This window comes from Leeuwenhoekiella sp. W20_SRS_FM14 (genome assembly GCF_052119605.1).
Classification (GTDB): Bacteria; Bacteroidota; Bacteroidia; order Flavobacteriales; family Flavobacteriaceae; genus Leeuwenhoekiella.
The window spans coordinates 1-57,671 of record NZ_JBGQOK010000006.1; the positions used below are offsets into that span (position 1 = coordinate 1).

At 36.1% G+C, this 57,671-nt stretch carries 49 protein-coding genes and 5 tRNA genes (1 of these 54 running past the window's edge); 15 read left to right on the plus strand and 39 right to left on the minus strand.

Annotation, left to right across the window (positions count from 1 at the left end):
- On the minus strand, window positions 1-3,887 hold a 3,887-nt coding region (locus ACEN25_RS11160; protein ID WP_441802995.1), incomplete at its 3' end, for an Ig-like domain-containing protein.
- A 7-nt stretch (window positions 3,888-3,894) separates the two neighbouring features.
- Window positions 3,895-4,419, minus strand: coding sequence for a hypothetical protein (locus ACEN25_RS11165; RefSeq protein WP_441802996.1), 525 nt, complete (start codon window positions 4,417-4,419; stop codon window positions 3,895-3,897).
- 661 nt (window positions 4,420-5,080) lie between these two features.
- Between ACEN25_RS11165 and ACEN25_RS11170 the strand changes: the two genes are divergently transcribed.
- On the plus strand, window positions 5,081-6,670 hold the full coding sequence (locus ACEN25_RS11170; protein ID WP_441802997.1) for a peptide chain release factor 3: 1,590 nt from the start codon (window positions 5,081-5,083) through the stop codon (window positions 6,668-6,670).
- A 192-nt stretch (window positions 6,671-6,862) separates the two neighbouring features.
- Here the strand turns inward: ACEN25_RS11170 and ACEN25_RS11175 are convergent, their stop codons facing one another.
- The 25 genes from ACEN25_RS11175 to ACEN25_RS11295 form a co-directional block, all read right to left on the minus strand.
- Window positions 6,863-7,177 carry a DUF3467 domain-containing protein gene (locus tag ACEN25_RS11175; RefSeq protein WP_028377800.1) on the minus strand — a complete coding sequence of 105 codons (315 nt, stop codon included), beginning with the start codon at window positions 7,175-7,177 and terminating at the stop codon, window positions 6,863-6,865.
- Between the two features lie 65 nt (window positions 7,178-7,242).
- On the minus strand, window positions 7,243-11,544 hold the full coding sequence (gene rpoC / locus ACEN25_RS11180) for a DNA-directed RNA polymerase subunit beta' (RefSeq protein ID WP_441802998.1): 4,302 nt from the start codon (window positions 11,542-11,544) through the stop codon (window positions 7,243-7,245).
- Window positions 11,545-11,632: 88 nt separating this feature from the next.
- Window positions 11,633-15,445, minus strand: coding sequence for a DNA-directed RNA polymerase subunit beta (gene rpoB / locus ACEN25_RS11185; RefSeq protein WP_028377798.1), 3,813 nt, complete (start codon window positions 15,443-15,445; stop codon window positions 11,633-11,635).
- Between the two features lie 188 nt (window positions 15,446-15,633).
- Entirely contained in the window at window positions 15,634-16,008 is a 375-nt protein-coding gene (gene rplL, locus ACEN25_RS11190; RefSeq protein WP_441802999.1) for a 50S ribosomal protein L7/L12, read from the minus strand.
- Window positions 16,009-16,064: 56 nt separating this feature from the next.
- On the minus strand, window positions 16,065-16,586 hold the full coding sequence (rplJ, locus tag ACEN25_RS11195; protein WP_028377796.1) for a 50S ribosomal protein L10: 522 nt from the start codon (window positions 16,584-16,586) through the stop codon (window positions 16,065-16,067).
- 10 nt (window positions 16,587-16,596) lie between these two features.
- Entirely contained in the window at window positions 16,597-17,295 is a 699-nt protein-coding gene (gene rplA / locus ACEN25_RS11200; protein WP_441803000.1) for a 50S ribosomal protein L1, read from the minus strand.
- Between the two features lie 21 nt (window positions 17,296-17,316).
- Entirely contained in the window at window positions 17,317-17,754 is a 438-nt protein-coding gene (rplK, locus tag ACEN25_RS11205; RefSeq protein ID WP_028377794.1) for a 50S ribosomal protein L11, read from the minus strand.
- Between the two features lie 69 nt (window positions 17,755-17,823).
- Window positions 17,824-18,384, minus strand: coding sequence for a transcription termination/antitermination protein NusG (gene nusG / locus ACEN25_RS11210; RefSeq protein ID WP_028377793.1), 561 nt, complete (start codon window positions 18,382-18,384; stop codon window positions 17,824-17,826).
- A 10-nt stretch (window positions 18,385-18,394) separates the two neighbouring features.
- Window positions 18,395-18,592, minus strand: a complete 198-nt coding sequence (gene secE / locus ACEN25_RS11215; protein WP_028377792.1) for a preprotein translocase subunit SecE — start codon at window positions 18,590-18,592, stop codon at window positions 18,395-18,397.
- A 107-nt stretch (window positions 18,593-18,699) separates the two neighbouring features.
- Window positions 18,700-18,772 (minus strand) — tRNA-Trp (locus ACEN25_RS11220).
- 96 nt (window positions 18,773-18,868) lie between these two features.
- Window positions 18,869-20,053, minus strand: coding sequence for an elongation factor Tu (tuf, locus tag ACEN25_RS11225; RefSeq protein ID WP_441803001.1), 1,185 nt, complete (start codon window positions 20,051-20,053; stop codon window positions 18,869-18,871).
- A gap of 137 nt (window positions 20,054-20,190) precedes the next feature.
- Window positions 20,191-20,262: transfer RNA gene (locus ACEN25_RS11230), tRNA-Thr, on the minus strand.
- A 180-nt stretch (window positions 20,263-20,442) separates the two neighbouring features.
- Window positions 20,443-20,515 (minus strand) — tRNA-Gly (locus ACEN25_RS11235).
- A 38-nt stretch (window positions 20,516-20,553) separates the two neighbouring features.
- Window positions 20,554-20,636, minus strand: a tRNA-Tyr gene (locus tag ACEN25_RS11240).
- A gap of 93 nt (window positions 20,637-20,729) precedes the next feature.
- Window positions 20,730-20,803, minus strand: a tRNA-Thr gene (locus tag ACEN25_RS11245).
- 97 nt (window positions 20,804-20,900) lie between these two features.
- The gene (locus tag ACEN25_RS11250; RefSeq protein ID WP_028377790.1) at window positions 20,901-21,203 is read right to left on the minus strand and encodes an HPF/RaiA family ribosome-associated protein; all 303 of its coding nucleotides are present in this window, start codon (window positions 21,201-21,203) and stop codon (window positions 20,901-20,903) included.
- Window positions 21,204-21,239: 36 nt separating this feature from the next.
- The gene (locus ACEN25_RS11255; RefSeq protein ID WP_441803002.1) at window positions 21,240-22,136 is read right to left on the minus strand and encodes a tyrosine-type recombinase/integrase; all 897 of its coding nucleotides are present in this window, start codon (window positions 22,134-22,136) and stop codon (window positions 21,240-21,242) included.
- 140 nt (window positions 22,137-22,276) lie between these two features.
- Window positions 22,277-22,471 (minus strand): 30S ribosomal protein S21, encoded by a 195-nt coding sequence (gene rpsU / locus ACEN25_RS11260; RefSeq protein WP_028377788.1) that lies wholly within the window; start codon window positions 22,469-22,471, stop codon window positions 22,277-22,279.
- A gap of 103 nt (window positions 22,472-22,574) precedes the next feature.
- On the minus strand, window positions 22,575-23,744 hold the full coding sequence (locus tag ACEN25_RS11265) for an acyl-CoA dehydrogenase family protein (RefSeq protein WP_441803003.1): 1,170 nt from the start codon (window positions 23,742-23,744) through the stop codon (window positions 22,575-22,577).
- An 84-nt stretch (window positions 23,745-23,828) separates the two neighbouring features.
- Window positions 23,829-24,692, minus strand: coding sequence for a helix-hairpin-helix domain-containing protein (locus ACEN25_RS11270; RefSeq protein ID WP_441803004.1), 864 nt, complete (start codon window positions 24,690-24,692; stop codon window positions 23,829-23,831).
- Window positions 24,693-24,709: 17 nt separating this feature from the next.
- Window positions 24,710-26,788, minus strand: a complete 2,079-nt coding sequence (locus tag ACEN25_RS11275) for an amino acid carrier protein (protein WP_441803005.1) — start codon at window positions 26,786-26,788, stop codon at window positions 24,710-24,712.
- Window positions 26,789-27,006: 218 nt separating this feature from the next.
- Window positions 27,007-28,692, minus strand: coding sequence for an alanine/glycine:cation symporter family protein (locus ACEN25_RS11280; protein ID WP_441803006.1), 1,686 nt, complete (start codon window positions 28,690-28,692; stop codon window positions 27,007-27,009).
- 91 nt (window positions 28,693-28,783) lie between these two features.
- Window positions 28,784-29,791 carry a potassium channel family protein gene (locus ACEN25_RS11285; protein WP_441803007.1) on the minus strand — a complete coding sequence of 336 codons (1,008 nt, stop codon included), beginning with the start codon at window positions 29,789-29,791 and terminating at the stop codon, window positions 28,784-28,786.
- A gap of 2 nt (window positions 29,792-29,793) precedes the next feature.
- Entirely contained in the window at window positions 29,794-30,021 is a 228-nt protein-coding gene (locus ACEN25_RS11290; protein ID WP_028377783.1) for a PspC family transcriptional regulator, read from the minus strand.
- Between the two features lie 54 nt (window positions 30,022-30,075).
- The gene (locus ACEN25_RS11295) at window positions 30,076-31,368 is read right to left on the minus strand and encodes a DUF2851 family protein (RefSeq protein WP_441803008.1); all 1,293 of its coding nucleotides are present in this window, start codon (window positions 31,366-31,368) and stop codon (window positions 30,076-30,078) included.
- A 91-nt stretch (window positions 31,369-31,459) separates the two neighbouring features.
- On the opposite strand from ACEN25_RS11295, the gene ACEN25_RS11300 reads away from it, so the two are divergent.
- Window positions 31,460-31,987, plus strand: coding sequence for a hypothetical protein (locus tag ACEN25_RS11300; RefSeq protein WP_441803009.1), 528 nt, complete (start codon window positions 31,460-31,462; stop codon window positions 31,985-31,987).
- Here ACEN25_RS11300 and ACEN25_RS11305 read toward each other — a convergent pair.
- From ACEN25_RS11305 to ACEN25_RS11315, 3 genes are all read right to left on the minus strand, one after another.
- Window positions 31,984-32,964, minus strand: a complete 981-nt coding sequence (locus tag ACEN25_RS11305) for a PLP-dependent cysteine synthase family protein (protein WP_441803010.1) — start codon at window positions 32,962-32,964, stop codon at window positions 31,984-31,986. The genes ACEN25_RS11300 and ACEN25_RS11305 overlap by 4 nt on opposite strands.
- 175 nt (window positions 32,965-33,139) lie before the next feature.
- Window positions 33,140-33,787, minus strand: a complete 648-nt coding sequence (locus ACEN25_RS11310) for a hypothetical protein (protein ID WP_028377779.1) — start codon at window positions 33,785-33,787, stop codon at window positions 33,140-33,142.
- A 141-nt stretch (window positions 33,788-33,928) separates the two neighbouring features.
- On the minus strand, window positions 33,929-35,158 hold the full coding sequence (locus ACEN25_RS11315) for an ABC transporter permease (protein ID WP_441803011.1): 1,230 nt from the start codon (window positions 35,156-35,158) through the stop codon (window positions 33,929-33,931).
- Window positions 35,159-35,162: 4 nt separating this feature from the next.
- Here ACEN25_RS11315 and ACEN25_RS11320 point away from each other — a divergent pair, with 4 nt between their 5' ends.
- The 4 genes from ACEN25_RS11320 (at window position 35,163) to ACEN25_RS11335 (ending at window position 39,963) form a co-directional block, all read left to right on the plus strand.
- On the plus strand, window positions 35,163-36,446 hold the full coding sequence (locus tag ACEN25_RS11320; protein WP_441803012.1) for an exo-beta-N-acetylmuramidase NamZ family protein: 1,284 nt from the start codon (window positions 35,163-35,165) through the stop codon (window positions 36,444-36,446).
- A gap of 152 nt (window positions 36,447-36,598) precedes the next feature.
- Window positions 36,599-36,973: a carboxypeptidase-like regulatory domain-containing protein gene (locus tag ACEN25_RS11325; protein WP_441803013.1), complete on the plus strand. Its 375-nt coding sequence runs from the start codon at window positions 36,599-36,601 to the stop codon at window positions 36,971-36,973.
- A 44-nt stretch (window positions 36,974-37,017) separates the two neighbouring features.
- Window positions 37,018-38,304 carry a serine hydrolase domain-containing protein gene (locus ACEN25_RS11330; RefSeq protein WP_441803014.1) on the plus strand — a complete coding sequence of 429 codons (1,287 nt, stop codon included), beginning with the start codon at window positions 37,018-37,020 and terminating at the stop codon, window positions 38,302-38,304.
- A gap of 108 nt (window positions 38,305-38,412) precedes the next feature.
- Entirely contained in the window at window positions 38,413-39,963 is a 1,551-nt protein-coding gene (locus ACEN25_RS11335; protein ID WP_441803015.1) for a M20/M25/M40 family metallo-hydrolase, read from the plus strand.
- A 113-nt stretch (window positions 39,964-40,076) separates the two neighbouring features.
- Here the strand turns inward: ACEN25_RS11335 and ACEN25_RS11340 are convergent, their stop codons facing one another.
- Window positions 40,077-41,063 carry a DUF1028 domain-containing protein gene (locus ACEN25_RS11340; protein WP_441803016.1) on the minus strand — a complete coding sequence of 329 codons (987 nt, stop codon included), beginning with the start codon at window positions 41,061-41,063 and terminating at the stop codon, window positions 40,077-40,079.
- Between the two features lie 11 nt (window positions 41,064-41,074).
- The gene (locus ACEN25_RS11345) at window positions 41,075-41,572 is read right to left on the minus strand and encodes a YkgJ family cysteine cluster protein (RefSeq protein WP_441803017.1); all 498 of its coding nucleotides are present in this window, start codon (window positions 41,570-41,572) and stop codon (window positions 41,075-41,077) included.
- Window positions 41,573-41,606: 34 nt separating this feature from the next.
- Between ACEN25_RS11345 and ACEN25_RS11350 the strand changes: the two genes are divergently transcribed.
- Together ACEN25_RS11350 and ACEN25_RS11355 are read left to right on the plus strand one after the other, a co-directional pair.
- Complete coding sequence (locus ACEN25_RS11350; protein WP_441803018.1) at window positions 41,607-42,332, plus strand: class I SAM-dependent methyltransferase; 726 nt, start codon at window positions 41,607-41,609, stop codon at window positions 42,330-42,332.
- Between the two features lie 144 nt (window positions 42,333-42,476).
- A complete protein-coding gene (locus tag ACEN25_RS11355; RefSeq protein ID WP_441803019.1) occupies window positions 42,477-43,268 on the plus strand; it encodes a hypothetical protein in 792 nt (263 codons plus the stop codon).
- Between the two features lie 78 nt (window positions 43,269-43,346).
- Here the strand turns inward: ACEN25_RS11355 and ACEN25_RS11360 are convergent, their stop codons facing one another.
- The gene (locus tag ACEN25_RS11360) at window positions 43,347-44,231 is read right to left on the minus strand and encodes a hypothetical protein (RefSeq protein WP_028377769.1); all 885 of its coding nucleotides are present in this window, start codon (window positions 44,229-44,231) and stop codon (window positions 43,347-43,349) included.
- 236 nt (window positions 44,232-44,467) lie between these two features.
- Here ACEN25_RS11360 and ACEN25_RS11365 point away from each other — a divergent pair, with 236 nt between their 5' ends.
- Complete coding sequence (locus tag ACEN25_RS11365) at window positions 44,468-44,632, plus strand: hypothetical protein (RefSeq protein WP_396510985.1); 165 nt, start codon at window positions 44,468-44,470, stop codon at window positions 44,630-44,632.
- Window position 44,633: 1 nt separating this feature from the next.
- Here the strand turns inward: ACEN25_RS11365 and ACEN25_RS11370 are convergent, their stop codons facing one another.
- Entirely contained in the window at window positions 44,634-45,326 is a 693-nt protein-coding gene (locus ACEN25_RS11370) for an HAD family hydrolase (protein WP_028377768.1), read from the minus strand.
- A gap of 175 nt (window positions 45,327-45,501) precedes the next feature.
- Here ACEN25_RS11370 and ACEN25_RS11375 point away from each other — a divergent pair, with 175 nt between their 5' ends.
- Window positions 45,502-45,666 carry a Lacal_2735 family protein gene (locus tag ACEN25_RS11375; protein WP_441803020.1) on the plus strand — a complete coding sequence of 55 codons (165 nt, stop codon included), beginning with the start codon at window positions 45,502-45,504 and terminating at the stop codon, window positions 45,664-45,666.
- A 72-nt stretch (window positions 45,667-45,738) separates the two neighbouring features.
- On the opposite strand, the gene ACEN25_RS11380 is transcribed toward ACEN25_RS11375, so the two are convergent.
- From ACEN25_RS11380 to ettA, 3 genes are all read right to left on the minus strand, one after another.
- Complete coding sequence (locus ACEN25_RS11380) at window positions 45,739-47,175, minus strand: peroxidase family protein (RefSeq protein WP_028377767.1); 1,437 nt, start codon at window positions 47,173-47,175, stop codon at window positions 45,739-45,741.
- A gap of 122 nt (window positions 47,176-47,297) precedes the next feature.
- A complete protein-coding gene (locus tag ACEN25_RS11385) occupies window positions 47,298-48,422 on the minus strand; it encodes a PepSY-associated TM helix domain-containing protein (RefSeq protein WP_441803021.1) in 1,125 nt (374 codons plus the stop codon).
- A 263-nt stretch (window positions 48,423-48,685) separates the two neighbouring features.
- Entirely contained in the window at window positions 48,686-50,377 is a 1,692-nt protein-coding gene (gene ettA / locus ACEN25_RS11390) for an energy-dependent translational throttle protein EttA (RefSeq protein WP_028377765.1), read from the minus strand.
- 311 nt (window positions 50,378-50,688) lie between these two features.
- Between ettA and ACEN25_RS11395 the strand changes: the two genes are divergently transcribed.
- Genes ACEN25_RS11395 through ACEN25_RS11405 form a run of 3 tightly spaced genes read left to right on the plus strand, consistent with a single transcriptional unit; the run spans window position 50,689 to window position 54,683 of the window.
- Window positions 50,689-51,489: a 2Fe-2S iron-sulfur cluster-binding protein gene (locus tag ACEN25_RS11395; protein WP_028377764.1), complete on the plus strand. Its 801-nt coding sequence runs from the start codon at window positions 50,689-50,691 to the stop codon at window positions 51,487-51,489.
- Between the two features lie 16 nt (window positions 51,490-51,505).
- The gene (locus ACEN25_RS11400; protein ID WP_441803022.1) at window positions 51,506-52,495 is read left to right on the plus strand and encodes an FAD binding domain-containing protein; all 990 of its coding nucleotides are present in this window, start codon (window positions 51,506-51,508) and stop codon (window positions 52,493-52,495) included.
- A gap of 10 nt (window positions 52,496-52,505) precedes the next feature.
- Window positions 52,506-54,683, plus strand: a complete 2,178-nt coding sequence (locus tag ACEN25_RS11405; protein ID WP_441803023.1) for a xanthine dehydrogenase family protein molybdopterin-binding subunit — start codon at window positions 52,506-52,508, stop codon at window positions 54,681-54,683.
- A 4-nt stretch (window positions 54,684-54,687) separates the two neighbouring features.
- Here ACEN25_RS11405 and ACEN25_RS11410 read toward each other — a convergent pair whose 3' ends face one another.
- Together ACEN25_RS11410 and ACEN25_RS11415 are read right to left on the minus strand one after the other, a co-directional pair.
- Window positions 54,688-55,158, minus strand: a complete 471-nt coding sequence (locus ACEN25_RS11410) for a DinB family protein (protein ID WP_441803024.1) — start codon at window positions 55,156-55,158, stop codon at window positions 54,688-54,690.
- A complete protein-coding gene (locus ACEN25_RS11415) occupies window positions 55,158-55,334 on the minus strand; it encodes a CAL67264 family membrane protein (RefSeq protein WP_234405886.1) in 177 nt (58 codons plus the stop codon). Before ACEN25_RS11415 ends, ACEN25_RS11410 begins: the two co-directional genes overlap by 1 nt.
- Window positions 55,335-55,646: 312 nt before the next feature.
- Here ACEN25_RS11415 and ACEN25_RS11420 point away from each other — a divergent pair, with 312 nt between their 5' ends.
- Window positions 55,647-57,275, plus strand: a complete 1,629-nt coding sequence (locus ACEN25_RS11420; protein ID WP_441803025.1) for an acyl-CoA carboxylase subunit beta — start codon at window positions 55,647-55,649, stop codon at window positions 57,273-57,275.
- 11 nt (window positions 57,276-57,286) lie between these two features.
- Window positions 57,287-57,671, plus strand: partial view of a hypothetical protein gene (locus ACEN25_RS11425; RefSeq protein ID WP_441803026.1) — the 5' portion only. It continues 44 nt past the right edge of the window; the window shows 385 of its 429 coding nt (coding positions 1-385); it begins with the start codon at window positions 57,287-57,289; its stop codon lies beyond the right edge, outside the window.

Sequence of the window (57,671 nt, forward strand, 5' to 3'; positions counted from 1 at the left end):
ACCTCAAATACAGCATCTGCTCCTTCGGTTACCGTTACGTCTTCGATTGTTACTGTTGGACCAGCAGGATCTTCGTTGTCCAGGATGGTTCCGGTAGTTGAAACCGTTAAATTTCTTGTATTATTAGTTTGAACACCTCCTTGAATGTTGAAAACTTCAGAGTTCTCATATATTATATCCTCTAAAGAATTTACAACATAATTAGCTGTCAATTGACCCGCAGGAATTGTAATAATCTGATTAACAGCTGCTGTATAATCTAATCCCGCAGTCGCAGAAACATCAGAAGTATTTACTTGTATCACTACATCTTCTGTAGAAACATCACTTATAGTAAAAACAAATTGAAGAGGCTGTCCTTCAACTACCTGTACAGGCTGAACCGATAAAGTAGGATCTGCAGCAACTAAAATTCTTACAGTTGCCGTTGAACATTCTCTATCAGAAATTGGAGAATCTGCGTCACAAATTTGATATGTAAATAAGTCATTCCCAAAATAATCTGCATTAGGAGTATACGTGAAAAAGTCATCACTTAAATCTCCCGGAGTACCATTATTATTTGGAGTCAATGTTCCATTTGATGGGCCAGAAACTACAGATAAACTGCCAGGTCCATCATTACCAAAATCATCATTTACCAGTACAGTAAGAGGGTTATTTTGAGAATCTTCAGAAACTGTATATTGATCATCTTGAGCCCTTGGTGAATCATCTAAAATTCCTATACGAACAACTGCCGTATCACAATCACCATCTGAATCACAAATCTGATAGGTTAATTGAACAGGTACTAAATTAAGTAATGGAGGATTATAGGTAATAAAATCATCTGTTGGATCATTAGGAGTACCTGAGTTATTAACAACTGCAGAACCTACTGCTGGTTGAGATACAATTGTTATAGTTCCTGTTGATGGACCATCTGGTCCAAAAATATCATTCTCAAGAACTCTAATGTTAACCGGTTGAATAGGTCTTAAAGGACTTGCCTGAGCCGCATCATCTTGAGCCAAAGGTCTTCCATCGTCAACAAAATTGTTCTGACAAGTTGACATTAAATTTACAACTCTAGTAATTTTATTAAAATCAGGCCCACCATCAGCATCACTAATACTTACATAATTTTCAAGATCTGTTTCAGTAATCGTATATGTTACATCTACTAATGCTGAAGGTATTGAAGTTTGATATCTGTAATTACCATTTATATCAGTACTCAAGGTAGCAGAACTTCCATCTGTACCTGTAATATTTACTTTTACACCTCTCAAAGGATCTCCACCTTCATCAGAAACATTACCACAGATAACAGGAGCTGTTACTATAGTAGATTGCGGTTTTGCATAATTAGCATTTTTAAGAGCTAGTGAATAATATCTGTCGCTATTACCGTTTTCTTTACCTATTGTATAATTAAGTTTTGATTTGCCCTCCCAATAATTACTAAAGGTATAACGAGCATCTGAAGAAATATCCCCTCCAGGTGCAGTAGTAGGATTAATAGCTGTACCGCGTACAGAACCTATTTTTCTTTGAATAGAAATCTGAGTATCTGCCGATTGGTAATACGCATCAGGTAAACTTAACTCTGCATACTCACGGGTTCTCTGACTATCACCATCAATATCAAATGGGGTTCCAAAAAATGAAATAACAACCTCATTTCCATAATTCCCTCCACCAGTTACAAATGTGATTTCAAACTCAACACTTTGATCACCATTTGTAGAACTCTTAATTTGTGGCTGAAAGTTTGCAGGCACACCTTGTCCAGCTACATCTATATTTAATAAAGAAGCACCGTTATTAAATTTAACGATTTTTACAAGTGCATCTATAGGAGAAGGACTATCTGTAAATACATTTGAGAACCTATAAACAGCACCCGGCTGAAGATTATTTCCTAAAAATAAAGTAGGATTTACAAAATTGGAATTTTGATAAAATGGAGCACAATCACAATTACGCTGACCCGGGGGAGTAACGATTACATTAGATACTGTAACGTCAACAGTAGCTGTACTCGTATCACCATTTGCATCTTTTATTGTATATGTAAAAGAATCTGAACCCACATATCCTAAAGCTGGTGTATATAAAATAGTATCATCGGTAGGATCATTAGGTGTACCATTAGTATCTACAACCGCTGTACCATTTGAAGGATTGCTAGCAACCACAATAGCCTGAGAAGCAGGACCATCACCACCAAAATTATCATTGATAACAACGTCAATATTTAAAGGACTATCAACTTGCGTACTTGCACTATCATTTACCGCAGTTGGCTTGCACGCCCCACTCGCAATAAAAGTAATACGTGATGGTTGTAAGTTTCCTACAGGACACGCACCTGATAATGCTGAAGATGAAAGTGTTGTTTTTTGAGTGGTATTTTTTACGCCTCTATAGCTAGCATTTAATTGTAGATTAAATTGAGTTCCGGCTAAAGAACAATCTGAAGATGCTTTTAGATCAAAACCAACAGAAAGAACAGCATCACCCACTTCAACTATATTATCTGCAAATTGAAAAGTTAGCTTTCTTGTTCCTGCTGCATAATTAACAGTTACGCCAGCCGGAAGAAGACTTGCATTAGGAACATAATTTACAGAGGAAGGTACTAAATATGAAATTGACAAATTTTTCATATCGTCATTACCGAAGTTCTTCACTTGAAAAGTTGCACGAACGGTCTCATCTATAATTAATTCACTTTGAGCTCCTAAATTTGTGGTTAATAATAAAGGAGAAAGTTCTGGCTCATACACTTCAACAGCGAGACCCACCATATATAAACTGTAAGTCTCCTGAGTAGAAGTCAACCTTAAAATCGTACTTGTCTGATCATTACCTAATAGACTATTATTAGGATTATTAAGCGTAAAAACACCTGCATCAAAACCTAATGTATTTGTACTTGCAGGAACTCTATTGGTCACATCCTGACCATATCTGGTAATTCTACTATTAAAAAAGTTATCTGCAGGTCTTAGTGCTGTACTTATATCTGTATAAGAGTTAGAAGCATTTCTAATTTGCAATCTATCTCCAGTTAAATCACGATCACCTTCTAAAGCTCCAAATACAACATCAGCATTTACCGCCCCAACAGGAATTGTTCTAAAACCGTCAACACGTACATCGTAATTATTCTCTCCATTATTACGAGTAACATTAGCAAAACCATCAAATATGGTCACATTTCTTGCAGGAAGATTTGTGTTCTCATAAACAACAACAATCTGCCATCCGGCAGATGCTCCAATAATATCACCACCATTAGCTCCTTGATGACCTATGATCGTTCCGGTTTTTGCTTCGACGTTTGCCACAGTATAACTACCAGTATAATCGCCAATGCCTTGAACCAGTGATGTAATATCTTTTACACACGCATAAGGATCATTAGCAAAATGCTCAGTACGACCTCTATACAAAACTTCATCAGCCGTTACCGTCGTATATGCAGTTTGTCTTGGTAACTTTAATTTTACCTGATTGAAATTCCAATTAGGTTGATTATCTGAAGAATTTCTATCTCCAGGCTCCTTATCTCCTGCCGTCCAATACAGATAAACCTTACGTATAGACACACAAGAACCAGTACCCACAGAATTTAGAGACGCACTACTAGAATTAAAAGTAGTCGCATCTGAATCTATATCTACATAAACATTATCTTGAAAGTTATGATTGCCATCTTCACCTGTATAAGCTGAAGTAGCAGTTCTAGACATGTTATTATTGGCAATGGTAGTAAAATTACCACGCAATGTTTCAGAATAACGCACATCAAATGAGTTCTTAAGCTGAGCCTGCCCAGTAAAAATCCCACCAACAATAAGAAACCCTAAAAGGGAGAGAGTAATTTTTATTTTCATAAGGTTTTTATTTGAAGTTTGATGCGTTCGTATTAAGTTGTTTTATAATCACTGATGCCGCATCGGCGTTTGAACCTTGGGGTGTAGCAATAACTTCTACACAACTCCAAGAGCTACCTTGTATATTATCCTTCTTGATAGTTCTTAAAATAAACTCAGCATCTGAACCCGCAGCGATATCAATTTTAGATATAGCAACTCCTTCTAATGACAATAATTCAAATTCAACACTTGAACTTGGGAGACTATCTTCATTACACGTTATAGATTTTGCAGACAAACTTAAATTTTCAACTTTCGAAGTAGAATTTTTTAGTTTCACAAAATAATCTATCTTTTTTGCAGTTATACCTATACCCTCTTGACGAGTATATTCAATCGTTAATAAATTAGAAGACTGTCCCGGTCCCTCAGATAAGGCATTCTGAGAATAAAAAATGCTGCTAAACATCATAAATGTGGCAACCAGAATTAATCGGGGAAGATTTGTTAACACAAACAGGTTATCAAAAACTGAAGTTTTAGTACTCATAGCAGGTTAAATTGTAGATATACGTAAAAAATTACATTAGCGTTTTAGAACTATTGTAAATAATATTATTTTTTATTTTGAGATATTATCAGAACCTACTTCAAAGAAGAACCCAATAATACTTTAACAATATAGTAAGCCCCATTCTAAAAATACTTAGAATTAGGGTAAAGAACGCATTAAGTTGGGTGGCACAAATATATTAATCGATTAAGTGAATTTATCTATAGCTACACAATATTAGTTGTAATACACGATAGTCGGAAAATCGACACATTAACGTTATTTTTAGTAAGAATTTATACTTAAATATCCTACATTTTCCGTGTTTTTCCTCTCAAATTCTCATCAATACAAGCCTCCTAACTTACTTAATTACATGAAATTAGACCTTAAATATGATTTTTAAGGGTTCAAAATTCTCATTAATCAGAAAATAATAATTTTGCTAATTGCAGCTGGTTATTTATACAATTAACCACCCATCAAAATTTCAGTATGGTTTTAGATTATATCTAAAATTCGTAAGTCTAAATATTATCAACTAAAAGAATATATGTCCTTTTTATAAAATTCTAATCATAAAAGGTTGAGAGTGATTTAAATGATTTTCAAACTAAATGCTTAACAAATCTTATATTTGCGGTCTTAAATTTTATAAATGAACGTTAAAAAAGAAATAGCACGTAGGCGTACTTTCGGCATAATCTCGCATCCTGATGCCGGTAAAACTACTCTTACTGAAAAACTCTTATTATTTGGTGGAGCTATTCAAGAAGCAGGTGCCGTTAAATCAAATAAAATAAAAAAAGGCGCTACTAGTGACTTTATGGAAATTGAACGCCAAAGAGGTATATCTGTAGCCACATCTGTGCTTGCATTTGAATATAATGGCATTAAAATTAACATACTAGACACCCCAGGACATAAGGACTTTGCTGAAGATACGTTTAGAACCTTAACGGCGGTAGATAGCGTTATTGTGGTAATTGATGTTGCAAAAGGTGTAGAAGAACAAACAGAAAAACTTGTTCAGGTATGTAGAATGCGAAAAATACCGATGATCGTATTTATTAACAAATTAGATCGAGAAGGTAAAGATGCATTTGAACTCTTAGATGAAATAGAACAAAAGCTTTCACTTACCGTGACACCACTAAGTTTCCCTATCGGTATGGGTTATGATTTTAAGGGAATTTACAATATTTGGGAGAAAAATATTAATCTCTTTAGTGGTGATAGTCGTAAGAATATAGAAGAAACTATCAATATAAAAGATATACAAACAGAAGAATTAGATAATTTAATAGGTGAAAAACCTGCTAAAACTTTAAGAGAAGAGTTAGAATTAGTTGAAGGCGTCTACCCTTCATTTAATCAGGAAGCTTATCTCGCAGCAGAACAACAACCCGTATTCTTTGGCTCTGCATTAAATAATTTTGGTGTTAGAGAGCTATTAGATTGTTTTGTAACCATAGCACCTACTCCAAGACCAAAACAAAGTGAAGAAAGAATTGTTAAACCAGATGAAAAGGAATTTACGGGATTCGTATTCAAAATTCACGCGAATATGGATCCTAAACATAGAGATCGTCTTGCTTTCGTGAAGATTGTTTCTGGAGTTTTTGAACGAAATACCCCTTATTTGCATGTACGAAATGGCAAAAAAATAAAATTTTCGAGCCCAAATGCTTTTTTTGCTGAAAAGAAAGAAATAGTTGACGTTTCCTATCCTGGTGATATCGTAGGTCTTCATGATACCGGTAATTTTAAAATAGGAGATACTTTAACGGAAGGCGAAGAAATTCATTACAAAGGTATCCCGGCCTTCTCTCCTGAACACTTTAGATATATAAATAATGCAGACCCTATGAAGTCTAAACAGCTGGAAAAAGGTATAGACCAGCTAATGGATGAAGGTGTTGCACAGTTATTTACCCTCGAATTAAACGGTCGAAAAGTCATAGGCACAGTTGGTGCTCTGCAATACGAGGTAATTCAATACCGATTAGAGCATGAATACGGTGCTAAATGCACTTACGAGCCCCTAAGTGTTCATAAAGCTTGCTGGGTTGAACCTAAAGATTCTAAAAGTGAAGAGTTTAAAGAGTTTATTAGAGTAAAACAACGATTTATGGCAAAGGATAAAAGAGGACATCTCGTATTTTTAGCAGACTCTCCTTTTACCCTACAAATGACGCAACAAAAATATCCTAACGTCAAACTACATTTTGTTTCAGAATACAAATAATCAATTTAATGACTCCTGTGCGTTTATAATTCCGCAGACTAATATAAACCTGTAGTTTTTAAAATAATCTCTAAAACAAGCGCTAAAAGACTTAAATTTTTTATATAAATAAGATAATCTTATTGCTAGAAACAAATTGATTGGTTAATCTTATATTAAAAAAAGCCTAAACAAATGTTTAGGCTTTTTTTATTAAGCTTGACCGGTTGGACCAAAATTAAGAGGCACGGGTTGTTTTTCATAATCTTTTATTTCTCCGTGTGCTTTTTCGAAACGCTTTACATTTTCTTGTAAAGCCTTAGCTAAACGTTTAGCGTGTTGTGGTGTTAAGATAATTCGTGATTTTACTTTACTCTTAGGAGTACCGGGCATAATATTTATAAAATCTACTACAAATTCAGAAACCGAGTGATTTATTATTGCCAGATTAGAATATTGTCCCTGAGCAATCGTTTCATCAAGTTCAATATTTAATTGAGGGTTTTGAGCATTTTCATCTTCTGCCATTTTAAAATAGTTTAAATAAAAAAAGCAGCTCCATTTCTGAAGCTGCTTTTATATATACAGTTAAATTAATTAAAATTTACTTCTTCCCGAGCTGCATTAAGCTCTTCAAGTTCTTGTTTACTTCCTACGATAATTTTATCGTATCTACGTAAACCAGTACCTGCAGGAATTCTATGTCCAACAATTACATTCTCTTTAAGACCTTCTAAATCATCAATCTTACCACTTACTGCTGCTTCGTTAAGAACCTTAGTCGTTTCCTGGAACGATGCTGCAGATATAAATGATTTTGTCTGAAGTGAAGCTCTAGTAATACCCTGAAGCACTGGAGTTGCAGTTGCTGCAACTACGTCACGTGCGGTAGCTAAAGCTTTGTCTTCTCTTCTTAAGATTGAGTTTTCATCACGTAAATCACGTGGTGAAATTATTTGTCCTGGTTTAAGAGTTGCAGAATCACCAGCCTCTTCAATAACTTTCATTCCAAAAATTGAATCGTTTTCTGTAACGAAATCATCTTTATGAACTAATTGATTTTCTAAGAAGATAGTATCTCCTGGATCTTGAATTCTAACTTTACGCATCATTTGACGTACTACTACTTCAAAATGCTTATCGTTAATTTTCACACCCTGTAAACGGTATACTTCCTGAACCTCATTTACCAAATACTGCTGAACAGCAGATGGTCCTTTGATTGCAAGAATATCCTCCGGAGTAACAGAACCATCAGATAATGGCATACCTGCTCTCACAAAGTCATTTTCTTGAACAAGGATCTGATTAGATAACTTAACAAGGTATTTTTTAACTTCACCAAGTTTAGATTCTACAATAATCTCACGGTTACCTCTTTTAATCTTACCAAAGGAAACAACACCATCAATCTCACTTACAACAGCAGGATTAGAAGGATTACGAGCTTCGAATAATTCAGTAACTCTAGGAAGACCCCCTGTAATATCACCTGCTTTTGCAGATTTACGAGGTATCTTAACTAAGATTTTACCTATTTTAATTTTATCGTCATCGTCAACCATTAAGTGAGCTCCTACGGGTAGGTTGTAAGAACGAATAATTTCGTCTTTTTTACCTATAATATGTAAAGTAGGAATCATTCGTTTATTACGAGATTCTGAAATTACCTTTTCCTGGAAACCAGTTTGCTCATCTGTTTCTACCTGATACGTAAGACCTTGCTCAATATTTTCATATTTAATCTTACCAGCAAATTCAGAAATAATAACACCGTTATATGGATCCCAACTACAAATGACATCACCTTTCGTTACAAGATCACCGTCTTTTGCAGATAGCTGCGAACCATAAGGAATGTTATTCGTACTTAATAAAATACCTGTTTTATTGTCAAATATTTTAGCTTCTGAGGTACGTGATATTACGATTTGTGAAATTGATCCATCTGGAGCTTCACCTTCTACAGTTTTGAGATCTTCTATTTCTAAACGACCGCTAAATTTAACAACAACTTTATTTTCTTCTGAAATGTTACCCGCAATACCTCCCACGTGGAAAGTTCTAAGTGTAAGCTGTGTTCCAGGCTCTCCAATAGACTGAGCAGCAACAACACCTACAGCCTCACCCATTTGAACCATTTTATTAGTTGCAAGGTTACGACCGTAGCATTTAGAACAAATACCTTTAGAAGCTTCACAAGTCAATGGAGAACGTACCTCTACAGACTCAATAGGAGCTTTAGTGATTTCTGCAGCTAACTCTTCAGTTATTTCTGCTCCAGCTTTAACAATAACCTCACTATCTAATGGATTAATTACATCATTTAATGCAATTCGACCTATTATACGCGCTTCTAAAGTTTCAACAATCTCTTCATTTTTCTTTAAAGCAGAAACTTCAACACCTCTTAAAGTATCACAATCTTCACTATTGATTATAACATCTTGTGAAACATCAACCAGACGACGTGTTAAGTAACCCGCATCTGCAGTTTTAAGAGCCGTATCTGCAAGACCTTTACGAGCACCGTGAGTAGAGATAAAGTATTCAAGAATTGAAAGACCTTCTTTAAAGTTAGAAAGAATAGGGTTTTCAATAATTGCACCACCTCCATCATTAGATTTTTTAGGTTTAGCCATAAGACCACGCATACCCGTTAACTGGCGAATCTGTTCTTTAGAACCCCTTGCACCAGAATCAAGCATCATATATACAGAGTTGAATCCTTGCTGATCTTCGCGAATACGCTTCATAGCAAGCTCTGTTAATGAAGCATTTGTGGATGTCCAAACATCAATAACCTGATTGTAACGTTCAGAATTTGTGATAAGACCCATATTATAGCTAGACATAATACCATCTACCTGTGTATTAGCCTCATCAATCATTTCATACTTTTCTTTAGGTATAATAATATCCCCAAGTGAGAAAGAAAGACCACCTCTAAATGCAAATGTATACCCTAACGTTTTAATACTATCTAAAAATTCTGCGGTACGCGGAACGTTAGTTAATTTTAAAATACGTGCAATAACATCTCTAAGTGACTTTTTAGTCAATACTTCATTGATGTAACCTGCTTCTTCTGGTACACTTTCATTAAATAACACACGACCCACAGTACTATCGATAATTTGAGAAACTAATTTACCTTCCTCATTAAAATCTTTAGTACGTATTTTAATCATAGCGTTAATATTAACACGCTTCTGATTGTGAGCAATTACAACTTCTTCTGGGCTATAAAACGTAATTCCTTCACCTAATATAGGATGCTCAGGAGTACTCTTACGCGCCTTAGTCATATAATAAAGACCAAGAACCATATCCTGAGACGGTACCGTAATTGGAGCACCGTTTGCAGGGTTTAAAATGTTGTTTGAAGCAAGCATTAACATTTGAGCCTCTAGAATTGCTTCTGGCCCTAATGGTAAATGCACTGCCATTTGATCTCCATCAAAATCTGCGTTAAATGCTGTACAAACTAACGGATGTAATTGTATCGCCTTACCTTCAATAAGTTTTGGCTGAAATGCCTGTATACCTAAACGGTGAAGTGTAGGAGCACGGTTTAGCAATACTGGATGTCCTTTAAGTACATTTTCCAGGATATCCCAAACTACTGGCTCTTTCTTATCTATAATTTTTTTAGCAGACTTTACAGTCTTTACAATACCACGCTCAATTAGTTTTCTAATTACGAAAGGCTTGTAAAGTTCGGCAGCCATATCTTTGGGAAGACCGCACTCATAAAGTTTTAATTCTGGCCCAACAACAATTACAGAACGTGCAGAATAATCAACACGTTTACCAAGTAAGTTTTGACGGAAACGACCTTGCTTTCCTTTCAATGAATCTGAAAGTGATTTTAACGGTCTGTTAGAATCTGTTTTAACTGCAGATGATTTACGTGTGTTATCAAATAAAGAGTCAACAGCTTCCTGAAGCATACGTTTCTCATTACGTAAAATAACTTCCGGAGCTTTAATTTCCATCAAACGCTTTAAACGGTTGTTACGAATTATAACACGACGGTATAAATCATTTAAATCTGAAGTTGCAAAACGACCACCATCAAGAGGTACTAATGGACGTAATTCTGGTGGAATTACAGGAATCACTTTCATAATCATCCATTCTGGAAGATTCTCGCGATTTTTATTAGCATCTCGTAAAGACTCAACTACCTGAAGTCGTTTTAATGCTTCGGTTTTACGTTGTTTTGAAGTCTCATTGTTAGCCTTATGACGTAAATCATAAGATAGCTCATCAAGATTTATTCTCTTTAAAAGCTCAATTAGACATTCTGCACCCATTTTAGCGATAAACTTATTAGGATCGCTATCATCTAGATACATATTTTCTTGAGGAATAGATTCAAGAACATTTAAATATTCCTCTTCAGTAAGGAAATCCATTTTCTTTAAATCTTCACCTTCTTCACTCTTAGCTATACCTGGCTGTATTACTACATAGCGCTCATAGTAGATAATCATATCTAATTTCTTAGACGGAAGACCTAATATATACCCTATTTTATTTGGCAAACTTCTAAAGTACCAGATGTGTGCAACAGGCACAACAAGGTTGATGTGACCTACACGATCTCTACGTACTTTCTTTTCTGTAACTTCAACACCACAACGGTCACATACAATACCCTTGTAACGTATACGTTTGTACTTTCCACAAGCACACTCATAATCCTTAACAGGACCAAAGATACGCTCACAGAACAAACCGTCACGTTCTGGTTTGTGTGTACGGTAATTTATAGTTTCTGGTTTTAACACCTCTCCGCGCGATTCAGCCAAAATTGCTTCAGGAGACGCAAGACCAATAGAGATTTTATTAAACCTCTTCACTGCATTCTTATCATTATCTCTTGCCATAATACCTTATGTCGAAAATTATTCTTTTTAATATCCTTTGATATTCATAATAAGTTCCGCTTCCTAAGAAGCGGAACTCTTAAAATATCTAATCTTCTAGACGTATGTCTAGTCCAAGACCTTTAAGCTCGTGCATTAACACGTTAAACGATTCTGGTAATCCCGGTTCTGGCATAGGCTCTCCTTTAACAATACTTTCGTATGTTTTAGCTCTTCCTATTACATCATCAGATTTTACGGTTAGAATCTCACGTAAAGTTGCTGAAGCTCCATAAGCCTCAAGCGCCCAAACTTCCATCTCCCCAAAACGCTGACCACCAAATTGTGCTTTACCACCTAACGGTTGTTGCGTAATTAATGAATATGGTCCTATTGAACGAGCGTGCATCTTATCATCAACCATGTGTCCCAGTTTAAGCATGTAAATCACACCTACTGTTGCAGCTTGATCAAAACGCTCTCCTGTACCACCATCATATAAGTATGTATGACCAAAACGTGGTATACCAGCTTCATCTGTAAGTTCATTAATCTGATCTAAAGTAGCACCATCAAATATTGGAGTTGCATACTTACGACCTAATTTTTGACCTGCCCAACCAAGAACAGTTTCATAAATCTGACCAATGTTCATACGAGAAGGTACACCTAGTGGGTTCAATACAATATCTACTGGTGTTCCATCTTCTAAGAAAGGCATATCTTCTTCCCGTACTATACGTGCAACAATACCTTTGTTACCGTGACGACCCGCCATTTTATCACCTACTTTTAACTTACGTTTTTTGGCGACGTACACTTTAGCAAGTTTTATAATTCCTGCAGGTAACTCATCACCTACTGAAATTGTAAATTTCTCACGACGTAAATTTCCTTGAAGATCATTTTCTTTGATACGGTAGTTGTGTAACAAGTCTGCGATCATAACGTTAGTTGTATCGTCAGTTGTCCAGGTACCTTGATTTAAATGCGTATAGTCTTCAACAGAATTAAGCATTTTTAAAGTGAATTTCTTTCCTTTTGGAAGAATCTCTTCACCTAAATCATTCTTAACGCCCTGAGCTGTTTTTCCATTAACTAAATGGAATAACTTATCAACTAATACAGCTTTAAGATCATCAAATTTTTGATCGTACTCAGCCTCTAGAGCAGAAATATCTTCTTTATCTTTTGCTCTCTTACGCTTATCTTTTATTGCACGTGCAAAAAGTTTCTTTTGAATAACAACCCCTCTTAAAGAAGGAGAAGCTTTTAAAGAAGCATCTTTAACATCACCTGCTTTATCACCAAATATTGCACGAAGAAGTTTTTCTTCTGGAGTTGGGTCAGATTCTCCTTTAGGAGTAATCTTACCTATTAAAATATCTCCTGGCTTCACTTCTGCACCTATACGTATCATTCCGTTTTCATCGAGGTCTTTTGTAGCCTCTTCAGAAACGTTAGGAATATCATTAGTTAATTCTTCATTACCTAATTTAGTATCACGTACATCAAGTGAATACTCATCAACGTGAATTGATGTAAATATATCTTCACGTACTACTTTTTCAGAAATTACGATTGCATCCTCAAAGTTATACCCTTTCCAAGGCATAAAGGCTACTTTCATGTTACGACCTAAAGCTAGTTCCCCAGCTTCGGTAGCATATCCCTGACAAAGAACCTGACCTTTTTTAACACGATCGCCTCTACTTACGATAGGCTTTAGGTTAATAGAAGTACTCTGGTTTGTCTTACGGAATTTTATTAATTGATATGTTTTGCTATCACCTTCAAAACTAACCATACGCTCTTCTTCGGTACGATCATATTTGATAGTAATTTCGTTTGCATCTACATATTCTACCTCACCATCACCTTCTGCATTTATCAATACACGTGAATCAGAAGCTACCTGACGCTCAAGACCCGTTCCTACAATCGGAGAATCTACTCGTAAAAGTGGTACTGCCTGACGCATCATGTTTGATCCCATCAACGCACGGTTTGCATCATCATGTTCCAGGAATGGAATTAAAGATGCTGAAATAGAAGCAATCTGGTTAGGAGATACATCGGCATAATGAACTGTATTAGGTTCAACAACTGGGAAGTCACCCTCCATACGAGCAATAACTTTCTCTTCAGTGATTGACCCATCATCAGTCATTGGGTTGTTTGCCTGCGCAATCAACATACCTTCTTCTTCCTCTGCACTTAAATATCTCGGCTCAGTTTCTAAATCAATTTTTCCATTAGTAACTGTACGATAAGGAGTTTCAATGAATCCCATATTGTTAACCTTAGCATAGACAGCTAAAGAAGAGATCAAACCAATGTTTGGACCTTCAGGAGTTTCAATAGGACAAAGACGACCATAATGCGTATAATGTACATCTCGCACCTCAAAACCTGCACGCTCACGAGAAAGACCACCGGGTCCTAATGCCGAAAGACGACGCTTGTGCGTAATCTCTGCAAGAGGATTGGTTTGATCCATAAATTGAGATAACTGGTTTGTACCGAAAAAAGAATTGATTACAGACGAAAGGGTTTTCGCATTAATCAAATCAATAGGAGTAAAAACCTCATTATCACGTACATTCATTCGCTCACGAATTGTACGAGCCATACGTGCTAAACCAACACCAAATTGAGTTGATAATTGCTCACCTACAGTACGTACACGACGGTTAGAAAGGTGATCAATATCATCAATTTCTGCTTTAGAGTTGATAAGCTCAATCAAATACTTAACTATAGTAATAATATCTTGTTTGGTAAGCACTTGCTTATCCATCCCTATATCAAGACCTAGTTTCTTATTCATTCTATAACGACCTACCTCACCTAAATTGTAACGTTGATCACTAAAGAATAACTTGTCTATAATACCACGAGCTGTTTCCTCATCTGGTGGCTCAGCATTACGCAGTTGACGATATATATGCTCTACTGCCTCTTTTTCTGAGTTAGTAGGATCTTTTTGTAAAGTATTATGAATAATCGCATAGTCACCTAGTTGATTATCTTCTTTATGAAGAAGAATAGTTTTAGCTCCAGCATCTAAAATCTCATCTACATGTTCTTTTTCAAGAATTGTATCACGATCTAAAACAATTTCATTTCGCTCTATAGATACCACTTCACCAGTATCTTCATCAACGAAATCTTCATGCCAGGTATTAAGAACACGTGCAGCAAGTTTGCGACCTAAGTATTTCTTAAGACCGGTTTTTGAAACTTTAACCTCTTCTGCAAGGTCAAATATTTCAAGAATATCTTTATCACGTTCAAATCCAATTGCACGGAAAAGTGTTGTAACAGGTAATTTTTTCTTACGATCAATGTAAGCATACATTACACTATTAATGTCTGTAGCAAATTCAATCCAAGAACCCTTAAAAGGAATTACTCGAGCTGAATAAAGCTTGGTACCATTAGCATGAAAAGACTGGCCAAAGAAAACACCAGGTGAACGGTGTAATTGAGAAACCACCACACGCTCAGCCCCATTGATACAAAAAGTACCACTTGGCGTCATGTATGGTATAGTACCCAGATATACATCCTGTACTATAGTTTCAAAATCTTCGTGCTCATCATCAGTACAGTATAATTTTAAACGGGCTTTTAAAGGAACGCTATACGTTAAGCCTCGTTCGATACATTCTTGAATAGAGTATCTAGGCGGATCTACAAAGTAATCCAAAAATTCTAGTACAAAGTTATTACGGGTATCCGTAATTGGGAAATTCTCTAGAAATGTGTTGTAAAGTCCTTCATTTCCTCTTTCTTCAGACTTGGTCTCTAATTGAAAGAAATCTTGGAAGGATTTAATCTGGATATCCAAAAAGTCAGGATACTCAGGTCTGTTCTTTACCGATGAGAAATTCAGTCTTTCAGCTTGTTTTGCTTGCATCTTCAACGAACGGAATTTAATTAAAATAAATTAAAGATCTGTAAAATCAGATCTATTGATCTCTTAACATAAGAAATCTAAGGCAATAATAGTCGTAAATAATAGGAAAACCTTATATACGACAAATGGTTTAGGTCTATTTCGACAAATCGAAAAGACCTAAACCCTTGTAATTATAAATGCTAAGCTTACTTAAGCTCAACTTCAGCACCAGCTTCTTCTAACTGAGCTTTAATAGCTTCAGCTTCATCTTTAGCGATACCTTCTTTTATTGGACTAGGAGCATTGTCAACTAATTCTTTTGCTTCTTTAAGACCAGCACCAGTTAATTCTTTAACTAATTTTACTACTGCAAGTTTAGAACCACCAGCTGCCTTAAGAATTACATTAAATTCTGTTTGCTCTTCAGCTGCATCCTCACCACCACCAGCAGGACCAGCCATAGCTACAGCTGCTGCTGCAGGCTCGATACCATACTCGTCTTTTAAAATAGTAGCTAACTCATTTACTTCTTTTACAGTTAAGTTAACTAGTTGTTCTGCGAAATCTTTTAAATCTGCCATTTCTATCGTTTTAAAAAAAAATTATTCTATTATTATTATTTGTGCGTACGTGTTTATTAACCTTCCTTTTCAGAAAGAGTTTTAAGAAGTCCTGCGATTGTTTGACCTCCTGACTTAAGAGCGCCAATAACATTCTTAGCAGGTGATTGAAGAAGACCTATAATCTCTCCTACAAGCTCTTCCTTAGATTTGATATCAACTAGAGCATCTAATTGATCATCACCTATGTAAATCGCTTCTTCTATAAATGCTCCTTTAAGTAAAGGTTTTTTAGATTTCTTACGAAATTCTTTAATAACCTTTGCTGGTGCATTTCCTGTTTCAGCAAGCATTATAGATGTATTACCTTTTAAGATAGAAGGTAATTCACCAAAATCCTTATCTGAACTTTCCATTGCCTTTGCAAGCAATGTATTTTTAACCACGGCTAGCTTAACGTTTGCTTTAAAGCAAGCTCTTCTTAATCTAGAAGTACTTTCTGCATTTAAGCCAGAAATATCTGCTAAATATATGTGAGCACTATCAGCTAACTGCGCAGTCAAATCTTCTATTACTTGTGATTTTTCTTCTCTTGTCATAATTTAACTTTTACTGCTCAGCAAAACGTTTTGAATCTACCTGAACGCTAGGACTCATAGTACTAGACATAAAGATGCTTTTAATATAAACACCTTTTGCTGCAGTAGGTTTCAATTTTACTAATGTGGTTATCAATTCTCTTGCATTTTCAGCTATTTTTTCAGCATCAAAGGATGCTTTACCTATAGCAGCGTGTACAATACCAGTCTTATCAACCTTAAAATCTATTTTACCAGCTTTCACATCAGATACAGCTTTTGCTACATCCATAGTTACAGTACCAGTTTTTGGGTTAGGCATTAAACCACGAGGACCTAATACACGTCCTAATGGACCTAATTTACCCATAACACTTGGCATAGTGATGATAACATCAACATCTGTCCAACCGTTTTTAATTTTCTCAAGATATTCATCAAGACCTACAAAGTCAGCTCCAGCTTCTTTAGCTTCTGCTTCTTTATCTGGAGTTACCAGAGCAAGAACCTTTACATCTTTACCAGTTCCATGAGGAAGTGTTACCACACCACGAACCATTTGGTTCGCTTTACGTGGATCTACGTTAAGACGTACAGCCAAATCAACAGAAGGATCAAAATTAACTTTGCTTACTTCTTTTATTAAAGCAGACGCTTCAGCTAATGTATACGTAGAACTACTATCTACTTTAGCGCGAGCCTCTTTTTGCTTTTTTGTTACTTTTGCCATTTTAAATTGCTTTTTTGGATGTTAAAAAGGAGCTTGTCCTTTTACAGTTATTCCCATAGACCTTGCAGTACCTGCTACCATCTTCATTGCGCTTTCAATTGTAAAAGCGTTTAAATCTGGCATCTTGTCTTCTGAGATAGCCTTAATTTGATCCCATGTAACGCTAGCAACTTTTTTACGGTTAGGCTCACCAGAACCTCCTTTGATCTTAGCTGCTTCCATTAATTGGATGGCAGCTGGTGGAGTTTTTACCACAAAGTCAAAAGACTTATCACCGTAAACAGTGATAGCTACAGGCAATATTTTACCGGCCTTATCTTGCGTTCTTGCATTAAACTGCTTACAGAACTCCATGATGTTAACTCCGGCAGCACCTAAAGCTGGTCCAACAGGTGGGGAAGGGTTTGCGGCACCTCCCTTAACTTGCAACTTAACAACCTTACTTATTTCTTTTGCCATTTTTAAAAATTTAGTTTGATACGTTCTTTAGTGGAAGCAGTAGAACAATATCTAATATATGTGTAACACTTATACTTTCTCAACTTGCATGTAACTCAATTCTAATGGTGTTTTTCTTCCGAAAATCTTAACCATAACTTCAAGCTTACGTTTTTCTTCATTCACTTTCTCAACAGTACCATTGAAGCCGTTAAAAGGACCATCAATTACCTTTACCGTTTCTCCTATTACAAAAGGAATAGCTACACTGTCAGATTTAACAGATAACTCATCTACTTTACCTAGCATTCTATTAACCTCAGAAATTCTAAGTGGCACAGGATCTCCTCCTTTAGTCTCACCCAGAAAGCCGATAACTCCATTTATAGATTTTATCATGTGAGTCACCTCACCACCAAGATTTGCGTGAATCATTATGTAACCAGGAAAATAAACACGCTCTTTATTAATTTTCTTTCCGTTACGAATTTGAATTACTTTCTCTGTAGGAACGAGTACTTGCTCAATGTAATCTTCAAGGTTGAATCTAGAAATTTCCTGTTCTATATAACCCTTTACTTTATTTTCTTGACCACTTACGGCCCTTACCACGTACCAGTCTTTATCTTTGGTATTGTTTGCTATAGCCATTGTGATTGTTTTAAGCTCCTACCAGATTAAAATATGCCTTGATAGCTCTACTAAAAACAGTATCAACACCCCAAATCGCTAACGAGAAAACTATTGTAAACACAGCAACCACAACAGTTAAACGTTGCGCCTCAGAAAGTGGAGTCCAGGTTACGTGATTTTTCAATTCGTTATAAGACTCTTGAATGTAATTAATTAATCCAGCCATATTATTATTTGTGATTTATAAGGCTCTATACCTTTTAAACTAACTACCGCTATTAAATTACGATAGCTTAAATTTCATTAAAAATGATTTAAATTTTAATGATTTTGCACGGGCTGAGAGGCTCGAACTCCCGACACCTGGTTTTGGAGACCAGTGCTCTACCAACTGAGCTAAGCCCGTATTTAAAAGAATAAAATTAACTCCTATCCTCTTAATAAAAATCAAGGCATCCGTAGAAACGGACGCCTTAATCTTATAAATTATAATCCGTAATTACTATAATATTTCAGTTACCTGACCAGCACCTACAGTTCTACCACCTTCACGGATAGCGAAACGTAAACCTACACTCATAGCGATTGGCTGGATTAACTCTACAGTAATTGTTAAGTTATCTCCCGGCATTACCATCTCTACTCCTTCTGGAAGAGCAATGTTACCAGTTACGTCAGTAGTACGAACGTAGAACTGTGGACGGTAGTTATTATGGAATGGAGTGTGGCGACCACCTTCTTCTTTTTTCAAGATATAAACCTCTGCCTTAAACTTAGCGTGTGGCTTAACAGAACCTGGCTTCACAATAACCATACCTCTAGTGATTTGTGATTTTTCAATACCTCTTAAAAGGATACCTACGTTATCACCAGCTTCACCTCTATCTAATATTTTACGGAACATTTCAACTCCAGTAATAGTAGAAGTAAGTTTTTCTGCACCCATACCAATGATCTCAACAGGATCTCCAGTGTTAGCTACACCTGTTTCAATACGACCTGTTGCAACAGTACCACGACCAGTAATAGAGAATACATCTTCGATAGGCATCAAGAAAGGCTTATCAACATCACGAGCAGGAAGTTCAATCCAGTTATCTACAGCTTCCATAAGCTCCATAACTTTATCAACCCATACTTGCTCACCATTTAAAGCACCTAAAGCAGAACCTTGTACAACAGGACCATTATCACCATCATAATCATAGAAACTAAGAAGATCTCTTACTTCCATTTCTACTAATTCAAGTAATTCTTCATCATCAACCATATCCACTTTATTCATGAATACAACGATACGAGGAATACCTACCTGACGACCTAATAGGATGTGCTCACGAGTTTGTGGCATAGGACCATCTGTTGCAGCAACAACCAAAATAGCACCATCCATTTGAGCAGCACCAGTTACCATGTTCTTTACATAATCCGCGTGACCTGGACAGTCAACGTGAGCATAGTGACGGTTAGCTGTAGAATATTCTACGTGTGAAGTGTTAATAGTAATACCTCTTTCTTTTTCTTCAGGAGCGTTGTCAATAGAGTCAAAACTTCTCATTTCAGAAAGACCTGCATTAGCAAGTACAGTAGTAATAGCAGCAGTTAAGGTAGTTTTACCGTGGTCAACGTGCCCTATAGTACCAATATTTAAGTGAGGTTTGGAACGATCAAATGTTGCCTTTGCCATGATTTAAATAATTTTAATCTTAGTTATTATTAGTGTTTAATTTTTAAACTTACCTGACACGCTGATTATAGATTCTTTACTAAACGCAAAAAACCGAGCGTAAAAATACACTCGTTTATTAGCAGCGACTGCTATTGAGCCAACGACGGGATTTGAACCCGTGGCCTCTTCCTTACCAAGGAAACGCTCTACCCCTGAGCTACGTCGGCTTAGAATATACCCTATAAACAAGACCGAAGTCTGAATTACCCAGGGCTGACCTTCTCAGCTAAAGGGCTCATAAAAGCCATAAATGACTACAACCAAAGCCTATCAGATTTGGTTTAATAAAAATTGAAAAATAAATTCTTCAATTTTAATTGTGATTAATTTAATCAACCACAACTTAGAGCGGGAGACCGGGTTCGAACCGGCGACATTCAGCTTGGAAGGCTGACGCTCTACCAACTGAGCTACTCCCGCATAAACTTTTAAATAAATTAAAAGTTTTGCATTAAATGTGGGGAGAGCAGGATTCGAACCTGCGAAGTCGTAAAACAACAGAGTTACAGTCTGTCCTCGTTGGCCGCTTGAGTATCTCCCCAATATTGGTAAATCAATATTTCAAAAAACGCTTTTACCGCGCTTAGCGCAAGTTTAATAAATTCTAAAAGAACTTAAAACTTAGTTTTAAAAGAGCCGATGGAGGGACTCGAACCCACGACCTGCTGATTACAAATCAGCTGCTCTAGCCAGCTGAGCTACATCGGCTTTTATTACTTTTTCAAGTGTAAAAAACTCCGCTATTTCTAACGGAGTGCAAATGTAAAACAAATTTTAGATTGACAAAACCTTTTTTCATTTTTTTTTACGCAACTGCTCTATTTTTTTCCTTATTTCTAATTAATAAACGCTCTAAAGAGCTCGCACAATTATAAGCACCTTCCTCAAAAGACTTAGCTTGTTTTTTAACAATCAACTCGTTACCGGGAATACTCAGTAAAATTTCTACAATTTTGTTATCCCTACCACTAGTTTTCTGAACTTTTAAAAAAATATCAGCATAAATTATCTGATCGTGAAATTGTTCGAGCTTATCCATCTTCTTTTGAATAAAATTGATCAATTTTTGATCTGCTACAAAGTTTGGGGTTTGAACATTTACTTTCATAGGTTTGGGTTTAAAAGTTACTTATTTAGAAATAAATTACTGCTTTTTAATATTGCGAGGATGTGCATTTTTATAAACCTTACCTAGTTCTGCAATACTTGAGTGTGTATAAACTTGAGTTGCAGCCAGACTAGCATGCCCTAACAATTCTTTTACAGCATTTAAATCTGCGCCATTATTAAGCAAATGAGTTGCAAATGTATGCCTGAGCATATGAGGACTCGTTTTTGTTTTTTTAGACGCTTCACTAAAGTAGCGATTTATAATTCGGTAAACAAAGGTTTCATACAATTTATCGCCCTTATCTGTAAGTAACAAATAAGGCAAATCAACAGAACCCCAGCTTACTGACCTTACATTTAAATATTTTTTTAAAATATTCTCCAGCCAATTTATTAAAGGTATTAATCGCTCTTTATTTCTTTTACCAAGCACTTTGACTGTGCCCGTTGAAAAATCTATATCAGAAAGTTTCAAATTTATTAATTCACTTCTACGCATTCCAGTAGCATAAAAGAGCGTTATTATTGTAAAATCTCTGATTGATTTAAAATCATCTGCTTCACCTAAACCCTGGAGAACAGCATTAACTTCACTTTGAGAAAACGGAATCTGAATCTCTTTTTTTATTTTTAAAGATTTATGTTTTGCCAATGGCGAAATTTCAACATCACCTATTTTTTGTAGAAATTTAAAATACGCCTTTAACGAGGCTATTTTTCTATTAATACTCCTGTGAGTTAAATCCCTTTCCGAAAGATGCACGACATAGGCTCTAACATAAGAATAAACAACATCTTTAGCATCTTCAACACCATATAGAACGGCTATAAATTGAAAGAAATCATTTATATCGCCACTATAAGCCAAGATTGTATGTGAACTGTAATTACGCTCAAATTCTAAATAATCTAAAAAGGCTTTTGTGTTCATGATATACTTAAGGAGAGAAAGATACTAAAACAAGAAAAATCCGCTAAGATAAATCTTAGCGGATTTTTTATTTTGTGAAAGAGGATTAGTCTCTCTGTTAATAATCCTATGTAAGAATAAAAACTTACAGACGGAAATTATTAAATATTCTCTTGATCGCGAAGTCCTTGAATATAAGAAGCTTTTTGAATCTCACGTCTTCTAGAAACAGAAGGTTTAGTGAAAGCTTGACGATCACGTAGCTTACGCATTGTTCCCGTTCTATCAAATTTTCTTTTAAAACGCTTCAGCGCTCTATCGATATTTTCTCCGTCTTTTACTGGTATAATTAACATAGTGGTACCTCCTTTCTTTAAAATTCTTTTCAGTTTACAGGCTGCAAATATAATCTAAACTTTAAAACTAACAAGCCTGTTTTTATTTAAATATTATAACAACCTATTTTGCTGCGGGCTTGTATTCTTTTTTATCGATAATCATCTTAGCTATTATCTCTTTTAATATCTCAGATGTACCACCTCCTATAGGTCCTAGCCTACTATCTCTAAACATTCTTGCCAATGGATATTCTTCCATATAACCATAACCTCCTAACATCTGAAGACATTTATAAATAACTTCGTCTGCTATTTTAGTAGAAAGCAATTTAGACATACTTGCCTCTTTAACCACATATTCACCTGTTTTCAGACTATGTGCAATAGTGTAATTAAAAGATTTTACCATTTCAATCTCACTTGCCATTTCTGCCACTGAATGTCTAAGCGCTTGAAATTTATCTATGGTTTTCCCAAAAGCTGTACGCTCTGCCATATAACCCATTGTATACTCTAATGCATACTCTGCACGAGCATGTGCATTAACCCCCATTATTAGGCGCTCTAAAGCAAAATGCTGCATTATATATGAGAATCCTTTGTTCTCTTCTCCCATAAGATTTTCTTTTGGGATTCTTACATCACTAAAAGCAATCTCACCGGTATCTGACGCTCGCCATCCTAATTTGTCAAGTTTTGTAGCACTAATACCTGGTGTGTCTCTATCTACTATAAAAATACTAAGACCTTTATTACCTTTTTCAGGATCTGTTTTAGCAGCTACTATTAAATAATCTGAATAGACACCATTAGTAATAAAAGTTTTAGATCCGTTTAAAATATAATGATCTCCATTAAGAATAGCGGTACTTCGCATCCCAGCAACATCAGATCCTCCAAATGGTTCTGTAATACACAGACACCCTATTAATTCTCCAGTTACACTTGATGTTAAATATTTTTCTTTAATAGCCGGTGTTCCTTCAGCTTTTAAGTGCGTCATCGCTAAGTACGCGTGAGCCCATATTGCTGCAGCAAAACCGCCACTGTTTACACGTTGCAATTCTTCAAGAAAAATTACCGTATAAAAAATATCAAGATCCAGGCCGCCATATTCTTCAGGAGAGGCTAGGCCAAAATAACCCATCTCTCCCATTTTTTTCCAGATAAAACGCTCTATCTGACCTGTCTTCTCCCATTTCTCAATATGAGGAACAACTTCCTTTTGTAGAAATTCTCTAAGACTTTCTCTAAAGAGCTCATGCTCTTCTGAAAAGTTTACATTTTTCATTTATTAAGCTTTATATTGTTAATAGGTCATTGGAAAGGAAGTTTTGCAAGGAGAAATTGCATTATTCTCAAATAAACCTATGTATTACTGGCTGGTTGACAAATATAATTTAATTCGGTCTAATTTGTAAGGGGTTATACCTTCAATTTTAAGTAGTTCATCAAGATTTTTAATTCCCTCATTAAGTATTCGGTAATCTATAATTGATCGCGCTATATCAAATGTCAAAAAAGGTACCGTAGCAAGATCTGAAACATTAGCCTTATTAACGTTAATTAATACGATATCGGGCTTGGTTTTAACTGTAAATTCTTTTTTTACTTCAATAACCTGATTGCGCTTAACATTATATATATCGTATAACTGATTGTCTTCTATAAAACCTCCTATTTTCTTTCTGTATGCTAAAATAAGCCGTGCACTCTCTTCAGTCATTTCTGGCAAACTTATTAAGTTTTCAAATGTGGCTTTATTTAAATCATTTTGAGGTTTGAAAGATTTAAAACTAAAGCTCTTCGTATTTTGAGATGTTTTTGAATTAGTAACCCAATCTGGAAATTTAAAATATGGAGAGATCGCCGCAAGTAAAGAATCTGAAACACCAGTTACTTTTTGAAAATCTTCAGAAGAGTTAATCCACTTACCATTTTTTCGAAAACTGAAAAGTTTATCGAGTTCTTTTGTACTTAATCCCAAAGTATATCCTTTATAATCTGTTATGAAGTTAGGATTGAAAGGATATATTTTCGGTGTGCTTTTTAAAGTTTCTATTTCTTTTAAAGAATCTATGCGCGCCTGATAAATTGCAATATCATCAATAGATTCTAACGAATTTTCTTTTTGAATAGTCCAAAAATAAAAAATCCAACAAGCACTAAGAATTATAACTAAAAGTAAAATCCCACTGCGCTTTTTAGAATCAAGCATCAAGTGGGATTTTAGTTTCATAAATATTTACTATTCGATTAACTTTTCTGTTTAGCTACACGTTGCTTTTTAAACAACTCGTTTGCTTTTAATTTCCTGAAGTATTCCCGTAAATCACTTCTAACCTCTCCACTAAGTATGTATAATCCTATAATATTAGGAAAAGACATAGCCAATATCATCATATCAGAGAAGTCAAGCACTGCACCTAAACTTACAGAAGCCCCTACAACTACAAAGAATAAAAATAATACTTTATATAATAATTCCATCTTTTTGCTTTTACCAAAAAGATAAGTCCATGCACGCATCCCATAATACGACCATGAAATCATCGTAGAGAATGCAAATAAAAATACAGCCGCAGCAAGAACATATGGAAACCACGATATCACACTACCAAATGCATCTGAGGTTAGATCTGCACCTGCAACACCTGTCACCTCGTGCATACCTGTAAATATTAGAACCAATGCTGTTAATGTACAAACAACTACCGTATCAATAAACGGTTCTAAAAGTGCAACAAAACCTTCTGAAGGCGGATGGTTTGTCTTTGCCACACTATGTGCTATAGCTGCAGAACCCACACCTGCCTCGTTAGAAAATGCAGCTCGTTGAAATCCTACAATTAAAACTCCCAGTATACCACCTTTTAAAGCACTTGGACTAAATGCACCATCAATAATTGCGGTAAATGCCGGTCCTATATTTTCAATGTTTATAAAAATAACCGTAAGAGCTCCTAAAACATAAATACCTGCCATAAACGGCACAATTTTTCCTGTAACCTTAGCGATGCTATTTATACCTCCTATAATAACGATACCTACAAGCACAGCTACTATAACCCCAAACCAAAATCCGTTTCCTTCTAATCCTGGAAATTGACCACTTAATATTTCAAAAGACTGGTTTGCCTGAAACATATTTCCACCTCCAAAAGAAGCTCCAATCGCTAATACGGCAAATGCTGTCGCCAGTACTTTTCCAAAACCGCCCATATTGCGCTTTTCAAGACCGTAACGTAAATAATTCATAGGCCCTCCAAAGACACGACCATCAGGTAAAATATCACGATATTTTACCCCTAAAGTACACTCCACAAATTTTGATGACATCCCCAGTAAACCTGCAACAATCATCCAGAACGTAGCACCTGCACCACCTAATGATACTGCTACTGCCACACCTGCTATATTTCCTAAACCTACGGTAGCTGATACTGCAGTTGCCAATGCTTGAAAGTGTGTAATACTACCTGGAGCATTAGGGTCGTCGTACTTTCCTTTTGCTAATTCTAAACTATGCTTAAAGCCTCTGAAGTTGATAAAGCCCATACGCACCGTAAAAAATGCAGCTCCAAATATTAGCCAAACTACAATAAAGGGGATACTATTGGTTTGTTTATCACCATTGGCATAAACTAAAGGTACCGGGTCATCATATATAATTTCACCAAAAACATCTGCATTAGTTTCTATTAGATGCTTTTGATTACTGGCGTTATAGATAATCCCGCCTTCTTCTTCTAAGTGTTTAATTTCACCATTTGCATCGGCTGTAACGCTAATTTTGGTACCATTGCTTTCTGATATTACGGCAATTTCCTGTCCTTTTTTGACTTTTGAACCGTCTTCGACAAGCCATTTTTCTAATGTAAAAACATCTTCAGTATCTGCAGTCCAACCCGGTATAGACACCATTTTTAGATCTGCATAAATTACAGGGTCATACAAATTTAAGGCTGCAAAAGGGTCCCAAAATAAAACCGAGCCCATAGCTGCTACAGCAGGAGTCATCGTACCATTAAAAATTTCGGTAATAGACTCTGCTTCTATTTTAAATTCTTTTGTAATAGAAGTTCCTGCAGCATCAGTCACCTTTACTTGATGGATAACACCTTCGGTAAGAGATTCTGCAGTGTTTGAAGTGAGCGATGTACTTTGATCACTCCATTTATAACTATAAGGCAATTGGCCACCAGAAACTACTATTTTAGCAACACCATCATTAATTTTTGAAGAAGGGTTAAGAATTTCTGCTGTTACTTTTAGATCCTGCGCAAATACCATAACAGGCAATACGAAGACTAAAAAAAATAATTTTTCTTTCATAGCTTTTATTAAGTTCATATAGATTTAGTCAGAAGTTGCAAGATGCTAAAAAAATAGTCTATTACAAAGGCTACAGCCGTTAAAACTGTTGATGTTTCTACATTCTACGAAGAATAATTCAAACAAATCTCTTAGTTATTAAGGATTTATTCAATAAAAAACACCCTCCTTAAAATTACTTAAAGAGGGTGTTTTTAATAATACTTTATTCTGTTTATCTAGCTAATGGCTTCTTTTTTCATTTTAATAGCATCTAAATAACGGCTAAGTTGCCTTTTAACAACGGGAAATAAAAAGAATAAGCCTACCATATTCGGAAAAATCATTGCAAAAATCATTGCATCTGAAAATTGCCAAATAGAGCCCATATTTGCTGCAGCACCTATTACAATAAAGCTTAAGAATAACATTTTATAGACTATATCTGCTACTTTCCCTCTTCCGAAGAGAAACTTCCAGGATTGCAAGCCGTAGTACGACCATGATATCATCGTTGAAACTGCAAATAACACTACGGCAATAGTTAAAAAGATATTTGAAAAAGGAATATATTCATGAAATGCCTTTGAAGTGATACCTGCACCCTCATAAGAAAGTCCATCAATAATAACAGCTCCAGAACCGTCGCCCCCATACTCAAAATAACCTCCAAAATTAAAAATTATAATAACTAAAGCGGTCATTGTACAAATAATCACTGTATCAATAAATGGCTCTAATAAAGCTACCAAACCTTCACTTGCAGAATATTTTGTACGTACAGCAGAGTGAGCAATAGAAGCAGAACCTGCTCCTGCTTCATTAGAAAATGCAGCCCTTTTAAAACCAACTAATAAAACCCCAATAACACTACCTACTCCTATCGCAGTAGGATTAAATGCCTCCTGAATAATTAGGACGATAGCGTCATCTATGAGTGAAAAATTCGAACCAATAATATATATACACGCTACTAAATACATAATAGCCATAAATGGCACAACCTTTTCAGTAACCTGAGCAATGCGTTTAATACCTCCTATGATAATAACACCTACAAGAATTGCAATTACAATACCTATCGAGAATCCTGCACCCGTACTTTCTAAATTAAAAAGTTCTTTTAAAACTATTGTTGCCTGATTGCTCTGAGCAGCGTTACCCCCACCAAAAGAACCACCCACACAAAAAACAGCAAATATTACTGCTGCTATTTTTCCTAAAGTTGCAAAGCCTTTTTCTTTTAAACCTTTAGTTAGATAGTACATTGGCCCACCGTAAACGGTACCATCTTCACCTACATCTCTGTACTGAACACCTAAGGTACATTCTACAAATTTAGTTGACATACCCAGAAGACCGCAAACAACCATCCAGAAAGTTGCACCGGGACCACCTAAAGCAATTGCTAATGCTACACCGGCAATATTACCATTACCTACGGTACCTGAGACCGCAGTTGCTAAAGCCTGAAAATGACTTACTTCACCAGCGGAAGATTCATCACGAATAGTATCTACGATATCACCATCTATAGCCAGATCGCCGTCCAGATTTTCTATATGCTCCTCGAGATTAACTTTATTTAAGTCAACCCCGTTTGCTATACCATCTTCCCCATAGAGTAATTTAGCCCCGTGATTTTCAATATCTTCATACTTACCACGTACCGTTTGTATGGCTCTCCAAAAATATCTGAAGTTTGGAAAACCAAAATATAATGTAAAGAATACTGCACTAAATACTAAAAGAATAAGTACAAAAGGAATTCCAAAAACATTAAAGAAAATAATATTGAAGAAAAAATCTGATATGGGTGCAAATGCCTGATCAATTTGCTGGTCTATGCCTACTTCGGTTACTTCTTGAGCAGACATGTTAAATGCAGATAAAAGCAAGAAACTTGCAATGGAAAGGTGTTTCATAAATTGGAAAAAACATTAAATTAAAAATAGAGTACTATCAAGTATTTGACAGGTTTATCTAATTACTCTTCACGATTTAGTAAACATACTACTAAATCGCAAATTCTTTATGTAAATTTTCAATCTGTTCAGGTCTTCCAATTACAATTAATTTTGAATCTTTTTCTAAAAGCATAGAAGCTTCAGGATTGATAACATAATCTCCCTGTGGAGATTTATAGCCTATAATTGAGCATCCGGTTCTATTTCTAAGATCAATGTCTCTAATGGTGCGCGTAACATGGTCTGGACATACGGCTTCATAGGTTATCTCTTGAACATTAACCCTCCCAGCAGTTGTTACCTGTAAATTATCTAAAAATTCAACTAAATCGGGCACAACCACTAAAGAAGCCATGTGGTCACCCCCTATTTTATCGGGCATAATAACATTATCGGCTCCGGCAAATTTTAGTTTTCGATACGTGGTTTCTTCAGAAGCACGACTAATAATTTTCATAGCGGTATTCATTTGACGCGCAGAAAGCACCACAAATAAATTATCAGAATCATCTGGCAATGCAGATATCAATGTAGAAGCACGCTTAACCCCTGCTTCTATAAGCACCTCATCTTCATTAGCATTTCCTAAAATAAAGGGCATTTCTTCAGATTGAAATCTGTTAACGATTTCTTCATCCCGCTCTATTACGACAAAAGATCTTTTATAGGTTGTAAGTTTTTGAACAGCTTGTTTACCATTACGACCATAACCTACAACTATAACGTGATCTTTTAGATTATCTATTATCTTTTGCACTCTGCGCTTTTTTAATAATTCTACATTACTGCGTTTTAAAATATATTCTGTAATTACCGAAATTGCATAACCCAGTACAATTACACTAACCAAAATTAAAAGTACCGTAAATAATTTTGCCGTATCATTTAAGGGTTGCACTTCTCCAAATCCTACTGTACTTATGGTTATTATAGTCATATAAACCGCATCTACCCAGGTGTAAAACGCTAAAAACCGAAATCCCAATATTCCTAAACACAGCGTGCCTATAAGCAGTAGAATAGCTACGTAAAATCTATTTTTTAAAATATTTCTCATTCTTATAAATCAAACACAGAAGTGCGTTTTGTATAAACAAGATCTTTTAATTTTAACCAGAAAGCTAAAACTAAATACACAGCAAATCCTAAACCTGCGGTGGCAAATGATAAATAGATAAAAAACAAACGTACATTTTTTGCTCTAATCCCCATTCGATCTGCGAGCCGGGACGAAACATAAAACCCGTTGCGTTCAAAAAAGTGCCTAATATTAAATATTAACTTCATTTTAAAAGTGCTGTAGTACGTGCAAATTACTAAAATTAACCGTGTAAGATTAACTTATCCTCTGTTGAGTATAGAATTCCCTATTTGGCACGAAAGACATCTGTTGAGGTTACAGTAATTTTTCTTAAGTTCAATAAATGCCTGAGTATTTAATGCATGATGCTTTAGAGGCTTTAAATTATGAAAACCTGAAACTATAGAATTTTTCTCACTAGGAATTGAAGTAATTAATTCTAAAAGGTTCTCTTCAATTATAATTCCCTGAGCTTTTGCAAAAGCAAATTTGACGGGTATAATAGAATTTATAATTAGTAAATCTATAAAAGCCGGCGTCAATTTTTTAATACGTTTTTTATGTGTTTTATTGAAATTGTAATGCGTTTGCCAGTACGTTGAAGTTTCAATCGCAAATAGTGACTGTAATTCTTTACGGGTTTTAGCTGCATTTATCTGAGCAAAAATAGTTGTGTGTTTCTCATACAATTGCGCAAGTTGTGATAAGCGTATTGTAGGAAAATTAGGAGGTCTCAACTTAAAAAACTGAATTGTATGGTGTAAAGAATCTTTTAAATCAAACTTACTTTTATTAAATTGAAAATCATTAAACCAGCTTTCTGTTTGCGCATCCAGTTCACCTGAAGTTTTTAAAAGACCACATATACCTAAAAAGACAGCTTCTAACTGATTGTTAGCGACAGCTAATTTACGAATTGTTTTAAACGGAATTACCAATGCGATTTCCTCAAAAGCATCCGCATTTACAACGGTCCCAAAATTGCGGGCGAGCATAGCAAAAAGAACAGCTTCCCAATCACCCTTTTGAAGCATTAACAACCGTTCTACCTCTAAAACTTTTCGTTCTAACCGTTCAAAATATATTCGCTCGAGCCAATTCTGTACTAGGAGGTCAGAAACCTCAGCAAAGTCTGCTTCGCAGTTAATAAACTTATAATTCTTAGTCTCTAAAAGTTTTTGATAGTTTAATAGTATCTGCTTGCCTATAATTTTATTCAGCTCTAATGTAGGTATGGGTTGATTAGAAACATCATAAACTTCACAATCTGCCTCCCAGACCACATGCAAAATCACATTATTAAAGGCAGAATCTTGCTCATGATTGTGCAGAAACCAATCTGAACTGCGTACATGAATTTCAATATTACCTGCCCAAAGCTGATTATTAATACGTATTTGTGCATTAAAGAAATCTGGACCGGAAAGCTGATTGTGGGTTCCGGGATTTATAATTTCAATAATCTCATTAGAAGTTGTTAAAAGAGATTGCGACGTTGCGGCATTACCCAACTTTCTAAATTTCCATAAGTAATGAAGTAATGCTTCTTTCATTCTTATAAATGTAATTAAAATTTAGCATAACCTTAATAACATCAACCGCTCGTGCTTCTTAATTTTAAAAAAAAACCAAAGAAACAATTCTATGAAAAAATCAATTTTTATACTTAGTCTGGCCACAACATTAGTCATTTCATCTTGTGTAAACCGAAAAACAAATAGCGATGAAATGAGGCTTGAAGACAAAACCGAAAAAATAGCTGAAGACGGCACCACCCAGGTTGAACTAAGTGATGCGTCAACTAATCAAAAAGATCTCGCTGAAATAAATAGCGCTAAAAATCAGATAAATAAATACTTTGATGCCTTAAATGAAGGGGATGATATGAAAGCTTATGAAGCAATGTCAATCACTAGTGATCGAGGTACTAGAAGTGATTTTTCAGATAAGCATGCTAATATAGAGACAGTAACGGTAACTTTTACAGAAACCGAAAAAGCCACAGTTACAACTCAAGATAATGGTACAAACATCAAGTTGCCGCTACGTTATACAATTAAAACTAAAGATGGTAATTCTGAAACCTATAATGGCTATGCAACCATCTCTAAAAATGGAGAAGATGAAGATTATAAAATAGAACGGTTAAACGCATCTAAAGAAGATATTTAATCAATAAATCCTTTTTCACGCATCCAATCGTCATTATACATTTTACCAACATAGCGGCTACCGTGATCGTGAAAAAGGACTACTACCACGTCATCTTTTGTAAAATGTTCTTTTAGTTGAAGCAATCCTTTTATAGCTGCACCGGCAGAATTACCTAAAAAGAAACCTTCTTCTTTAGATAAGCGTTGTGTGTAAACCGCAGCATCTTTATCTGTGACTTTTGTAAAACCGTCAATAACCTTAAAATTCACATTTAGCGGCAGAATATCTTCGCCTATCCCTTCCGTAATGTAAGGGTAGATCTCATTTTTATCAAATATTCCAGTTTCGTGGTATTTCTTAAAAACCGAACCATAGGTATCAACACCCCAAACTTTTACGTTTGGGTTTTTCATTTTAAGATAAGAACCTACTCCAGAAATGGTACCACCGGTACCTACCCCTACAACAAAATGAGTAATTTTACCATCTGTTTGCTCCCAGATCTCGGGTCCCGTAGATTCAAAATGCGCTTTACAATTGCTGGGATTGTCATATTGATTTACGTACCAGGAGTTAGGTGTCTCTTCAGCAAGACGTTTTGAAGTACTGTAGTAAGACCTGGGATCATCTGGCTCTACATCTGTAGGGCAAACAATTACCTCGCTCCCTACAGCTTTTAAAATATCTACTTTCTCTTTACTCTGTTTATCTGAAATGACGCAAATCATTTTATAGCCTTTTACAATAGCTACAAGCGCAAGCCCCATTCCTGTATTGCCAGAAGTACCTTCAATAATAGTACCTCCCGGTTTTAGAATCCCGGCTGCCTCTGCATCTTCAACCATTTTAAGAGCCATTCTATCTTTTACAGAATTTCCGGGGTTAAAAGTCTCGTATTTGGCTAAAACCAAACAAGGCAGTTCTGCAGTAAGTTTATTGAGTTTTACAAGCGGTGTATTACCAATTGTTTCTAGAATATTCTGGGCGTATTGCATAAAAATCTACTTAGGGTCGCAAGTTATAATTTTAATAAATTTCTACATATTACTCACTCACACTATTTATTCCGAAAAAATTAAAGAGAGAAAATCATTTAAAATGAGAATTAACAAGACTTTTTAATTACTAAATTTTGGGCTTTTAGGATCGTAATTCTTTAAGGCGACTAAGTTATTTTATTGTCAAGACCTTCTTTTTCTTAGTTTTACGTATCCAATATAGAATACTAAACGTTCCTAATACTGAAGGTAAAACCCATACCGCAACACCGGGAATACTTAAACCGGCAACTAGAAATGCCGTTACTGAAGCGATGTAAGCTCCCATTATTTTTCCTATATGTTGCACAAGCCAGGCAGTTTTGGTCTTTCTTGGATTTTTTAGAAAACGAATATCTGTAGTACAGATTATCAGCCCAATTATACCAAAATAGACATATAAAAAGGAAACCTCAGCAAATGCTAAACTCCCATAAACCATCATAAAAAGCGAAATTAAAATCATAAGACCCGTAATTAGCCAGTCTACCTTAGACACCTCAACTTTAATTGATTTAAATCTTAATGCCCGTTTGCCTACGATTACCATATAAATTGTAAACAAACCTATTAAGAACAAAAATTGATTTTTATGACCCGGCATACATGCTACAGGCAATGAGATTCCTGAACTCACAAGCATTCCTATCGCAAACCAGTTGCCTGCTTTTTTGTGAAGTTTACTTCCTTTCTTAACCACAAAACTTAGCGTCCCGGCGATTAAACCTATAGCTCCGAAAAAAGCGTGAATGTAAATAGCGATTGTAATTGTAGTTTCCAATTTTATAAATGTATTGATTAGCGTGTCAAAGATGTACCACTAATCACAGTTTGAAAATTAGAAATTACTCAGTTGTCAAAAACAACCACCCGATTGTAATATCACTAGAAAATTTCCGCGAATGCTAGATTAAAATAGGTCTTAATTAAATTTAATAGTCTTTACAGGAGAAATACGTGTGATTACATAAGATGGCACCAGAAGCATTACAGCACATAAGAAGAAAGTACCCACATTAAGTAGCACTATATAGTACCAGTGTATATAGACAGGCGCTTCACTCACATAATAAGTTTCGGGATTTAATGTTATAATACCGAAATATTTTTGAAGCAGTAATAAGCCTATACCAATAATGTTACCCCAGAATAAACCTATACCTACCAGATAAAGTGCATTGTACATAAATATTTTACGTATGCTCCAATTGCTGGCTCCTAAAGCTTTAAGAATACCTACCATAGGTGTTCGCTCTAAGATAAGCACGAGTAAAGCGACAATCATATTAATACCGGCTACAATAATCATCACTACGATAATAAGTGCGATATTAAAATCAAATAACGATAACCATTCAAAAATAGAATAGTACTTTTTTGTGATTGTCATAGAATTTAAGAACGAACCCGTATTCTCAAAAACCTCGTTTCCTATAGCATCAAGACGATCAAAATCTGAAACAAATACTTCAAATGCACCCACTTGATTGTCATCCCATTTATTTAGTTTTTGAATATGTCGTATATCTGCAAATATGAAACTCTCATCAAATTCCTGAAAACCGCTATCATAAATTCCTACTATATCAAAACGTCGATTTAAAAATCCGCCATCTTCTTTTAAGAAAAACACGATCACTTTATCTCCATTTTTAAACCCTAAACGTTTAGCCTGGTAATTACTTACTAAAATCTCTGTGTTTAGCCCTGCATTATAATCTGGAATTCGCCCCTCAATAAGAAAATCTTTCATATAATCCCAGCGATAATCTGCTCCTACACCTTTTACGATTATTCCTTCAAAATCTGTAGGAGTTCGTATTACCCCTGCTTTCGTGGCTGTAGCCTGAATGTGGCTTACATCGGGTACGGCTGTAAATTGAGGATAGAAAGGTTGATCTTTAGGTATGGGGTTTAAGGTAATATCACTGTTATTACCATCAAACTGAGAGATGATAATATCGCCATTAAAGGCCGAAACTTTTTCTCGTATCTTTTGTTGCAGACCTACTCCGGTAGCGATGGTTATCATCATCATCACCATCCCCAAAATAATTGCAATTATGGCGATTTTTATAATAGGAGTTGAAGCAGTACTTTTATACTTCTTTGCGCCAATTATGCGTTTAGCTGTAAAATATTCAAAATTCAATCGTATGGCGTTTTATTCGCTCAAAAGTACCTTTTTTTTAGTTTTTGTGTTTGCAATTTCCTGTGGAAACGGTCAACAATCAAAAACAAGCACAATACCATTAGAATTAAAAAATACGTCAGCGCGTGCTTTGACTACCCTCACTCCTACCGAACCCTCAAAACTTATTATAGGAGCTAATCGTACAGAAGCTTATCTGCCACTCCTTAAAAACAAACGAATTGCCATAGTGGGGAATCCAAGCTCACTTATCTTAAAAGGAGAACAACAGGATGGTACTCAAATCTATACACATCTTGTTGATTCACTACTAAGTCTTAATCAACATATTATAAAAGTATTTTCTCCAGAACATGGTTTTAGAGGTACCGCAGATGCTGGTGAAGTAGTTAAAAATGGAAGAGATCCTAAAACAGGTCTTGAGGTTACTTCATTATATGGAAACCATAAAAAGCCAAAACCAGAACAGTTAGCGGGTATAGATATTCTTGTTTTTGATATTCAGGATGTGGGAGTTCGTTTTTATACCTACATAGCCACATTGCATTATGTTTTAGAAGCTGCTGCAGATGCGGGTATTGAGGTATTGGTTTTAGACCGGCCTAATCCTAACGGAAGTTATGTAGATGGACCTGTTATGGAGGCGACGCACACCAGTTTTCTGGGTATGCACGCAGGAGTACCATTAGTACACGGTATGACCATAGGTGAGTATGCCACAATGATGACTCAAGAAGGTTGGTTAAAAACCACCAAACCAGTAAAACTAACCGTTATTCCCATGCAAAATTACAGTCACAGCTTGCCGTATTCATTACCAGTACGACCATCACCTAATTTACCTAACAATCAATCTGTTATGTTGTATCCCAGCCTTGGTTTATGTGAGGGTACAGCACTTAATGCAGGTCGTGGCACCGAAATGCAATTTCAAATTATAGGTTCACCATATTTACCTGCTTCAAAATACAAGTTGAGCTATAAGCCTGTACCTAACTTTGGCTCTAAAAGCCCCAAATTTAATGGTGAGGTTTGTAATGGTTTAGACCTAAGAGAAATTTCTAATTTGCGCGAAGTAAACCTTACTTATATTATTGACGCGTATGCAAATTACTCAAAGAAAGATGCATTCTTTAACACAGCCAATTTCACTGCCCACGCAGGTACCGCAAAACTTCAGAAGCAAATAGAAAGCGGTGTTTCATTTAGTGAAATTAAAGCCGGGTGGTCACAAGATTTAGAACGTTTCAAACAAATACGTTCTAAATATCTGCTTTACAAAGAGTAAATTTTGAACTTTTAATTTTAAAATTCAATCCTATTTTAACTTAATTATTTTCAATATTAATTACGCAAACGATATATATTTCTGTATTTTTAATATCTATTTTTTTAAAAGCTTCTTAATGAAGCACATTTAAGTTTAAAAGTAAGGCAGAAATGAAATCGTTTATAGTCATTATTTGTTTAGTATTTACGTCTACATTTTACGGACAACGTTTGTATGGCACCATAACAGATCTTAAAACTGAAGAACCCATCGCAGGGGTAAATGTTTTTATAAAATCTATTAAGAAAGGTGTTACCTCAAAAAATAACGGAGTATTCTATTTTGAGCAAGCAAATGGGGTTAAGCAGGAAGACACAATTCTTTTTAATATGGTAGGATATCAAACATTGAGTCTTACATTGAGAGAGTATCAATCCCAAAATAATGAGATAAAATTATCTCAAGAAAAAATAAACACTAAAAATTCAAGCTCTTCAGGAAAAATAATAACCTTAGGCGCATCATCGCACAAAACCTCTAAATAAAACTTATTTTTTCGACATAATAATAATGCTTTCAATTATATAATATGAAATTTAAAATACACAAATACGCCTTTTATGGGGCGTTATTTTTTTGCCTTAATCTGGCAGCTCAACAAAATCAGATCCTCTTACCTACTGCCAACCCCGACAAAGAAGGGATGAGTGCACAACATTTATCTTATATAGATTCTATGGCTGTTTCTGCTATTAAGAATAATGAAATACCAGGAATTGTAGCTCTGGTTGCTAGAAATGGCAAGCTTGTTTATCACAAAGCCTTTGGCACTTCAACATCAGATAATAAAGAACTCAAGAAAGACGCTATTTTTAGAATTGCCTCACAGACTAAAGCAATCACTTCAACAGGAGCAATGATTTTATGGGAACGTGGTAAATTTCAATTAGACGATCCTATAAGCAAATACATTCCAGAATTTAATGATGCTCAGGTATTAGATAGTTTATTACCAGATGGCAGCTACACCACACATCCTGCTTCAAATCCCATTACAATAAGACATTTATTAACCCATACTTCGGGCATAGGTTATGGCAGTATAGACAGTGACCCCAGATTTAGAAAAATTTATGCAGATGCAGGTATTATAGATGGTTTTACTACAAAACCGGTAACACTTGCAGAAAACGAACCAAAATTGGCAAAACTACCCTTGCATCATAATCCCGGTGAAAACTGGGTATACAGCGAAGGCGTTGATGTTGTAGGCTATTTGATTGAACTATTAAGCGGCCAGCCCTTAGATGAGTTTTTAAGAAAAGAAGTTCTAGACCCTTTGGGTATGCACGACACCTGGTTCTATTTACCAAAAGCCAAACAAGATCGTCTCGTTGCAATACAATCTCTTGACGAGAATAACAAATGGGTAGATGCTAAGGCTACAGATTTTTTTGAACCAGATTATCCTATAAAAGGTGCTAAGACGTTCTTTGCGGGTGGCGCAGGCCTTTCAAGTACTATAACAGACTATGCACAATTTTTACAAATGTATCTTAACGGTGGATCTTTAAACGGAAAACGCATTCTAAGCCCTTCTACAGTAGCTGTTATCTTAAGTAATCAAATGGGTGATATCTGGGCAGATCAGGGAGCGGGTCACGGCCTGGCTTTTAAAGTAATTGAAGAAGCCGGTTCTAAAAAAGGTGGTCAGGGAAGTGCCGGGACTTTTGAATGGGGCGGCTATTTTAACACACAATATTTTGCAGATCCTGTAGAGAATATTATCGGTATTATAATGAAGCAAACCGTAAATGGTAAAGATGAAACTCCGTGGAAGTTTAGAAACATTGTATTCTCCTCAATAGCAAATTAAGTTTGTAAATCTGTTAAAGAACAACCGTCCTTGATAAAACCTTAGCTGCTAAGTGTTTTATTAAAAACGGTTGTTTTATTTTTAAGACATAACTAACACACTATTTTAATGAAAAAAAACTTTTATCTACCAGTTTTAGGTCTAATGATGAGTACAGGTATTTTTGCTCAAAATCAGCAGGAAACTGTAAAAAGTATTGTAGATGAAGCTACAACAAACTCGCAACTCAAATTACTAGCCCATCAATTACTTGATGTTGTAGGACCGCGACTTGTAGGTTCTCCAGAAATGAAACAAGCTCACGACTGGGCAGTTAATACCTATACAGACTGGGGCATCCCTGCAGAAAATGAGCAATGGGGAGTATGGAAAGGCTGGGACCGCGGTATCACACATATAGATTTAGTAAGCCCGCGTAGTGTAAGTCTTGAAGGTATGCAACTTGCGTGGAGTCCTTCGACATCGTCAAAAGGTGTAGAAGCCGAAGTGGTAATACTTCCAGAGGCAAAAGACTCGATAAGTTTTCAAAATATGCTTGCTCAGGTAAAAGGAAAATTTGTCTTAATTTCTATGCCACAGCCTACCGGAAGACCAGATGATAACTGGGAAAAATGGGCAACACCAGAATCATTTGAAAAAATGAAAAAAGATAGAGAAGCTCAAAACGATGCCTGGAATACACGTATTAAAACAACCGGATATTCTTCTCGCGAACTCCCTAAAATACTTGAGAAAGCAGGGGCTGTAGGTGTAATTACTAGCAACTGGTCTAGAGGTTTTGGAGTAAACAAAGTATTTTCTGCTTACACTGATAAAATACCTATGGTTGATATCGCATTAGAAGATTATGGCCTATTATACCGTCTTGCAGATTATGGTGACAAACCTACTATAAAGGTGATAGCAGAATCCAAGAATATGGGAGAAGCGCCTACTTTTAATACAATTGCTCAAATTAAAGGAACTGAAAAACCAGAAGAATATGTAATTCTATCAGCACATTTTGATTCTTGGGATGGCGCACAGGGAGCCACAGATAATGGTACCGGTACACTTGTTATGATGGAAGCTATGCGTATTCTTAAAAAAGTATATCCTAACCCAAAACGTACTATACTCGTAGGACATTGGGGAAGCGAAGAACAAGGTCTTAACGGCTCTCGCTCATTTGTAAAAGACCACCCAGAGATTGTTGAAGGTGTACAAGCCGTATTTAATCAGGATAACGGGACTGGTCGTGTAGCAACGATTTCGGGCAACGGTTTTTTAAACGCTTATGATTATCTCGGAAGCTGGTTAAACGCAGTACCTGATGAAGTTGCGAGTATAGAAACTAATTTTCCGGGAGCTCCGGGGCGTGGAGGTTCTGACTATGCTTCCTTTGTAGCTGCTGGCGCACCGGCATTCAATTTAAGTTCGCTAAGCTGGGATTACTGGAATTATACATGGCACACTAACCGTGACACCTATGACAAAATCGTTTGGGACGATGTGCAAAATAATGTAATCCTTACCGCAGTTTTAGCCTATATGGCAAGTGAAGATGAAGATAAAACTTCCCGTGAACAAATTGTTTTGCCTATAAACAAAAGAACCGGAGAGCAAATGACCTGGCCTGAGGCTAGAGATAGTACACGCCGTGGCGGACTAGATGATTAAGTTCTAAATCAAAGACCTATTTTTTAAAATAAAATCCCCGAAGAGAATTCTCCGGGGATTTTTAATTTAATTATCTACTAATTTTTTTTCAGTTGAACATTAATGTATTTAATCTATAGGTTTTGAATTTCCTTAACCTGTTCTTCACTCACCGTTAGCAGTCCCGGTTTAACTAAACGGCCTATCATCTCTCTCCAGTTTTCATTTTGCTCAAAAATACCTTTGAATATAGGTTTAGATTCTTCTAACTGACCGTCATTTGCCATAGCAACTGCTTTCCAGAATTTCATTTCAAGATTATCAGGAAACATGGTTTCAGCAGTACCGTATTGTTTTAAAGCTTCGGGCATATCGCCTGCTTCAACGGCCAGATCTCCATTATTCATATACTCATAAGCACGAGCCACTTTCAGTAATCGATCAAGTTCTTCAATAGGATTCTCGTGATCATCTACACGTAAATTAATCTTATATTCTTCCCACGCGTTTTCAACTAAATCAGGACCCACTACGATTATTGCTGCACTTTGCTTTCCGCGGATATCACCACCGGCCTGCTCTGCCGCTTTTAAAACCGCAACCATACGTTCTGCCAGCGGCAGAGTTTCATTTTCTTTAAAAGCTTTTTCCATCGCAGGAACCGTTTTATCAGTCAACATCATATTTGCCTGTACCGAAAAATTATCACCGGTAATCTGATCTGCATAAATCACACATTTTGCACCGGTGTATGCTGAAGCTGTTCCGTTGACATCTAGAAAAGCCACCTGGCGGTAGGCTTTGCCTTCATCTTCGGCAATAAGTTGCTCTAGTGCTTTTTCTGCAGACAGGCCATCCTGCATTAACTTTAATCCTTTAGGCCCATACGCAGGATTTACAAAAGACTGGGTCGCTACTACGCCTACCCCACTCTTTCCCCAGGAGACTAAAGAGCCTACACTAAACCAGTGGCTTTGAACAGCAACTGCCATCTCACCGGTTTTTGCATCTCTGGCTACTATTGAAAAGGTGTGCGCAAATGCACTTTTATCTGCTGGAATAATTTGACTATACCCAACTGCTGTTAGTAGTAAAATTAAAAAGGTAAATACTGTTTTCATAGCTTCTATTTTTATTTCAATTTAATGCGTTCTTTCATTTTCTCGACAATATTATAGGCTGCGGGACATACCGGAATATTCTTAAGTGTGATATTTGTAATCTGTTGAAATTTCTTTCGGTCTGTATGCGGGAATTCGGCACAGGCTTTTGGCCGAACATCGTAAATCATACAGTAATTATCTGACCCTAAAAAGGTACACGGCACGCTTTGTAAGACATAATCTTTGTCTTCGTCTATGCGCAAATAGGTATCTATAAACTGCACATCTTTCATTCTAAAATGTTTTGCAATGCGGCTTATGTCTCTATCTGTAAAGAGCGGACCGGTAGTTTTGCAGCAGTTTGCACATTCAAGACAATCTGTTTGCTTAAATTCTTCTTCGTGCAAATCCTGCATTTGATAATCTAAATCCTTTGGCGGCTTACGCTTCAGTTTTTTAAAATAGGTAGCATTTTCTTTATGCTTATCTTTGGCAAGATTGGGTAACTGCTCAATAAATTCATCCATACCACAAAAATAAGTAAATAAACGGCCTCATTATATGCTGAAAAAAGATTCTGAAAACCCTGATATTTTTGGCAGGGCACTACTTGATTTTTACAATAATAATTATACAGAAGACATCACAGTAATTTCTTCATTAACCGAAGATGACGTGATACCTGTACCCTATCTTTTTAGATCGTATGCAGAAATGCCCGACCTCGAACAAAAGGCATTAGATCTGACTACAGGAAAAACTCTTGATATAGGCTCCTGTGCAGGGAGTCACGCGCTATACTTACAGAATAAAGGTATTGATGTAATAGCGCTAGATCAATCTACAGGAGCTATTGAAGTATGTAAGAAAAGGGGCATACATAAAACAATACAGGCCGATATACGTGACTATTCTAAAGAAAAATTTGACACGCTGCTCTTAATGATGAATGGTACCGGTATTTTTCAGCGATTAGAATTTGTACAGGACTATCTCAAACATTTGGAGCTTCTTTTAAATGATTCTGGCCAAATTCTGGTAGATTCTTCAGACATCGCTTTTATGTATGAAGAGGAAGACGGGAGTTATTGGCGCGATGCAACTCGGGATTACTATGGCGAAGTAACTTTTAAAATATCTTATAAAAATAAAACCTCTAAATCATTTGACTGGCTCTATCTTGATTTTGAAACTTTAAAAAAAGAAGCTTTAGCAATAGGTTTAGTATGTGAGAAAATTGCAGACGGGCCACATTTTGAATACCTCGCCAAGCTTACGAAACCTTAAATAGAATAGTTACGTAAATTATTTGAAGAAGATTATAATTACAAAACCCTAATATTCAAAAGTGCTAAAACTGTATTAAAGCCTATACAACAAGAGCTAATAAATCTACGTTTAGTTACTTTTAGCACCTTTTAAAACAAAAAAATGAACTTAAAATCAATTACCCCCTACTTAATTCTAGTATTTGTTTTCCTTACTATATCCTGTTCTAGCGATAGTAGCAATGAAGTCACGGTAGATCCTAAAGCAGCAAATAACAAAAGCCTAGGAACAGCTGCACGAGACTTTTTGAGCGCTGAAAGTTTTACTGGGTTGCACGTTGAGATCGCTTATGTTAACGGTTTTAAACCATCTGCAACTACAATTAATAACTTGAAAGACTTCTTTAACGCACGCCTTAATAAACCAGATGGCATCACAATCACCGAAACAGTTGTACCCGCCACAACAGTTGGTAGTTTAAGTAGAGAAGAGTATGTAAAGATTGAGAAAGATAACAGAACTATTTTTAATGCGGGAGATGAGCTTGCTGTCTGGATTTTTTTTGCTGACCAAAACTCAGAGAGTGATGAGGGAAATAGTCGTATTCTAGGTACCGCATACCTAAACACGTCGTGTATTATTTTTGAAAAAACTCTAAAAGAATTTAGCAATCGTATAGGAGGTGCTAATCTAACCCTACTCGAAAGCATTACAACTCAGCACGAATTTGGACACCTTTTTGGCCTGGTTAATTTAGGTACAGCTATGGTAACCCCACATGAAGACGAGCAACCTGATGATGCCGGCGTAGACAAATTAAACAAACATTGTAATCAAGAAGATTGTTTAATGTACTTTCAGACAGTAGGCAATGCGGTAGGTGGTGTTATGAATAGCCTGCCTACTTTTGATGAATTCTGTCTCGCAGATTTACAAGCCAATGGCGGAAAATAAATTTCATTGTACTACATAAAAAAAAGCGACCGTTTTAGAAATCTAAAACGGTCGCTTTTATTAGAGAAGTTTGATAACTTAATCTAAAACCAGACTGGTTGTAGCAATTACCTTACCACCATCAAAAACATTGATTTTGTATAAACCTTTAGGAAAATCTCTTCCTTTAGGAGCAATATTTTCACAGATATCAAGAGCTGTATTCTCATAGTAAAACTTAGAAATTGTACTATATGTAATACTGGTTGTATTATCTATAGTTACAGTTTTATTATCTCCTAGAATATTATTCTGAGGATCTAAAACCTGCACATAAAGTTCTTTATCACCTGCTTCAGCAATTCTGTTTTGAGGTACTGTGTAACAAGCTCTAATACGATCTACACGACGTGCATTATCATTTTCTACAAGTTTACCACTGTTTCTTACGATGACACCGGTACCTACCAGTTTATTTGCTGCAAGAGTAGAACCTAAAGCAACTTTTTCAGCAAGAGCGTCTTTTGCTAAAGTAAGACTATCACGCTTCATCTGTGATACTTCTAACTCATAAGTAGTACTATCTACTCGCATAGCTAAAACACGATTCATACCTTTTAAACTGTCGTTCTGAGCAAATAAATAATCGCGCTCTTTTTTAAGCTTATAAACCTCATCGCGGTATTTGCGTAAAACAGAAACATTAGCTTCCATTTTTTGTACAGAATCAATTAAAGTTTGAATACGATCTCTAGCCTGGTTAAGCTCTGTATCTTTAAGATTGTTTTCTTCAATAACAGCATCATACTTGGTAACCATTTGTTTAAGGTCATTAAGTACAAGCTCTTTTTCTTCAGTTAATTCTGCTTTTGTGTTTTTTTCCTGGTTGTACAGTTTAATTGCAAAAGCACCGGCTATGATAAGAAGAACGGCTAGAATACCCGTTATGATCTTAATACCGTTGTTTTTATTCTCATTTTCCATAAAATTCTAAATTTGATTAGTGTTAAGCTTATCTGGCTAATTTACTGTTAACGCTTTTCAAGATTCAAAAGTGTGTAACCGTTAATAAAACAGCGACTTTAATTTACTGTTTTTAAATGAAACCACTAGATTTCTGCCCTTAAAAAGCGAGCAAACTTACAAAAAAGAAAAACACGTTTGTTTATTATTATTAAAATGAATTAAGTAATATTCTGCATATATGTATCTTTGTTTTTATGAAAGAAGAACATAAACGTGCAATCATTCTTTTTGGAGCGCTCGCCATAATTGCTATCATCACATGGCTGTTTAATGCCAGCTTTGGTAAAGGTCTATTACTAGGCTTAGGTATCGCTGCTCTAATATATATTCTGCGTAGTTTTTTACCTAGAAGACAGTGATTTAAAGCAATTCTAATAATTCTTTAGCACTTTTAAGAGCTTTAAATTTTGAGTGATTAATATCTTCATCTACCTGTTCATGCGACCACGTAGTATGAAATGGAATATGAACTGCATATCCTCCCATCGCAAGCACAGGAATAACATCTGACTTTAGCGAGTTTCCTATCATCAAAAATTCATCAGCATTTATATCTAAGTGCCTCACCAGCTTTTTATACTGGGTTTCCTTTTTGTCTGAAACAATTTCTACGTGATGGAAGTAGTCTATAAGTCCGCTTTTAATAAGCTTTCGCTCCTGATCGAGTAAATCTCCTTTAGTAGCAACGACCAGTTTATATTTTTTTGAAAGCTGCGCTAAAACCTCTTCAATATGCGGTAATACTTCTACCGGTTCGGCAAGCATTTGCTTTCCTTTTTCAAGAATAAATGCAGTAATTTCAGAATTCATACGGTCTCCCATAAGCTGGTGAGCGGTTTCTAGCATAGATAAGGTAAAACCTTTAATTCCATAACCATAGGTATCTAAATTTTTAATTTCGGTATCTAAAAGCATTCTTACAATATCATCTTCCTCACCATAATCTAACAGTTGTTTTGCAAAAGCGATTTCGGCATCTCTAAAGAACGTCTCATTGACCCAAAGCGTATCATCTGCATCAAATGCGATGACTTTTATCTGATTTAAATTCAAAATAGAATACAATTTAAGTTTGAAAACAAAAGTACTCAAACTAACAGCCGCTTAAAAGTATAATTCAAGTACACCAGAGCTGCTTAGTAATAACAATACTTTACACCTTAATATCTAGCCTTACCCTTTTTCTTTAGTAACTTTAAGAAAAAATTGCTCACTTAAATTAAGAACCATGTTAGGATTATTTAAAAAGAAAACTGAAAAAGAGAAATTACAACAGCAGTATGAAAAGCTTATGAAAGAAGCTTTTCAACTTTCTACAAGTAACCGCTCTGCCAGTGATGATAAGTATGCTGAAGCTGATATAATTATGAAGAAAATTGAAAAATTACCTTAAACACGGCATCATTAAAGACAAAAGGCATCTTCAAGAATATTTGAAGATGCCTTTATCAGTTCAGCTTTTATTTTAAATACCGTTTTTTGATATCGTAAGTAAATCTTTAATCGTGAATTTTCCGCCGGTTCCTAGAGTGGGTTGCCAGTTGCGATCACTTCCCATAAATGAATTTGCATCGAGCTCCATCAAACCAATTATAACTTCTGCCGTTATCGTTCCTCCTACGGGTCCCATACCTTCTCCCAGTTTAAAACCATCTTTATCGTGCCGCCCTATATCTGCTGCTTCGGCAAGAACGTATGCCCACAAAGGGCTTCCCGCATCAAAATCAATATCGTGACCGTTAATTGTGTTTAAAATATGACTGCGTACATCTGCAATTTCTGAAGCCTCTCTTCCCATACATTCTGCTATCACTTCTCCAGAAGGCATAAAAAATGATTGCCCTCTCAATAAATTACGCGTTGCTAATGAACTTAGATGGGAAACAGGCTGCACAAACGGAAGTTCTAATAATGTACTTGCTAATTTCATATCTAATTTTGCAGCACGTTGATAGCTACCGTCAAAATCGAAAAAACATTCCCAATCAATTACCTGATTGAGACTCGTAATTTTACTGAAGCCTCCGCCTATATTATTAGAAAACAAATCAAACGTAGAACCTCCTTGTTTCAATTTTACTTTTTGAGTAATCATAGAATGTCCAAATCGATACGTACCTATTGAAAATTCTACGGGAATAAACGCCCGCTCATAGGGTTTGTAATATTGACGCCCTCTACCCAAAACTTTATCTACAATAACTTCCCCACACATCGTAGGCAAAAATTCATAAATAACAATCCATTGATAGTGCCAGGTTGTTAGTTTACGAGCTTCCTCATAAATATGTTTCGCTTCAGCAGTAGGATTATGAGATTCTATATCTGTGTAAATCGCATTGTAAAAACGTATAAAAGCAAGTTGTAGCTGTGATATTATTCGGTTTTCATCATTACGAGGGTCTCCAATAATTGCTTTCCCCTGACCATTACGCGCCAGATCTTCACTTTCTAAACTAACCCCCTGACCAATATTATTATTCGTTTTTCCGGTTAAGAGACGTAAACTATTAGATTCATATAAAAAGGGTTCATCTTCAGGACCTTCTCCAAAAATGCAGTCAAGATCTAAAGCCGGTGTTCTAAAGTTTTCTATCTCTGTCGCTTCATTAGCTGTATTAAAAGAAGAAGTCGTGTCTAAGGTTATATCATGATCAATAAATTGCCCCAGATAAACCATACCCAAAGGAACATTTTGAGTAAGATCATCAGAAGTTCCACCATCCATAGGTCCTCCTTTTTTACCCATTTCTATTAATGATGAAGGATTTAGCATCATTGCAGGATGGTCTTGAAAAATACGTCCAAAACGACCTATGCGCTCTTCGTGTATAGATTGATGCGAGCACATATAGCGCAATTGCGGCATTTCTTTAAGCCCGTGATGGTTTAGTGGTTTCATAATAATAAAAGATTTTAAGTTGAATCTAAAATTATAAGAAACTGAATACTAAATAATTACGTAAAACACCCTTTCTGCATTATGAACTAAGGGAAAAAACCCCTTTTCTAATACTGAGAAAACTATTTTTTCTTTTTCTTCATTTTATTAAGCCAGATCAACGTTCCCGTAACCGGAAGACTTGTAGCGATAAGGCACGCTATAAAATAAATAAGCTTTGAAAAGAAGCCATACACTTCTCCTGTATGTATAGGCCTAATGAGAGATGCTACCTGCACATTAAATGGCTTATCACTAAATTTCTCTACTCCTAAAACAGCACCTGCTTTAGATATATAAACCGCATCATAGGTTACCGGTGAAAAATTAGAAGCATTATACTTTCTAATACTGTAATAGGTAGAACGCTCACCAGGTAAGTTAACAGATAATTCTCCGGGATATTCAAGAGTTGCATTGACAGTGGTTATAACTTCTGCCAAACTAGCAGTGACATCGTTAGGGTTTTCTTCATAATCAAACTTTGGCGATGACCTATTAAATATTGCTGCACCTATTAAATCGCTCAATCCGTTTTTATAACTCTCAAATGACCAGCATAAGCCAGTTATGCCCATAATAACTATAAAAATTAATGCATAAAAGCCAAGAGTATTATGTAAATCATGGTTAACACGTTTCCAGTTTGCTTTAGTTTTTATTTTGAAACCCGATTTTAAATTTTTCCATTTTACCTTCTTCGGAAACCACAGTACTAATCCGGTTATGGAGAGAATTAAAAATAAAATTGTCGCTACACCTACAATAGGCCTTCCTATCGCAGAGTCTAAAAGTAACCAACGGTGCATTTTAAAAAAGAAAAAGCAGAATGCATCAGCAGGATTTGCTTCAGGAACTAATGTTTCAGCTGTATAGGGATTAACCTGAAGATTTGTACCGCGACGTTCTCTAGGATTTTCTTTAATCGTAAATGTATAAGGCTTATTTGATTTTTCAGGTATCGTTATACTTGTAAGAATACCTTTATGCGTTTTAGCAAGTGTAGTCTTTAGTTCTTCTATATTTAGTTTCTCCCCGCTAGGCTCTACAACTAAATTCTGTGCAAAGGCAGCTTTAATCTCGTGTTCAAAAGCCAGTATTGTACCGCTTAGACATACTAAAAATAAAATAATGCCACTTCCTAAACCCAACCAGAGGTGAACGTCATTTATTAACTTTCTAAGGGTATACTTCTTTTTTTTCTTCATTTTATTTAATCAAAGGGTTATATCTAAAAATTAATCGGCAGGATTTATAAAATTTAATTCTCTTTATTTAGACTGCTTTTAAATTGAGTGCAAATATAAAAATCCAAATGATTTTACTCTATTTAGAATTAATAAAAATAGAATTATTTTATTAGCAATTTTGAAGGGCTACACTAAATCTATTGTTCTATAACGTATAAAGAGAAAAGCCTCTTAATTCTTTACAGAATTAAGAGGCTTTAAAAGATTTTGATTAGTTGTAGTTAGCGAACTAATTTTTTGTACTTAATACGCTTTGGCATTAAATCCCCACCTAAACGTTTTTTCTTATTTTCTTCATATTCAGAGAAACCACCTTCAAAAAAGTAAACCTGGCTATCCCCTTCAAATGCTAAAATATGTGTACAAATACGGTCTAGGAACCAGCGGTCGTGAGAAATAACCACAGCACAACCTGCAAAATTCTCAAGCCCTTCTTCAAGCGCTCTTAATGTATTAACGTCAAGGTCGTTTGTAGGCTCATCAAGCAGCAGTACGTTACCTTCTTCTCTTAAAGTCATGGCAAGGTGTAGACGATTGCGCTCTCCACCAGAAAGTGTAGATACTTTTTTGTTTTGCTCGCTTCCGCTAAAGTTAAAACGACTTAAATATGCTCTAGAGTTTACTTCTTTACCTCCCATTAAAATAAGCTCCTGCTCGTCTGAGAAGTTCTGCCAAATTGTTTTTTCGGGATCTATATTGCTATGGCTCTGATCTACGTAAGCAATCTGCGCTGTATCTCCTACCACAAACTCCCCTTTATCTGCCTGCAATTCACCCATAATCATTTTGAAAATGGTCGTTTTACCTGCACCGTTAGGCCCTATAATACCTACAATACCTGCCTGTGGAAGATTGAAGTTTAAATCTTCATACAATAACTTATCTCCAAAAGCTTTACTTACTCCTTTAGCTTCAATTACATTAGTACCTAAACGAGGTCCATTAGGAATGTAAATCTCAAGTTTCTCATCTACCTGTTTCTGATCCTGACTCATCATTTTGTCATAGTTCTGTAAACGGGCTTTTTGTTTTGTCTGGCGACCTTTAGCTCCCTGACGCACCCACTCCAACTCACGCTCAAGCGTCTTTTGGCGTTTAGAAGCCGTTTTACTTTCCTGAGCCATTCGCTTAGATTTTTGATCTAGCCAGGATGAGTAATTTCCTTTCCAGGGGATACCTTCACCACGATCTAGTTCAAGAATCCATCCTGCGACATTATCTAAGAAATAACGGTCGTGAGTTACAGCAATAACAGTACCCTTATATTGTGCTAAATGATGTTCTAACCAGTGTACAGATTCTGCATCTAAGTGGTTAGTAGGCTCATCAAGAAGCAATACATCTGGCTCCTGTAATAGCAAACGACACAAAGCAACACGTCTCTTTTCACCACCAGAAAGTACTCCTATCTTTTGATCTGCCGGTGGCGTGCGTAATGCGTCCATAGCAACTTCAAGTTTGTTATCTAGCTCCCACGCACCACGTGCATCTATCTCATCTTGTAAAACAGCCTGACGAGCCATAAGCTTATCCATCTTATCTGCATCAGAATACACTTCTTCAAGACCAAAAGAATCATTTATTTTATTATACTCATCAAGTATTGCTACGGTTTCCGCAGCTCCTTCCTTTACAATCTCAAGAACGGTTTTCTCAGGATCAAGTTTAGGCTCTTGTTCTAGGTAGCCTACCGAAAATTCTTTATCTGAAGTTACATCTCCCTGAAAATTAGTATCCAAACCTGCAATAATTTTCATCAAGGTAGATTTACCAGATCCGTTAAGACCTAGAATACCAATTTTTGCTCCGTAGAAAAAGCTTAGGTATATCTTTTTTAATACTGGAGTATTTGCACCGGGATAGGTTTTACTCACCCCAGACATTGAAAAAATTATTTTGTTATCGTCGCTCATATGCGTTTCTCTTTTAAATTAATGCTTTAAGACCTTTAATAGGTTGTCGTATAGCCGTGCAAAGGTATTGAAAAGGCTTGTGTTAGAAAACACCTAATTAACCTGAATTCCGTGTATTTAAAAATAGCCGATTTCCCATATTTAAGTTATTTGGCAAAAATATAACAAGCCGAAAAACAACACTTTTAAAAATATTATTCAATTTTATAAAAATGCCAAGAAACAAAGCTGAATAGTGTTCTCTGATTTTTGTAACTACAAGATTTAGAACTATTCACAATACTAGTAGCTAATCAATAAAACGATTGTAGATGGATGATTCAAAAAACAGTTCTGGCGACTATGCCAATAAACGAATGCACGAAGATGAAGAGAAAATACTTGACGAATTAGGAATTTTTGGTAACGCACGCCGTTCTTTTTTAGGTCAAATGTCTGCAGCAGGAATTAGCCTTATGGCGCTTCCGCATTTTACATCAGATTTATTCGCTCAAAAAACTAAAAACTTAGCACCATTGGATTCAAAAGCTTTAATAAACGCTATTGAAGTTAATCTTCAAATTAACGGTGACATCCATCCGCTTATGGTTGATTCCCGAATGACATTACTTGATGCGCTACGCGAACGGTTAGATTTAACCGGTTCTAAAAAAGGTTGCGATCACGGTCAATGCGGCGCCTGTACTGTGATTATTGACGGTGAGCGTAAACTTTCATGCTTAACGCTTTCTGCTACATGTAAAGACAAAAAGATTACCACGGTAGAAGGTCTTGCTCAAAACAATAAAATGCATCCTATACAGGAAGCCTTTTTAAAACACGATGGTTTTCAATGTGGTTACTGCACACCAGGGCAAATTTGCTCTGCTGTTGCCCTTTTAGATGAAGCAAAACGCGGCGAAGTAAGTTATGTTACTCCTAATGTACAGGATAAGATAACCACGCTTTCTGATGAAGAAATACGTGAGCGTATGTCTGGTAACATTTGTAGATGCGGGGCCTATAACAATATTGTTGAAGCTATTAAAGAAGTGCATCTGGGAGAAGGTAAAGACCCTAGCTGGAGCTTTGCTACACAAGAAGAACTTAACAGCAGTAGATCTGCAGACTAATTAAAGAACTAACACAATGAGACCTTTTCAATTTCACAGTCCGCAATCTGCTTCAGAAGCTGTATCACAACACACGCAGAATAAAAAAACGCATTATCTAGGTGGCGGTACTAATCTTCTTGATTTAATGAAAGAAGATGTAGAACGCCCAGATCATATCGTAGAAGTTGCAGATCTTCCTTTTAAAGAGATTCAAAAAAATGCTTCGGGAGGCCTTTTATTAGGTGCAATGGTAAGTAACACTCATACTGCCAATAATCCTTTAGTAAAAGAAAATTATCCTCTGCTATCAATGGCTATTCTTGCCGCTGCAACAGAGCAAATACGCAATATGGCTACAAATGGCGGCAATCTGTTACAGCGCACACGATGTCCTTATTTTTATGAGACTTCAATGCCTTGTAATAAAAGAGAGCCCGGCACCGGTTGTGGAGCGCTTACCGGTGTTAATAGCAAACATGCAATCTTTGGATGGAGTGAATCATGCGTTGCAACGCATCCTTCAGATATGAGTGTGGCGCTAGCCGCTCTTGATGCGACAGTCACTGTTCAAAATCAGGAAGGAAAATCCCGCACCCTTCCATTTTCAGAATTTCACAGATTACCGGGAGATCAACCAGAAAAAGACACCAATTTAAATACAGGTGAGTTAATCACAGCTATAAATTTACCTAAATCTGCTTATCCTAAACATTATTATTATTTAAAAGTAAGAGAACGCTCAAGCTATGCATTTGCATTAGTATCTGCAGCAGTGGGATTACAAATTGAAAATAATACCATCACAAAAGCCGGTTTGGCATTAGGTAAAGTTGCTCACAAACCCTGGAAATTAGACAAAGTCGAAAAATTTCTAATTGGCAAAAAAGCAACAAAAGAAACTTTTGAAGCAGCGGCAGATCTTGCGCTTCAAGATGCAAAACCGTTAGACCAGAACATATATAAAATTGAATTAGCTAAGAAAACACTCGTAAGAGCTCTTCTTCAAGCAACTTCCAGAAGTTAAAACAACCCTCATGAAAGATCAAAAAAAATCAGGAACAGGCAATGCTATAAGTCGCTTGGAAGGGACTTTAAAAGTAATGGGGAAAGCAAAATATTCTTCAGAATTTGCCATTGATAATTTGGCATTTGCTCAGGGAATACAAAGTACTATTGCAGCAGGTAAAATATTGAGCATAGACACCTCAGAAGCCGAAAAGCAAGAAGGCGTCCTTAAAATTATCACGCATGAAAATGCTATGAAACTTAAAGGGTATGGCGGTCGCTTTGAATCTCCAGATACAAAAAGTATTTCTCCCAGTTTACAAACTACAGATGTTCATTATTATGGTGAGTACATAGGTGTTGTAGTAGCAGAAACTTTTGAGCAGGCACGTTACGCAGCAAATCTTGTTAAAGTTACATATGATCAGGAGAACCCTAAAATAGATTTTGATAAGCATACAGACGAACTCTACATGCCCAAAAAAATTAATGGGGAATCTCACACAAATACGCAATGGGGAGATGTTGAAAAAGGTATGAACGAAGCCTTTAAAACAGTAGATGTCACCTATAATACACCTATAGAACATCACCATCCTATGGAGTTGCACAATATAATTGCAACCTGGGAAGGTGACAAAGTAACTGCCTATGCATCTACTCAAATTGTCGCGCATGCAGTAAAAACCATTGCAGATACCTTTCAGATTTCTGAAGATAATGTACGTGTAATTACTCCTTATGTTGGAGGAGGATTTGGTTCTAAACTTCAACTTAGAGAGCACGGTATTTTAGGAATCATGGCAGCAAAAATGACCGGCAGACCGGTGCAGCTTACTGTAACCCGTCATGAAATGTTTACTGCTGTAGGTTTTAGACAACACAACCGCCAGCATATGCGATTGGGAGCAGACAAAGAGGGTAAACTTACCGCTGTAGCTCATGAAACTACTGCAGCAACTTCTGTTTATGAAGAATTTCAGGAACAATGTGGCGCGATGACGCGTATGTTATACAACACACCTAATTCGCTAGTGACGCATAAATTAATGAAGCTTAACTTACCGTCACCACGATGGATGCGTGCACCGGGTGAAGCGCCGGGTAGCTTTGCTTTAGAATCTGCCATGGATGAGCTAGCATTTAAATTGCAAATGGATCCTGCAGAACTTCGTATTAAAAATGATACACAACACGATTTGAGTGTTGACAAACCCTTTTCTTCAAGACAACTTGTAGAATGTATACGCATAGGTGCAAAAAAGTTTGATTGGAAAAATAAATGGAATCCAAATCCCGGTCATACCAAAAAAGAAAACTGGCTGGTAGGTTACGGCATGAGCGCATCATCACGACAGGCTCCATATATGGAAAGTTCTGCTAAAATTAGCCTGAAACTAGAGGGAGAAAAGTTACTTGCGACCGTACAATCTGACGCTACAGATATAGGAACCGGTAGTTATACTATTATAGGACAAACGGTTGCAGAATATTTAAAAATTCCTATTGAGCAAATAAGTGTAGAATTAGGAGATTCTAAATTTCCAAAAACACCGGGTTCGGGTGGATCTTGGGGTGCAGCTTCGTATACAAATGGCGCTAAAGCTGCTTGCGATAATGCTTTTACCACCTTAAAAACCCTGGCAGGTACCAGCGAAGATTTAAGTATTGCAGAGCTTATGAAAAAAGCAAAACTTAAAGAATTTGAAGCCGAAGGTACAGCAGGACCCACAGCTGAATTTGATAAATACTCGGTATATTCTTTTGGTGCAAACTTTTGTGAGGTCTGGGTAGACGAATACAGTGGGATGATACGTCTTGAGCATTTTGTAAATGTGGGCTCTGCAGGTAAAATTTTAAATCCAAAAACAGCTTACGGGCAAATAATAGGCGGTATTACCTGGGGAATAGGTCAGGCTTTAACAGAGCACTCGCAAATAGAGCCTAATCACGGTAATTTTATCACACGTTCATTTGCAGATTATCACGTACCTGTAAATCTAGATCTAGGTAAAATAGATGTTATTTTTCTACCTGAAGAAGATTATATCGCTAACCCAATGGGTGTAAAAGGTATAGGAGAATTAGGAATTACAAGTATTGCAGCAGCAATTTCTAATGCTGTGTTTAATGCGACTGGTAAGCGCGTACGCGATTTGCCTATCACTCCTGAAAAAATAATAACCACACCAGTTGAAGTGGCTTAGAGCTCTAATGTAAACCTAAAAGTCGTAAAATAATGGCGAGCTGCCCTGTATGATAAGCATTGTGTTCAATAACGAGCATTAATTCCCGCAATACAGATTGCTTCTCGCCATGTTTTGCTACAGCCATTAGATCTGTTTGCTCATTCTCGATAAAACTTGTTAATAGCATTCTGTCTGTAAAAAAATCCTCTTTAAGAAGTTTCCATCCTTTTTTAGTTTCAGCTGTTTTTTCTAATGGCCAGTAATCTGCAGGCCAGTTAGGTAATGCATAATGCTCTGAAGTGCAAAAGTCTAAGATGTCTTTCTGAGCATATTTTATATGATAAAAAATCTCATAAAAAGAATAGGGCAAACCTACTGGGCGATCGCCTATATTTTTAAAACTAATTTTATCAAGCAAATCATCTATAGGCATAAATGCCTCCCCACCTTTTAAGTGCCTTAATAAATGAGATTTAAGTTGTGCTTTAGACATTAGACACGACCCTTTAAAGCATTAAATACCCAGGCAATTGCAAAAAAACCAACTCCCACTGCGGCAAAACCGTAACCGGCGATTTCGTTATATCTAAAAGCACCTAATGCTATAAGTGCCAGACCTACAACAATCATAATAAAGGTTGCCCAGCTTAGTACTGTATTTTTATTCATCATTGGTTTTTAGATTTAGGGCGTAACTCTATTAGTAAAAACTAATAGAGTCGGGCTATTCGCTATATCTGCTCTTTCGTTTAAGCTTCAGAGCAGGATGCCGCTGCTATCCCTTACGCAAATACTGTAAAAAACAAATATCGTTTTTTTCATATAAATATAACTGAAGATTACGATACCGATTTCGTATTTTCGTTACAATTCAATCCTGCGTTAGGGATCAAAGCAGTTACCCCGCCAAAGCTAACGGCTGGCGTGTAGCGCTGCGAGCCCGCCCCACACCTTAGTGTGGGGAACGCCCAAAAATTGCATATGGACATCAAATTCAACAAAAACGAAGATCACAATAAACTACTTGCCTCAGACCTTAAACAACGTCTTGCTAAAGTTAAACTGGGAGGTGGTGAGCAACGTATCGCTAAACAACACGCTGCAGGTAAACTTACTGCACGTGAACGCATAAATTTTCTACTTGACAAACCCGAAAAAGCTGTCGAAATAGCTGCATTTGCCGGTGACGGTATGTATGAAGAACATGGCGGTTGCCCAAGTGGCGGTGTGGTTGTTAAAATAGGAAAGGTAAGCGGTAAACTTTGCGTTGTGGTTGCGAATGACGCCACTGTAAAAGCCGGAGCGTGGTTTCCCATTACAGGTAAGAAAAATTTAAGAGCTCAAGAAATAAGCATTGAGAACAGACTGCCTATCATTTATCTCGTTGACAGTGCCGGAGTTTATTTACCTATGCAGGATGAGATTTTCCCAGACAAAGAACATTTTGGACGCATTTTTAGAAACAATGCGGTAATGAGTAGTATGGGTATTACTCAAATTAGTGCAATAATGGGAAGTTGTGTTGCCGGTGGTGCCTACCTGCCCATTATGAGTGACGAGGCAATGATTGTAGATAAAACAGGTAGTATTTTTCTTGCCGGCAGTTATTTGGTCAAAGCTGCTATAGGTGAGAGTGTAGATAATGAGACGCTGGGTGGCGCCACAACACATTGTGAGATAAGTGGCGTAACAGATTACAAAGCTACAGACGATAAAGATGCACTTACCAGAATAAAAAATATTATGGGCAAAATAGGTGATTTTGATAAGGCGGGTTTCAACCGAATTGCCGCTTCAAAACCTACCGAAGACCCTAAAGATATATTTGGAATTTTACCTGCCAAGCGTAGTGATCAATATGATATGAAAGAGATCATTAAACGTCTTGTTGATAATTCTGAATTTGAAGAATATAAAGAGGGCTACGGGCAGACACTTATTACAGCATACGCACGTATAGATGGCTGGGCAGTAGGTATTGTTGCTAACCAGCGAAAAATTGTAAAAACTAAGAATGGCGAGATGCAGTTTGGCGGTGTGATTTATAGCGACAGTGCAGATAAAGCCACACGTTTTATTGCTAATTGTAATCAGAAAAAAATTCCTTTGGTTTTTTTACAAGATGTTACCGGTTTTATGGTAGGAAGCAAAAGTGAACATGGTGGTATTATTAAAGATGGTGCAAAGATGGTAAATGCCGTTAGTAATTCGGTAGTGCCAAAATTTACCATTGTAATAGGTAACTCTTATGGTGCCGGTAATTATGCTATGTGCGGAAAAGCATATGACCCACGCCTAATAGTCGCCTGGCCGTCTGCAGAGCTTGCTGTTATGAGTGGTAATAGTGCTGCAAAAGTTTTATTACAAATAGAAACTGCTTCACTTAAAAAACAAGGTAAAGAGATTACTGAAGAAGTTGAAAAAGAGCTGTACGACCGTATAAAAGCTCGTTATGATGAGCAGGTTTCTCCGTATTATGCTGCATCACGTATTTGGACAGATGCTATTATAGACCCCTTAGAAACACGCAATTGGATTTCTACAGGTATTGAAGCTGCTAACCACGCACCTATTGAAAAGAAGTTTAATTTAGGAATAATACAGGTTTAGTTTTCTAACTTATGAATACTAAGGTCTCAAAGCTTATCATTACTGCAATTGTATTTTTAGTTACAGCGGCGCTATCTTATTATGCTGTTCACTATTTCTTTTTTAAAAAAGCTGATGTATATAGTATATTAAAAGAAGAAGCTATTAAAATCAATAAGCAAACTCCCATTAAATTAGATGAAGAGACCACTTTAGATAGCGCTGTGGCTCGTGGTGCAAAAAGTTTTGATTACTATTACACACTTATATATAAAGCAGATTCTGTAAATAAAGATACCGTAGCTAAATATGTAAAACCTACAATAATAGCCCGTTTAAAAAGTAATCCTGAAATGGATTATTTTAGAGATAATGATGTAACCCTGTACTACCATTACTTAGGATATGATGGTTTGC

Coding starts and splice junctions, on each gene's coding strand:
- ACEN25_RS11165 (WP_441802996.1), bottom strand. CDS start 4,419: ATGAGTACTAAAACTTCAGTTTTTGATAACCTGTTTGTGTTAACAAAT.
- ACEN25_RS11170 (WP_441802997.1), top strand. CDS start 5,081: ATGAACGTTAAAAAAGAAATAGCACGTAGGCGTACTTTCGGCATAATC.
- ACEN25_RS11175 (WP_028377800.1), bottom strand. CDS start 7,177: ATGGCAGAAGATGAAAATGCTCAAAACCCTCAATTAAATATTGAACTT.
- rpoC (WP_441802998.1), bottom strand. CDS start 11,544: ATGGCAAGAGATAATGATAAGAATGCAGTGAAGAGGTTTAATAAAATC.
- rpoB (WP_028377798.1), bottom strand. CDS start 15,445: ATGCAAGCAAAACAAGCTGAAAGACTGAATTTCTCATCGGTAAAGAAC.
- rplL (WP_441802999.1), bottom strand. CDS start 16,008: ATGGCAGATTTAAAAGATTTCGCAGAACAACTAGTTAACTTAACTGTA.
- rplJ (WP_028377796.1), bottom strand. CDS start 16,586: ATGACAAGAGAAGAAAAATCACAAGTAATAGAAGATTTGACTGCGCAG.
- rplA (WP_441803000.1), bottom strand. CDS start 17,295: ATGGCAAAAGTAACAAAAAAGCAAAAAGAGGCTCGCGCTAAAGTAGAT.
- rplK (WP_028377794.1), bottom strand. CDS start 17,754: ATGGCAAAAGAAATAAGTAAGGTTGTTAAGTTGCAAGTTAAGGGAGGT.
- nusG (WP_028377793.1), bottom strand. CDS start 18,384: ATGGCTATAGCAAACAATACCAAAGATAAAGACTGGTACGTGGTAAGG.
- secE (WP_028377792.1), bottom strand. CDS start 18,592: ATGGCTGGATTAATTAATTACATTCAAGAGTCTTATAACGAATTGAAA.
- tuf (WP_441803001.1), bottom strand. CDS start 20,053: ATGGCAAAGGCAACATTTGATCGTTCCAAACCTCACTTAAATATTGGT.
- ACEN25_RS11250 (WP_028377790.1), bottom strand. CDS start 21,203: ATGAAAGTAAATGTTCAAACCCCAAACTTTGTAGCAGATCAAAAATTG.
- ACEN25_RS11255 (WP_441803002.1), bottom strand. CDS start 22,136: ATGAACACAAAAGCCTTTTTAGATTATTTAGAATTTGAGCGTAATTAC.
- rpsU (WP_028377788.1), bottom strand. CDS start 22,471: ATGTTAATTATACCAGTAAAAGACGGAGAAAATATCGATAGAGCGCTG.
- ACEN25_RS11265 (WP_441803003.1), bottom strand. CDS start 23,744: ATGAAAAATGTAAACTTTTCAGAAGAGCATGAGCTCTTTAGAGAAAGT.
- ACEN25_RS11270 (WP_441803004.1), bottom strand. CDS start 24,692: ATGAAACTAAAATCCCACTTGATGCTTGATTCTAAAAAGCGCAGTGGG.
- ACEN25_RS11275 (WP_441803005.1), bottom strand. CDS start 26,788: ATGAAAGAAAAATTATTTTTTTTAGTCTTCGTATTGCCTGTTATGGTA.
- ACEN25_RS11280 (WP_441803006.1), bottom strand. CDS start 28,692: ATGAAACACCTTTCCATTGCAAGTTTCTTGCTTTTATCTGCATTTAAC.
- ACEN25_RS11285 (WP_441803007.1), bottom strand. CDS start 29,791: ATGAGAAATATTTTAAAAAATAGATTTTACGTAGCTATTCTACTGCTT.
- ACEN25_RS11290 (WP_028377783.1), bottom strand. CDS start 30,021: ATGAAGTTAATATTTAATATTAGGCACTTTTTTGAACGCAACGGGTTT.
- ACEN25_RS11295 (WP_441803008.1), bottom strand. CDS start 31,368: ATGAAAGAAGCATTACTTCATTACTTATGGAAATTTAGAAAGTTGGGT.
- ACEN25_RS11300 (WP_441803009.1), top strand. CDS start 31,460: ATGAAAAAATCAATTTTTATACTTAGTCTGGCCACAACATTAGTCATT.
- ACEN25_RS11305 (WP_441803010.1), bottom strand. CDS start 32,964: ATGCAATACGCCCAGAATATTCTAGAAACAATTGGTAATACACCGCTT.
- ACEN25_RS11320 (WP_441803012.1), top strand. CDS start 35,163: ATGGCGTTTTATTCGCTCAAAAGTACCTTTTTTTTAGTTTTTGTGTTT.
- ACEN25_RS11325 (WP_441803013.1), top strand. CDS start 36,599: ATGAAATCGTTTATAGTCATTATTTGTTTAGTATTTACGTCTACATTT.
- ACEN25_RS11330 (WP_441803014.1), top strand. CDS start 37,018: ATGAAATTTAAAATACACAAATACGCCTTTTATGGGGCGTTATTTTTT.
- ACEN25_RS11335 (WP_441803015.1), top strand. CDS start 38,413: ATGAAAAAAAACTTTTATCTACCAGTTTTAGGTCTAATGATGAGTACA.
- ACEN25_RS11340 (WP_441803016.1), bottom strand. CDS start 41,063: ATGAAAACAGTATTTACCTTTTTAATTTTACTACTAACAGCAGTTGGG.
- ACEN25_RS11345 (WP_441803017.1), bottom strand. CDS start 41,572: ATGGATGAATTTATTGAGCAGTTACCCAATCTTGCCAAAGATAAGCAT.
- ACEN25_RS11350 (WP_441803018.1), top strand. CDS start 41,607: ATGCTGAAAAAAGATTCTGAAAACCCTGATATTTTTGGCAGGGCACTA.
- ACEN25_RS11355 (WP_441803019.1), top strand. CDS start 42,477: ATGAACTTAAAATCAATTACCCCCTACTTAATTCTAGTATTTGTTTTC.
- ACEN25_RS11360 (WP_028377769.1), bottom strand. CDS start 44,231: ATGGAAAATGAGAATAAAAACAACGGTATTAAGATCATAACGGGTATT.
- ACEN25_RS11365 (WP_396510985.1), top strand. CDS start 44,468: ATGAAAGAAGAACATAAACGTGCAATCATTCTTTTTGGAGCGCTCGCC.
- ACEN25_RS11375 (WP_441803020.1), top strand. CDS start 45,502: ATGTTAGGATTATTTAAAAAGAAAACTGAAAAAGAGAAATTACAACAG.
- ACEN25_RS11380 (WP_028377767.1), bottom strand. CDS start 47,175: ATGAAACCACTAAACCATCACGGGCTTAAAGAAATGCCGCAATTGCGC.
- ACEN25_RS11385 (WP_441803021.1), bottom strand. CDS start 48,422: ATGAAGAAAAAAAAGAAGTATACCCTTAGAAAGTTAATAAATGACGTT.
- ettA (WP_028377765.1), bottom strand. CDS start 50,377: ATGAGCGACGATAACAAAATAATTTTTTCAATGTCTGGGGTGAGTAAA.
- ACEN25_RS11395 (WP_028377764.1), top strand. CDS start 50,689: ATGGATGATTCAAAAAACAGTTCTGGCGACTATGCCAATAAACGAATG.
- ACEN25_RS11400 (WP_441803022.1), top strand. CDS start 51,506: ATGAGACCTTTTCAATTTCACAGTCCGCAATCTGCTTCAGAAGCTGTA.
- ACEN25_RS11405 (WP_441803023.1), top strand. CDS start 52,506: ATGAAAGATCAAAAAAAATCAGGAACAGGCAATGCTATAAGTCGCTTG.
- ACEN25_RS11410 (WP_441803024.1), bottom strand. CDS start 55,158: ATGTCTAAAGCACAACTTAAATCTCATTTATTAAGGCACTTAAAAGGT.
- ACEN25_RS11415 (WP_234405886.1), bottom strand. CDS start 55,334: ATGAATAAAAATACAGTACTAAGCTGGGCAACCTTTATTATGATTGTT.
- ACEN25_RS11420 (WP_441803025.1), top strand. CDS start 55,647: ATGGACATCAAATTCAACAAAAACGAAGATCACAATAAACTACTTGCC.